Raw genomic sequence first — 57,671 nt, forward strand, 5'->3', positions numbered from 1 at the left:
CATCAGGATAACGAAGAAACTCAGCAAGATAATTATTCCCTAGAGGATTCATCTGCTCTAAAACTTGGAATATCGGATTGGCGGCTTCCTGATCATCAAAACCTTGCCAGACACGATATTTTCGGTCCAAATCAACAAATTCCTCGACACCCAAGTATATTTCACCGCCACTTGTATTCGCGAATGCAGCAATTGTCTTTGTCAGTTTTCCTGGTGCGATCGCTGAACTCTTCAAGTCAATGAAATGGGACTCTGAGATGCTCAATAATTCGTTATAAGCATCCGCATCCAAATTTTTCAAGGATATAGACATTTCCATTTTCCCCGTTGTAGATTAGACATTATCCTGACGAATTGCCTCCACCGCCCTACTAATATCGTCGTCGCTTAGAAAGGGGGCCTGTGCAAACACCAAGCCTTGCTCACCATTTAGCTTCGCAGCCAAGTGCCCCTTGCCAAGCAATAGCTCCGCTCCCGGCCTATCCAATGCGATCTTGGATGTCGCCTCGCTGGCGACCTTCAAAATTAGGCGATTTCCCAGATTCTCCCGCAATTGCATCGGCATGACATCTTTATCCGGCCGCTGGGCCGCGAAAATCAGATGGATGCCTGCCGCGCGCGCTTTGACCCCAAGCCGCTGGACAGCAGCGCCGACCGCAGCCTTATACGCATCGTCGAGCATCCAGTCCGCGAATTCGTCGTGCACCAGAAAAACCATCGGCAGCTTGTCCTCGGGCGCCGCTTTCGCATTGAACGTCGTCAAATCCCGCGCGCGGGCCGGAGCGAAGGTCCTGTATCGGTTCTCCATTTCCTCGACGAGTTCCTTCAACACCTCGGTCGCTCGCTCCTTGGTCGTGACGATGGGTTCGCGCATGTGAGGCAGGTCTTCCAACACCGCGTAGTCGACGCCCATCTTGGGGTCGATCAATACAATGTGAGCCAGATCCTTCGGATTCGTCGCGGCGATGTCGAGCATGATTGCTTGGATCAGGACCGACTTGCCGCTGCCGGTGGCGCCTGCCACCAACGAATGAGGCTCATGGGTGGACAAGCCACCGAACTCGGAACCCAAATTCAGGTAAAGCAGCGATCCATTGATCTCCTGAAGACCCAGAACAAACGAAGTGTTGATTCCGGCCGCATTTCGGTTGATGACCCTGCGCGCCCACAAGTCCCACAACGACACAGACTTGCGCTTCTCCGCAGCGATAGTGACCACGATCTCACCCGGCTTCGGCTGCACCGTCACGAGGTTGATTGCGTGGGTTGTCAACAGTTGCGTTCGCTTCGCTTCGATATCTTCGACACGCAGCTTGTCAGAACCGGCCAACCTGATCAAACAGCCGTTCGGAGTAAGGCGCGTGCCCAGCACCACAGCCTGCATGCCGTAGCTGTTCAAAGCAATTTTAAGTTTGCGAGTCGATTCCTCCGCCCAAGCGTCCCGCTCATCGATCGCGCCCGATTGGGCAGCGGCCTTCTCAGCCACCAGCCTGCCCAGGTTTGTGTCCGCCGTCGCACCGGCATGCTCCGAAGCCTGCGCCCCTGTTGACGCAGACTCTTGGGGCCGATCCGCCTCCGCAGCCGGCATATCTGTTTTTTTCGATACGGAAGGCCGAGGCGAAGCCACCGCCTTGTCCTCCGACACGGGCTCCTCGACGCTCTCCCCGCCCGACGCCAGTCGCTCCATCGTGGAAGTCCATGCGACCCGGTCTGCGGGCGGGCGCGTCACCGCAGTGGCCCAAGGCTCCTCCGGACCAAGCTTCGAGCGGATCGAGGCTGGGTTGGCCTTGGCGGCGTATGCCTCCACCAGCGACCTGAGCTCCGGCCGATCGAACACCTCTTGCCATGCCTGCATGCCTTCGGTCGCATCGACCAATACCTGCTCGGAAGCGGCGTGGCCAGCGCCAGAATCGGGGGTGTGCACGAACACATGGGAATAGCCTCTTAAAGAAATGCGGGCAGCTCCGTCCCTCAGGGCGGATCGCGCGCGCTCAAGCAACCCCGAACACCCAGGCGGAATATCCGCGTCAATCAGCATGTCGGCCAAGCGCGAGAGCCACACGTCCCGATCCAGTCGTCCTGGATCACCGAAAAGCGCCGCGCGGAAGGTCGACAAGGTCGCCAGCAGCTGCGCCTTGGACGACCTTCGAGCTTCGGCGACGCCATCGCCCCCCACATATTTGCATTCCACCACGGCCACATGGAGATGGGGGCCATCGTCTCGCTCCTCCACGCAGAGGCCTAGGATGTCGGCAATGCGGCTCTCTTTTTGCGCGAGCCAATTGGCATAGTCGTCCAGCAGGAAGAAGACACTGAACGATTGGCGCGACTTCCCAACGATGCCTTTGAATTCATGCTCGAGCATATAGCGGCTCAGCACCAGGCCCACCATTTCACCGGCGGAGACGCCGCGCTTGGCAGCCCGCAACACAATGTCGCCCGACACCGAGAGGGCATCCTTCTTCATTCGGGATGCCACAACATCGTATTCCTGCGGGGTAAACGGCAGCCCAAGCTCCGAGAGCCTGCGGCGCGCGAGCACGCCCAACAGCCGCAGCTCGGAGGTTGAGCTCACAATCATATTCCGGCCATTGGTGGAGGACCTGCGGTAGCGCACGACCGTCACCCCATTGGCCTGCAACTGTCGCTTGTCGAGCAACTCATCGTAAGTAGCCACCCACTCGGCCAAAGCATGCGCATCGGTCATCGTCCCACTCAGGGCTTCGTTTTGAAGCGATATGCGGCGGGCGGGCAAAAATAGCGCTCCGGGGGGCGCATCCTTCTGACGCACCACCGAAACGACTGCCGAGACGTATGCCCACCCAGAGGCGGTCTGCCTCGGGCAGGTCAGGAACGTGGTCGATTTGAGCTCGTTCTCGCCGGACACGCTGCGATATGACCACCTCGATGGGGCATGCTCCAAACTCGGACGCTCATTCGTCCAATCCACAGAAATCCAGTCCACGCAGGCCGTGCGCGAAACCACGTCATGGAGGAACGCCACGTCGAAGGCGCGGAAGCCGTCATCAGCGGAAATCGGGGTCACCGATGACGGCGATACCGAGATGCGCAACTTGGAGATGAAGTTCTCCGAAGTCTCGCTCACGACCGGCAGATCGGGATCGTCTCCGGATTTGGTCACCAGCTCCGCATATACTCGACGGAGCTTTCCCGCATCGCGATGGCGAACCGAGATGCTGCATTGGAACCCGGTCTCGGCCTGCATGTTCGACAGCTCCCTGACCACAGCCAGAGGTAGCTCCGCCGCGTCGGTGTTGTAGAGCAGGACGCTCAGGTTGCTCGCCTCGTGGGGCTGCAATCCAATGTAGCGTTCAAGCAGCTCGCGCACTTGCTTGGCTGCGGCCGACGGGTCAACATCAGTCATGGAATCGTCGCCGTCGCGCACCGGCTGCTCGAATAAACTATACCCATTGACCGTGCTGCTCTCGGAAACGAGCAGCGGCGCTCCACCGCGATGCGTCACAGCGATCTCAGGGTAGAAAGGATGAGCTAGCTCCGCAGAAAACTCTTGGAAGAATATGCTTCGATCGCCAAACAGGACATTGTTATTCCCGAGTATGTGCGTCACTAGCCCAGAGACGCGACGAGTCTTCACCGCCAACGCTTTCATTCGTTCGGGATGCCAAGGCGGGATGATAAGGCAGGGCTGCTCGCCGAGCACCTTCACCGTCCCAATCGACAGCACCTCATAGACCAGCTTGGATCGGCAAACGTCCCCGCGCGCATGCGTCGCGAGCGCGCGAAGCAGCGCGCCGAACGACTCGGCCTGCCTGAGCACAGCTTCGCCATGAAGCCCAACGTCGATGAAGTCGTCGAGCGCTTTGACGTAGTCCTCCTCGAACACATCCCATGCCCCCTTGATCTCCAACTTTTGATCGGCGCTGATTCTGTCCTCGCTGGCGAGCTCGTTGATCCGCTGCTTGATGAGGTGCCGCAGGTTGACCAGCTTGGCCACTTGCGGGACGAGCGAGCCGGCATCGCGGGAATAGGTCGCCTCGAGCGTCGATGTGTCGAGCAGCGAAACACTTTGCACGCCGCCTTTCTTGCTCACCACGCGTCGAGGAACTTCCGAACGCCCAACGGAGCCCTTCTCTTTGAGCCGCAGCATGTCCTCGACCATGGAGAGCCCTATCGAATCGGGCCTGTAGGTCCACACGAGCTGGGTCTTGTCCAAGACTTTCTCACGCTCGCCAGGGCATTCGATCAAGGCGACTTCGAACTTGATTTGGATCGCAGCTTTGGCGAGCGAGGCGCATGGCTTGATCTTCCCATGCAATTCCAACTCGCGAGTGAAGAACGCCGGATACTGGAACAACGGATCTGGCAAGTTGGCGTTTCGCATCCGCTCCACTTTCCATTCGACCTTCGAGCCCATAAGCTCTTTGATTCCCCGATACATCGAGGAGAAATAGGCCCCGACATCATGATTGAATCGCTCGCGCCACTCCTTGCGGCCTTTCGTTACAGTGAAGCGAAGGATGCGCTCCTTGCCACTTTCTCCGGCCCCCGACACCAACCGATAGGCGACGTCGGTGAACCCATCCAAGAAGTCGTGGCATTCGATGGCCTTGCCGAAGATCGCCTTCTCCCATCGGCTGTGCAGCGCCTTGTCCTGCTCCAAATAGCGGCGGTGGAGCTCGAAGAACGCCTCGTCCTCCTCCTCCGTCCAGTCGGGGCGTCGCTCGCGCGCGCGCAGCTCGTCCAAATGCTTGCGCCAGCGCTGGTCGAGCACGTCGTCGTCGGCGCACTGATTGTCGAAAAAATGCAATGTCGCGTCGGCCAGGCCGCGCTGCTGCACGCGAGGCTTGTCGAATATGAAGTGGACTCCGTCACGCTCCCATTCAAGCAGCGCAACGGCGCTGGACGTTCGCTCGTCGGCGCCGAACGGCGCATCGATGAACGTCTCCAAAGCCACGCGGACGCTGTCATCCATCACGTTTGCGTTCTCGGCGAGCCTCAGATGCATTTCCTCGGGATCCAAGGGCTGTCCGTTCGCCCTCATCCGAGCCAAAAGTGGAGCGCGATTGACGAATAATTTTTCGAACGCCTTCTTCCAAGGGCCGTAGGCTTGGCCGAAAGTCTTGGCGTTGGAGAAGAACGATGTGTCGCGAGGGAGTCCCACCCACGGCAATGCCCACCCCAAAGCGTCCCTGATGGCCAAGCCTTGGATTGTCGAACCCTCGCTCACCATCGCGCAGAAGTCCGCGAGTTGGCCGAGCGACAGGTCCGACGTCGAGATCAATCCCTTGAGGGCGGCCTTGAACACCGCGCGGTCATCAGGAGTTGGCGCTATCGCGGCAGCGTGGCATGTCGCCGCCACCCAAGCGCCTTCGTTGGCACGGAACTCCTTGGCCCCTAGCGCAGTCACATGGCCCAGCGTATCCGCCAGATTGTGCTCGTTGCCATTTGCGGTCAGCAGCGCTTCCTTGTCTGTTCCCGCATTGCGGACAGCCCCCGCGTTCATGTCGGTCAGCGCCTCCTCGGGCAATCCTTGGCCTTCGACTAGCGACGCCGGGATACGCAGGTCCACCTTCGCAAGCAGCGTGGGGTTGGCCAATATTTCCCGCGCGATCGAGGCGATTTGCGCAGAAGACAATTTATCGAGCCTGAAAAGCGCCGTCGTGTCTGAAAGACGGCCGTCAGCTTGCCGCGAATCGGCGAGCCGCCCTGCGAGGATGTCGGCGCCCACGCGTCCAATGATGCGATCGGCCAGCATTATTCTTCTCCTTTGGAACCGAATGGATTTTCAACGAACGAGCACGAGTCGGAGAGGCGGCGGACCAGCCCAAGGCCGACAAGCCGCGTTTCAAGATTCCTGCCGTTGTCGCTCAGCGCCTCCTGATCGACTTTCTTGTCCATCACAAGACGGGCGCCCTCCATATCTCCGATCACGATACCGTATCGCTTCTTGGCCTCGCTGAGGAATTCGTCGAACTGCATGCGGCTGTCGACGATCGTGACCACCAGAGTCTTGAGCAGACGGTCATTGGGGGCATAGCGGTTTCTGCGTGCAAGCCGCCGAGAGCTCAATCCAATGGCCTTTGACCAGGTCGCATGGATCTTGCCGACATGCTGCTCATGGCGCGACTCCGCCTTCTCGATCAACCTGGACACGAGCTCGTCGCCGGGAAGATTCACATATTCCTCATCGTCCTTGTCGTCGGTGGGCCATTGGAACATCTCGCGCATCAAATCCAAGCAACCTCCTTGCGGATTGCCCGACTGCATGGCGGCATCCCAGCGAGGATCGAGCTTGACGCTCTCCACCTCGGCCCGGATTGCCCGAACGGACAGGGCTTGGTTGGCTTGGTAGGAGTCGCCCGAAAGCGCCCTAACCTTGGTTCGTTGGGCAACGATCTCACACACGATTTCCACAGGGTCCGCGTCGCCAGAGACCGTCTTCGCACACTCGAGGAAATACAACAGCAAATTGAGCCCAGTGTTGACGATCAAGTGCTCCAATGCATCGTAGACTGGCATGTCGCGCGACAAGATCGCCAGCCAGTCTTCGCACATCCTGTCGAACCTCGGATGGCTATCATATGGGAGCGGCCCCACTCCACGAGGCTCGTCAACCAATTGCGCGTCGCCCTGCATCGCCTTCACCAGTCGATTCATCGTCTTGCTCGGATCGAACAGCCGGTCGACAAGCTTGGCGCCAAGCTCCGGGCCGCGAGCCGCCCTGGATAGCATCAAGTAGAGCAGTTCGCCTGTCCGGGCGAAGAACCTCCGATCATTCGAAGCCCCACCCTTCGCGTCGATGCGCAGATCCTCATACAACGCGTCCGGCCCGAACGGAAATACGAATTTCGAACTCCAGCGCTTATTGCTTCTCGCCTCGAATGCGGAGGAGCGCAGGAGCTCAATGGCTTTGGCGAAATCATCAAAGCTCGAGAACACCCCTCGCAGATAACCCATGTCCTGATCGCCAAGCTTGGTCGAATCATCCGCGAAACGGTCCATCCACTCACGCCATTTCTCCTCGTCGGAGATTGCCCGCTCGCGGATCGACTCGACGAAGGGATTGTTGAACAGCAGGCCGCGCAGGCGGAACTGCCGCTGCGGCCGGTAACGAACCTGGTCGGCGGGGCCTGCAAGCGGCGCGCTGACGTTCGAGCCAAGCACTCCCAAAAACTCCAACACAGTCAAATGAGGCAACTGCTCGTCATAGAGGCGGTGGCCCCAAATGTGCTCGTCGACTGCAAAGTCGACATTGGCTATCTTTTTCCTCACGCGGAAATCCTCACTGTGACCGGCCGGGAGAACCCAAGGCCATGCTGTTCTATTTCGATGAACCTTAGTTTGATCGAATTGTCTTCAACGCCAACCTCCTCGTCCTCGCCCTCGGGCCGGGAGTCGCGGAGCATCTCCGCCTTCCTAAGCAATTTCGCCTTGAACGCGAGCATGTCCTCCAAGCATTCGTTGGAGAAGCTTCCGGGCAATGCGCCCATGGCCACGCGGCAGAGAAATTCGAACCTGATTGGAGACAGGGGGAACGACACGGAATTTCCCGCGCCCGGAGCCAACGCGATGTCCAAGCACGCCCGATCGGTCTGCTTGTCGAGCTTCACCATCATGCCAACGCCGCGATCCCGTTTGGCCGGAGCCTCCGTGTCACACAGCACGCTCACACGCGATTGGGTGAAGCCACCAGAGCTCGCTACGAATATGTTGTCGGTGTTCTCGATCAGAAGGCCAGTCATCACGCGATTGAGACCACGGACCAATTTCGATCGGATGCTGTCGCTGACGGCCCTGCGCTCGGTCAACGCCTTGACGGTCTCCAAATAGTCTCCGCCGAACCTGAACGCGGTCATCCCCCAGAAAGGGTATGCCTCCTCGCCATCTGGCAGAGTGAAGAATAGCCGACGGCGCTGCGATTCCAATCGCTCCATGAATTCGTCAGTCTCGCTTTCCAACCTTGCGGACTCCTCGCCTTCCAAATAGCGCTCCAAGGCAGAGAGGTAACCCGGAGTCGCACCGTAGACGGGGTCGCAGGCGACAAGGTGCGCAAATGAATCAGCAAGTTTGAAATCATCGTGGCCATAAACGAGAAGGCCGTCCGCGCCGCTTGATGACTCGCCACCGATGCCGAAAGACGCCAAAGCCTTGAACACCGGACGCTCCATGGCCCTGCGCAGCGGCAAATTCGCACCGAACACATTTCCATAGAGCGACGCCAACTCACTCGATCCCTCCGCCTGTATCCTTGCGACATCCGAACAAGCCATCAGGCCCTCTTTTGCCGTTGGATGCCCAAGGATCATGTTCGACGCCAAGGCCAACAGATCGCGGACTGGCAAATGCCAGCCATTGAGGCGCGCGACGTCAACCAAGTCGCCCAATCGGCGGACAAATACCGCCTCGCCTTCCCCCCCAAGTAACCTGCGGCGATTTTCGGAAATTGGGCAAACTCGGCCGTCCGCTTGAAGCGAGCACGACGCGCAGTTATCCCATTCCTTATGCTCCGACACGGCCCGGACCACCTCGACCAACGAATCCCGATGGGCGATGCGGCTCAGGTCGAACAACGCCAGTCGGCCTGGCGGCTCGCCGGCAAGCAAAAATGCGTCTTGGAGCGGTTTCCTCAGTGGATGCTCACGTCCTTGGCGCAATCCGAGATCACGCAAACGCTCGAGCATCTGACCGTGATTCGCGGCTATCACCATGAGTTTTGAATCGTCGCCGTCTAGAGTCGACCGTTCGAGCATCATTAAGGCCTCGTCACTTTGCTCATCGCGCAACTCGCTCAGGTCTTTGACGAACACGGCCACACGGCCGTCGGACAACGTCAATTCCTTGACCAAGTTCTCGTCCGCCCATGCCTTGGGCGTTCCGCCCAACGCTGTCCACAATCCTCTGCAATGGTAGGTTTTGCCATCGCCTGCGGTGCCGGCGATAAGCAGCGATCCGGGCACACCCGACTTCACACGCGCGATAATTTTGTCGAGCTGTGGACTCGATAGCGTTATCGGAGCGACCTTCGCACGATTAAGCGCGCCGGTGACATATTCGTCGAACAGATTCACGTTGCTCGGCGTTGGTCCGTAGGAGCGTAAAAAGCGGACCCAAGCGCTCGCGGGGGGCACGCCAAGCTCATTGGCGATCGTATTCAACTCTTTCAATTGCTAACTCCCTTTTGGATGGTGGTACTTAGCGTCATGGATTCCCCGGATTAGCAGCTGCAGAGTACTGAGAGCCCCCGAACGGCTCGTCTCCTGACACTGCACCTTGAACACAATAAAGGGATGCGATGTGCCAAGGGCTCTCGGCCTGATGTACGGAGGATAGGGATAAGTAATGGAGGTAGATCGGGAGGTTGGGACTAAAAGCGCCAATGATGACTGTCAAACGGCCCTCATCGGGCTGAGCAAGCTGCAGCAGGCATCCTTCGCGTGCAACAGCGTGCCCAAACCCTAGCGCGCCAGCGAACGGCGGGAACAGCTCTAGGAAAGCAATTCGCCATAACTGCGATTGTGACAATTGGGTGTCGGCGACCTTCAATAATCTCCCCCACGCTATTCGGCCACACACACGACAGCAAGCATCGCGCCCATAGTTGCAATAATAACATACGGATCATTTTGATATGTGCTGATCTATTTTCAAAACCACACACAATGTTCTATAAAGTAACTAAATATTCTAAAGCGTAGACGTATAGCTCCGGCTTGATCACCAGCTATAAAGTGGCCACTCGACATTCTGAGAGAGGCGCAAGTTTGATCACACGGTGTAGGTGGCGAAGCCACCGGCAGAGCACGCAAACATAGCCAAACGTACTGGGCACTAAGCAACATATCGGTGGCGCCCTGACACGCGCCGGTTAGCTTCAATTGCCTTGCCAATCCAATTGCTGCTCCACGATGGCGGCATCGGTTTGGGCGGTCTACTGCGCGGTCGTCTCGGCCACCACGGACAGCATGAGCCCTCGCCCATTCGTACGATCCCGCTGCAGCCTCAAAAATGGGACTGGGCGACAAACGCATCCAAGAGCCCCTTCCGCTGCCGGCCGATCGCCTCGAGCTGCTCCGCAACCACCTGCGCACGCCTGCCGCTACGGCGCACCGCGTGGGATACTGGAGTGCAGGGTGAAGTAGCCGTCTGTGTCAACCTTAAAGGATGGCTCATCGACCCATCATAAACCTGCTTCACGTCGAATACCGCTATAAACGCAACGGCGATAATACGGACTATCACGGAAGGGCGCCGGTTTCCCGGCCCCTCTTCCCCCCTGTCCGCGCCGTTACGCGGCGGGGAGCACCTGCTCCACGGCCAGCGACACGGTCATACGCAGGCCGCCGTGCGAGAACTCAGCGTTGTCGACCGACACCACGCATGGCGCACCAGTGTGCTGACTCAACAACTTGCCGACCAGTTGCTCGAGCTGGTGCGGACTGATCGACTTGAGCGGCTGCACGTCGGCCGCCGACGGCGCCTGGGATGCGGTCTGCTGCTTCGCCCGCTCCGCCGCCACCATCATCTTGATCGCTTTGGCGGTCTTGTCGCTCGGAACGGCGGAATTGGGTTTATTGCGAGCAGTCTCGTAGCGACCCTGCATCACCGCCGAATAGCCGGCCGACACGGCAAAAGCTGATTGCGACAGAGCGAGCTCGTTGCGTACCGCGCGCAGCATATCAGGATAGTTCTCGGCGGCAGGATTGGCATCAAATACAGTCATAGGCACCTCGTGGTTGGGTTGGTGACACGGCTTCGCATTGCATAAGACGAACTATATACGCCAAACGATGCATCGTCAATGCATCATTTAGTGCATTTCCGTTTTGGCGCGATTGGCCCGTCTTTTTGACAAGGGCGCCAAGTTCAGGGACTCCGGCCCGCGACCGGGGCACTTGGGACTGATCGCCGCAGGTTTTGCAACCGCACCTGTCAGAGGCAACGACAATCCTCCCAACCATTCCGGCACGCGGCGGAAAACCCACAAGAAGATGGAGCGCCAAAAAAGGCGTCGTGATGGTGGGCGCCGCCGCAGCAACTTGACTTGGGCAGCACACTAGGACAACTAGGAAACACCGGCTTCTATTTTGTTGTGCCAACGATGATGAGCGATCGGCGGCGTAATGATGCTTGTGCGAAAACGGCGAGGAATTGCCGGTGTAGGCCGCCGCTACTGGATGGCGCCACACAGAATGCTAGGGAGGGCGCGTGCCTTCTCTTGTGATGATCGGGAAAGGATTGACGATGAACGATCTCAAATGGCTGGCCAAACTGATTGGCCATGTACCGAAATTGCTGGCGGCGATGAAGGCGAATCCCTGGCCGACGTGCACGCTGATGATGTTCTTGCTCGCCCTAGCCGCAGTAAGGAAGTGAGCAGCACGTGTCGCCTTGCGATCGGTGCGCAATGTAGCGTCATGCGCGGGATTTACCTGGCAAAAAAAGTGGCGTTCACTCCAGCGGCCGTCAGCGACCGGGCACAGCGGAAGGAAAACCTTCCGACAAACGGTACCAGTGAGATAGCAAAGCGTGGGAGCAATCCCGGGTATGGCGCCTCAAAAAAACAATCCAGGGTCGAAGTGGCCCAAGTGCGCAAAACACTTCCGCCCATTCACGGCCATCATCCGACATCCGACATCCGTCAGAAATAAACTAAAAGTAATACTTATCGTTCTTAAAAAAAGTACACAAGCACACATGGACTTTTTAGTGTATTCTGATTGAAGTACCGACGGACCAATGGCTCTTGACGATTGAGGTGCACCTGGCGTCATCGGTCTTCGTCGCGGTTCGCGTGGTGGCTTGGCATGCGATCAGTAAGCAGAACCGTCATTGACGTTACCGCTTTAGCTTTTATTTCGTTTTTATAAATTTCAAAGGATTGGACACGATATGCCAAAAAGAGAGGAAAGCTCATCACCACTTAGCGTGGTCAGCTTGCGGATGGACAAGAACGAATTACAGAGCTACGAGCGCATCATGAGCGCCGCAGGCTTGTTTACGGCGGAGGCGATACGCCATCTAGTCGTGAGGTCGGTTACCGACCACGGCGAGGTCGACATGACCGGCTTCCAAGTCGTTGCCGATTTCACCCCTAAAGTCCCCGGTCGTTCGAAATTCCCGGAGCACATTGGCAACCTCAGTATCACCGTGACGCCGCCAACAGGGATGAGTGCGGGGCAACTGCACCAGATTATCTTCGTTTTGCCGGAGTTTATTGACGAAAAAAGTGGCGCCGAGCCCTACCGGGTTGACAATTTCCACTTCCATCGCGTGGTCGAAAACAGCAAGCATGTCGCCAGCAAAAAACGGTCACGCGCTGTGCTGAGTTTTCGGCTCATAAAAGGGCGCTGGTCCGGCAGCCTGTTCGATTACAGCGGCACCGCCGCCGACCAGATCGCGCAGGCGGTTGTGTCCAAGATGGAGGCGCATATCGCCGCGACCATCAAGTGCGAGCTAGCCGGACAGTTGCCGCCATCCCGTCACCTGACGCCGGAGGAGATCGCGGAGCGCGACGAGTTCCTGCTGCCGTATCTAGTTGCGGACTATCCGTCTTAAGGTAGGTCGGTCTCCCGCCCCCGACTATCCGCCGCCCGACATCCAGGCGGCTTTTTTTCGTCTTTACAATGACGTAAACACGCCGGCATAGCGTACCGCAATCCTTGACAAGGTATAAGCCGCTCTCCTTGTTTTCTGAAAAAGATCGACGTTCTAGTATCGGCAGTTGGCAATTCAGCCTGGCCGTCATGTGCCGAAACTGCCGGCGGCGATAAAACGATGACCACCATCGTGCCGGCGAGCACGGCAAGCCAGAGCGCGGCCCCGCCGGTACTAGCGTATCCGGCCAGCATCGGTATAGTATGAAGATGATCCACTTGGATTTTATCGAGATTCTGGAGCCGAGAATTCGGTCGTGAGGCATGTTAGTCTTAAACTGCCACCAACCTTTTAGCCGCTAAACGATCGGAAAGAGCACGTGTACAGTCTAATATTTTTTACCAACGTACTCAGATTGCTGGATGAGCGCGCAATCACAAAATACGAATTGGCTGATCAGGCTGGAATATCAATATCATTCCTGTCTGACCTAACAAACGGCAAAGCCAACCCATCGCTAAAAATTATGGAAGCGATTGCAAAGGCACTGAATGAACCCTTGCCTGCATTGCTTGAAACGACCGACCTGGATCGACAATCGATTTCAATCCTTTCAACCAATCTACCTTCGGCATCCCTACCAGCCGGCTACATCAGAGCTTCGGCCATCCTTACAGAGTACCAAGCATTCACGGTACAGCAGTGGGACCAAGCCAATCGGAAACTGATTGCCCAACCACCAAAAAAGTAAACGCTTATTGCTCGCGGCCATGCCTAAAACTCTGAAATGGCCATAACATTTGTGCAGGGTCAAACCGCTGAGATTTTTACGATATAGCCTTTGATTGTGTGACATCACGTTCACACAGCAAAGGTATATCGATCATGGCTGATGCAGAAGATTTCTCGACGCTAAAGGATCGGGCTAAGAAAAAGCTCGAACGCGACATGGGGCCGCTGCTTCTGGCTGCACTCCACGATCCCAAAACTGTCGAAGTCATGCTCAATGCCGACGGGCGCCTTTGGCAAGAGCGACTAGGCGAATGCATGACCTGCATTGGCACGCTACGTATAGCGCAAGCGGAGGCCATCATCAAGACGGTGGCCGGATACCACGGAAAAGAAATCACCCGTGGCCGACCAACACTGGAAGGCGAACTGCCATTGGATGGCTCGCGCTTTGCGGGTCAACTCCCACCGATCGTCTCTTCTCCAACGTTCGCTATACGCAGGAAAGCTATCTCCATCTTCACGCTAGAGCAGTATGTGGCAAACGGCATCCTGTCGCCCACTCATCGCTCCGCCATTCGGCAGGCGATCGCCGACCACCGGAATATTCTCGTCGTCGGCGGCACTGGTTCGGGCAAGACTACTCTGGTCAACGCCATCATCAACGAGATGGTGTCCTTCGATCCCTCAGAGCGCATATTCATCATCGAGGATACGGGCGAGATTCAATGCAGCGCAGAGAATTTCGTGCAGTACCACACGACGTCCGACGTGACGATGACTACCCTACTCCGCACCACCCTCCGCATGCGACCAGACCGCATTTTGGTGGGCGAGGTTCGCGGACCGGAGGCACTTGATTTGCTCGATGCGTGGAACACCGGCCATGAAGGCGGTGCAGCGACTCTGCATGCAAACAATCCGGCTGCAGGTCTGATCCGTTTGAAGTCGCTCATTACCCGCAATGAATCCGCGCCAACCGACATCGAGTCGCTTATTGGAGAGGTCGTCCACCTTGTCGTCCATATATCCAGGACTCCGGAAGGCCGATCCGTCCAGGAAGTGCTGGCCGTATCGGGCTACGCGAATGGCCAGTACATCACCAACAAACTTTAAGGAGACATTGATCATGAATCAGCTGTTCCATCGCTATTCCGCACCGCGTGAGCAAAGTGCAGCATCCCTAGCAATTTTACTGCTCGCTCTCATATTGATATTGCTCCTTCCATTGAACGCGTCCGCCAGCGTTGGCACCGGCGGTTCCCTACCCTACGAAAGTTGGCTGGAAAACCTCCGGAACTCGGTCACGGGTCCAGTGGCCTTTACCTTGTCCATCGTCGGCATCGTCATCGCTGGCGGTGTGCTGATCTTCGGCGGCGATCTGAATGGTTTCTTCCGCACGCTGATTTTCTTGGTACTCGTCATGGCGTTGATCGTCGGTGCGCAAAACGTGATGAGCACATTCTTTGCCCGTGGTGCCGTTGTAGCGATGCTGGATCATCGCACGCCTGACGGCATGAACATCTCGGCGAGTATCGCGGACTACCGGAATGCCTGATCATGGCCTTGCGTACGATACCGATCCGGCGCGCCGGCAACCGCCACAACCTGTTCATGGGTGGCGACCGTGAACTGGTGATGTTTGCCGGCCTGCTGGCCTTTGCGTTGATCTTCAGCGCACAAGAGCTGCGGGCCACTATCTTCGGTCTCACGCTGTGGTTTAGCACCTTGCATGCGTGCCGCCTCATGGCAAAGCACGATCCAAAGATGCGGCAAGTGTATTTGCGGCACCGGCGATATGTGCGGTTATATCCAGCCCGCAGCACTCCATTCCGTTTGAACTCCAGTAGTCAGGGGAGGCAATACAAATGATCGAGCAACTTACGATGGGAATCTCCGCCCTCGGCAGCGCGATGCTGGCCATTCTGTATGGCCGCATCCGATCCGTCAACGCAGAGGCTCTGCTCAAAAAACACCGCTCGACCGGCCCGGCATTGGCCGACCTGCTGATCTACGCGGCCGAGGTGGCGGATGGGGTCATCGTGGGTAAGAACGGTTCGTTCATGGCCGCGTGGGCCTACAAGGGAGAGGACAACGCAAGCAGTACCGACGAATACAGGGAAAGGACATCGCTCCGCATCAATCAGGCGCTGTCCAACCTTGGAAGCGGATGGATGATTCATGTGGACGCGGTTCGCCGTGCCGCGCCAGGGTATGCGGAACCTGGTCTGTCGCAATTCCCAGATCCTGTGTCCGCCGCGATCGACGAAGAGCGCCGCCGCCTCTTTGAAAAACTCGGCGCCATGTACGAAGGCTATTTCGTACTGACGCTCACATACTTCCCGCCGCTCCTTGCGCAAAGCCGTTTCGTCGAAATGATGTTTGATGATGAAGCCAGCGCGCCTGACCACAAGGCGCGCACGCATGCACTGATTGATTACTTCCAGCGCGAATGCATCACCATTCAGTCACGCCTCTCCTCTGCCCTGAAACTGGAACGGCTGATGGGCAACGCTGTTACGAACGAGGACGGATCGACAGTCACGCACGATGACTTTCTGAGATGGCTCCAATTCTGCGTTACAGGCTTAAACCATCCTGTGCAACTGCCAACCAATCCGATGTATCTGGATGCGATCCTCGGAGGACAAGAACTGCGGCCGGGTGTCGTACCAAAGATCGGGCGGAAATTCATTCAGATCGTGGCCATCGAAGGCTTTCCGTTGGAGTCAACGCCGGGCATGCTCACGGCGCTCGGCGAATTGGCCTGCGAATACCGCTGGTCGTCCCGTTTCATTTTCCTAGACTCGCACGAAGCCGTAGCCCATCTGGACAAGTTTAGAAAAAAATGGCGCCAGAAGATAAGAGGCTTCTTTGATCAGGTCTTCAACACTCACACTGGCCCGATAGACCAGGATGCGGTTTCAATGGTCGCCGATGCCGAATCCGCGATCGCCGAGGTCAATAGCGGGCTCGTAGCGGTAGGCTACTACACTAGCGTGATAGTCCTGATGGACGAAGACAGGGAACGCATCGCCGCCGCCTCTCGTCAAGTGGAGAAGGCGATCAACCGGCTTGGCTTCGCCGCGCGGGTGGAAACGATCAATACCATGGATGCCTATCTGGGGAGTCTCCCCGGTCACGGTGTAGAGAATGTGCGTCGACCACTGCTCAATACTTTGAATCTGGCAGACCTGCTTCCGACAAGCTCAATCTGGGTAGGCCTGGATCACGCACCCTGCCCGCTTTACCCACCAAACGCGCCTGCTCTTATGCAGTGCGTCACGCAAGGTGCGACGCCGTTCAGGTTTAATCTCCACGTGCGTGACCTTGGTCATACCTTGATGTTCGGGCCTACTCGTAGCGGGAAGTCGACGCACCTTGGTCTGATAGCCACCCAACTGCGCCGATACCTCGGGATGACGATCTATGTCTTCGACAAAGGCATGTCGATCTATCCGCTCACCAAGGCCATCAGAGCCAAGCACTTCACCGTCGCTGGCGACGACGATAGACTTTCGTTCTGCCCACTCCAATTCCTCGCGACCAAGAGCGACCGCGCGTGGGCCATGGAGTGGATCGACACAATTCTGGTTCTGAATAACGTCGAGACAACGCCCGCCCAGCGGAACGAAATCGGCGAGGCGGTAATGAGCATGTACGCCAGCGGCGCCAGGACACTATCCGAATTCTCAGTGACGATCCAGGACGAGACCATCCGCGAAGCCATTCGGCAGTACACGGTCGACGGCAGCATGGGTTACCTGCTCGACGCCGAGGAAGATGGCTTGGAGTTGAGCGATTTCACTGTATTCGAGATCGAAGAGTTGATGAACCTTGGCGAAAAATATGCGTTGCCAGTTCTCCTCTATCTATTCCGCAGGATAGAACGCAGCCTGAAAGGACAGCCTGCAGCGATCATTCTGGACGAGGCCTGGCTGATGCTTGGCCACCCAGCATTCAGAAGCAAAATACGCGCATGGCTTAAGACCCTCGCCAAGGCCAATTGCCTGGTCCTTCTGGCGACCCATAATGTGTCAGACGCCGCGAACTCCGGCATCCTGGACGTCATAGCCGAGTCAACGGCCACCAAGATCTTCCTGCCGAATATTTACGCGCGAGACGAAGACACCGCAGCACTCTACCGCCGCATGGGTCTAAACAACCGCCAGATCGACATCATCGCATCGGCAATCCCCAAACAGCAGTACTACTTCGTGTCAGAACAGGGTCGCCGCATTTACGAGTTGGCACTCGGCCCACTTGCTCTAGCGTTCATCGGCGCCACGGACAAGGAGTCAATTGCAGCCATCAAAGCGCTTGAGGCTAAACACGGCGATCTTTGGATAGATGAATGGCTGGCTGACCGAGGCCTCAGCCTTCAGGAGTATGGAGTAAAACTATGAATCTCTTTTCAAAATTCCGGCTTCGCAAAAACGTCTCCGGCGCATCTACATTTATCGAGGGTGGCCGCAGATCAGGGGAAAACGACAACCCTTACCTGTCGGCGCGCCGCACATGGAACGACCATGTGGGTAGCATCGTCGCTTCACGCCGCAACTGGCAGCTACAGGCCATACTTTCACTACTGGTTGCATTAGCCAGCGTAGGTGGAATTATTCATATCGGCAGCCAGTCAAAGTTCGTCCCCTACGTCGTGGAAGTAGACAAGCTGGGACAACCCGTTGCCGTCGCACCCGCTCAGCAAACACCAGCATTGAACGAACGCGTAGTTCGGGCGGCAGTGGCGTCCTTTGTCAGCGATGCCAGGTTAGTGACGCCTGATATTTCGCTACAGCGCAAGGCCGTTTTTCGTCTTTACTCCATGCTATCTGCGCGTGATCCAGCGACGGCCAAAACAAATGAATGGCTAAACGGCACCGACGACAGCAGCCCATTCAAACGCGCTGCGAACGAGACCGTAAGCGTTGATATTGCTTCAGTTCTCCCTCAGACCACAGACACCTGGCAAGTCGACTGGATCGAGACTGTACGTGATCGCCAGGGAACCTTGAAAGGCAAACCATTCCGTATGCGTGCGCTATTGACCGTCTACATATCCCCTACTACGCCGCAGACCACAGAAGAGCAACTGCGGAACAACCCACTCAGCATCTATGTCCGTGACTACTCGTGGTCCAGGCAGTTGTAAGGAGTTCAAAAAATGAAGACACGCATAACGCTATTCTTGGCCAGCCTGGCCTGCGCATTCGCGACGGCAGCGGAACCGACAGACAAGAAGCTCGCCGATTTATACTTCTCTGGAAAAAATCTGGCGCTGACGCAGCAGGAGCGTGACGCATTGGACGCTTCACAGCAGTGGCGCGGCGCCAGCCCCACCGGCATAAAGCCAGCCATCGGCACCGACGGTACCATCCGCTACCTGTACGGAGCACAACAGCCCAGCATCGTCTGCGCCGTCCTTCAGGTTTGCGACGTGGAGTTGCAAGCGGGCGAACAGGTCAACTCCATACACCTCGGCGATACCGCCCGCTGGATCGTGGAGCCGGCGATCACCGGCAACGGCGCTGCGGAAGTGCAGCACCTGATCATCAAACCCATGGACATTGGTCTTGAAACGTCACTAATCGTCACAACCAATCGCCGTACCTATCATTTTCGTTTGCGCTCGCACCGCACGGAGTTCATGTCGCGGGTCGCCTTTACGTACACCGAGGACGCGCTGGCAAAGTGGAGCGCGATCAAGACCCACGAAGTCAAGGAAAAGCAAGAACGCACGATACCGCAGACCGGCGAATATCTGGGCGATCTTAATTTCGCCTATGACGTGGCTGGCAACGCGACGTGGAAGCCGATAAGGGTCTACAACGACGGCACCAAGACCATCATTCAAATGCCTGCCGCTATGGCCCAGACGGAAGCGCCTACTCTGCTCGTGGTGCGCAAGGATGGTGGCTGGTTTACCGATGCCGAGATGGTCATGGTGAACTACCGCGTGCAGGGTGACAGGTACATAGTCGATACCGTGTTCGACAAGGCACTGTTGATTGCCGGAGTGGGTAACGGTCAGGATCGCGTCACGATCACTCGGGAGAAATAATTATGCGCGCCCAACTCGCCATCGCCCTTGTGGTCTTCATCGCGGGATGCACGAGCAGCACCGTCAAGGTGGATACCTCCTTCGGCAGCTTCGTCACGAACGCCTCTCCAGCGCAAGAACGACTACTGGCGGATGACGCGACTCGCCAGTTGTTGCTACTGTATCCCCCGGCAAACACCCGCCTCGAGTTCAGACAGGACATAGCCGACGGCTTCGGGAGGCAGTTGGTCGAACTATTGCGCGTTCAAGGATACGCGCTGCACGAGTTAAAGCTTCCAGTTGGAACTCTACCAACCGCCGATGCGCCGACATCAGCAGCCAGCGTCAGCGACGCCACAAAGAACATCCCGCTCAACTATGTTCTGGATGCAGTCGCATCGCCGAAACTGTACCGCGTCACACTGATACTGGGAAGTCAGACTCTCACTCGAGCCTATGTGCCGCAAAACGAAACCGTTCATCCCGCCGGTGCTTGGGTGCGGAAGGAGTAGCGATCATGGACAAAGCTGTGGACATGTCCCCGGATGTGTCACCCGGATCGCCAACCGATAAAAGCGGCGTACGTCGGGTGAACAATCTTCCGATCTACATCATGTGCGTACTGTTGGCGGGGTTCCTGCTGATCATGGCGCTGGTCGCAGCAGATCGCGCAGAGAAGCAACAACGGCCGGCAGATACAAGTGAGACCAAAGCCACCAGCGCGAGCATGTTCGCTGCCGAGCTGGCCGGCCAGGAAAAGGATGGCATTATCCCTGCGGCAAAGGCGGCCCCGCCAATTCCACCAGATCCCCCATCCCCTACCGCCGCGGCATCTGCCGCTCGCCCCGAAGCGCTGGAAATGCCGCCAGTTCCGCCTGGTGCAGTGCCGGCGCCCTCCCCACAGCCACAGCAAGATCCTCGGGCGCTTATCGCGATGGAAAAGATGCATATGTTGGAGGAAGCCGTCAAAGCGAAAACGACCGTCCAAGCGGTTGCGCCACGTAGTGCAGGCTCCGCGCAGAGAGGAAGCGCTATGCCGTCACCAGACGAGACGACCGCGCGCGCTGCACAATCTCAACAACAGAGCGACACGCAGAGCAGCGATGATCCAACAGCCATGTACCAGGCTCGACTTCAACAACTTCGCCAAGCGGGCTTGGTGGCTTCTACCGGCGCAAGCAAAGGCGGTCAAATTTCCGAGCTTGCGGACCAAGGAACACAGATTGCGGCGGCGCCTGGCAAGAACTATGGTCAGTTCGACGCGGGTTCGCAGCAGGACCGCTGGCGCCTGAATTCGCAAGTCCAAGCTCCCCGCTCACCTTACGAAATTAGAGCCAGTTTTGTGCTACCTGCCATCCTCATTTCTGGTATTAATTCAGACCTCCCTGGACAAGTAATCGGGCAGGTCAGCCAGGACGTATTCGACACTGCAACAGGACGCTGGAAATTGATACCGCAAGGTTCCCGCCTCATCGGTCAATATTCCAGCGAAGTCGCGTACGGGCAAGCGCGCGTGCTGATCGCCTGGCAGCGCATTATCTTCCCAGATGGCAAAGCGCTCGACATCGGCGCGATGCCAGGTGCGGACAGTGCCGGCTATTCTGGCTTCCACGACCAGGTCAACAACCACTACTTGCGCGTCTTTGGCTCCGCGCTGCTCATGTCCGGCGTCACGGCCGGCATCGCGCTAAGTCAGCCGGATTCGTTGTACTCCAATCGTCAAAGCGCCAGGAGCGCAATGAGCGAGGCACTCGGCCAACAACTCGGCCAGGTCACCGCGCAAATGATCTCCAAGAATATGGGAATTTCACCGACCTTGGAAATTCGTCCGGGGTACCGCTTCAATGTGGTCGTCATCAAAGACTTAACGTTCTCCAAGCCCTACAAGGCGTTTGATTACTGACCGCTAAGTTTCTACAACCGGCACACCAAAATTTTATTAGGAGGTACCGATATGAACATCCATGCGCACAAGGAATTGCTTTCCTATCTGATCGTAGCTGCGGCGCTAGTGCCGGCTGGCGTTGCGAACGCGGTGCTACCCGTCATTGATGGGGTCAACTTATCGCAGAACACCGTCACGGCAATTGAGAATGTCGCTCACACGCTAAAGCAAATTCAGCAGTACCAGACCCAGCTACAGCAGTATCAGAACATGTTACAAAACACAGCAGCACCGCCCATGTACATCTGGGATCTGGCCACCAGAACGATGAGCGATCTTCGCGCTTCATTGGATACGCTGCAGTACTACAAAACCAGTCTCGGCAGCGTCAATGCTTACCTTGGAAAATTCAAGGATGCCGGCAGCTATCGTGGCTCGCCATGTTTCACGGCGACGGGTTGCTCGGCCGGTGATTGGGCCTCGCTCGGTCAATCTCAAGAATTAGCGTCGCAAGCTCAGAAGAGGTCGACTGACGCGCTCTTATTAGCGTTAGACAAACAACAAGATTCGATGGAAGCCGACGCGAGACAACTGCAACGTCTGCAGAGTGCCGCCCAAGGCGCAAATGGCCAAATGCAAGCTGTAGGCTACGCGAACCAATTGGCCAGCCAGCAGGCCAACCAGTTACTGCAAATTCGAGCGCTGCTAATCGCCCAGCAGAACGTAATTGCAACCCGATATCAAGGACTAGCTGATCGGGAAGCGCAAGCTCGTGCTGCAGACGCCGTTGTGCTAAGAAATCTATATCGTCCTAGTCCCGCAAAGACGTGGTAGGAGTTCCAAATGCTACGCTCAAAATTCTTCCTGGCCATCGCTGCCATCTCACTTCTGCTTTCAGCTGCGGGATGCAACTCCGCAGATTCCGATGCCAGCCTGCCCGAAATAAACGACAAGAATTGCGACTCCGACCTGGCTTCAAAAATTCCAAACCAGATCCAAAGAAACAAGTTCATTGATCGTTGCGCGCGTCGGAATACCTTCAAACCTAGCAAGCCCAAAGCCTGGTGACGTCCGATGAAACCGTCCATACACACGAAATCGGCAGGAGGTCTAATTCTCCTTGGGCTGTTTTTCGTTCCTTTCGCTGCCCGCGCAGAAATATCTAGTGCCGGAATCTTCGATGATGTTCATCTCGCTTATGCCTCGGTTGCCAGCGCATGGGCAGCCGTAATAAAGGCCCATGCCACTCGATTGTTTTGGACTTTGGCACTCATTAGCATGGTCTGGACTTTTGGTCTTATGGCCCTCAGGACTGCCGATGCCGGCGAATTTTTTGCCGAGTTCATCAGATTCACGCTCTTCACTGGATTCTTCTGGTGGTTGTTAGACAATGGCGCAACTATGGCGGCAGCCATAATCAGTTCGCTACGAAGTATTGGTGCCGATGCCGCAGCTGCCGCTAGCGCCGCAGCTGGCCACCCAGCCGGACCCGCCATCGCATCTCCCAGCGGCATCGTGGACATCGGGTTTGACATCTTTGGCAAAGTGGCTGACAAGGCGACCGTCTGGTCCCCGTTTACGAGTGCCGTAGGAATAGCTATTAGCCTCATCATCCTGCTCGTCCTCACTCTGGTAGCAGTAAACATGTTGCTACTACTTATCAGCGGATGGATCTTGGCCTATGCAGGGATCTTCTTCTTGGGATTCGGCGGCTCCAGATGGACGTCAGACATGGCAATCGCGTACTTCAAAACTGTACTTGGCATGGGCGCGCAGATTCTTGTCATGGTCCTGTTGGTCGGCATAGGACGTACCTTTATTGACACCTTCTATTCTCGTATGAGCACTGGCCTCACCTTGCATGAGCTTGCCTCTGTGATGGTGGTAGCCGTCATACTGCTCGTCCTTATAAACAAACTTCCCGGACTATTCGCGGGACTGGTAACTGGTGGCGGAACGGGAGCGCTTGGGACTGGGGCAAGTGCAGGTACCGCAATGGCTGCAGCCGCGATGGGGGCTGCAGCCGTGTCCACCGCTGGTGCCGCTTTGGCTGGGGCCGTTGCCAACGTGGCAGGCGGCGCACAAGCGATCATGGCTGCGTTCGCAAAACGGAACGCGGCGGAAAGCGAATCGAGCGGTATGTCGCAAGACTTTATGCCTGGCCAGTCAAGTTCGACGACGCAAAGCGGCAGCACAGGCGAAAGCTCATTCGCCCAGGCCATGGGCAACGATGCGCCCTCTCCTTCCAGCTCTACGTCCAATAACTCCACAAACCAGAGCAGCCAACAATCTAGCAATGCAGAATCGACTGGAGGTGGCAGTGCTGATCATGGTGGCGGTGATGGTGGCGGTGGCGCGGGCAAGGCAGGTACAACACCATCGGCAAGCGGAAAAGCCGCGAATCGTGGCGCGGGGGTCAAGGCGATGCGGATCGCAGCTGGCGCGGCGAGCAGCCTGGTCGGCGGCGCGGTCCAAGTGGCAAAAAATTCGATAAACGACCGTGTCTCCAAGACCATCGGCGGCAAGATCGCAGCGGCGATTCGGGAAAGTGGCGGCGATAAGGAAAATTCCGGCACCAACACTCTTTCGGCGGGAAAGAATGGGGACTTCGATCCCAAGGCGGAAGTCTCCGCGTTCAGAGACAAGAAGGACAGCAACGAGTCCGATCCACCGGAATCCTAGAGTGCAAGGGCCGCCATCATGTCCGCCGCAGATCCACCACTCCCGATGAGCGAAAGCGTATTGTGTAGCGTCGGCGCAGCCGCCCGTTACAACATTCCTGCCAACCTCATGTTGGCGGTCGCCGAGAAGGAAGCGGGTACCCCTGGACTCTCGGTCAGAAACACCAACGGCACGAGCGATGTCGGTCCGATGCAGTTCAATACGGCCTACCTGTCTACGCTTGCCCGATACGGGATCACCGCGCAAGCGGTGGCCGCTCGCGGATGTTATGCCTACTATTTAGCGGCATGGAGACTGCGGCGACATCTCCAGTTCGACCAAGGAGACCTGTGGACGAGAGCGGCCAACTACCATTCACGCACACCCCATTTCAACGCCATCTACCGCCTGGATCTCATCACCAAGGCTGCGCGTTGGGCTGATTGGCTGGAATGTCGCACCTCCAGATCATGTCTCCTGGCACCTAAAGTCGCGCCATCGGAGAAAGCGGCGACGACGACGGCCACCGCCCCAATAGGTGGCACTGCCCGCGCAACGCCCGACTACACGCCCCGCATGATAACGGCGGCCACAACACTCTGACGCCATGGCTGGCATACTCAAAATCCATTCGGCCGTCGCTGGCACACTTCGTATCGGGCATAGCTGGATCGAGTATTGTCCGATCGATGGACAGTCGATGACCTATGGGACGTGGGGAAACAATCCCACCGGCGAAGGCAACGGCCTGCTGGAAAATGCAGAGCCGCCTACCTTGCAAGCCAACGCCACACGTAGTCGGGTTATCGATCACGAGCAGGAGCGACGGCTATTCGAAATCATTGAGACTTACAGGCAGCGCGGGGAGCAAGCATGGACCTTGCGCACGCCGTGCTCCATGTTTGCGGCCGAAGCCTGGGCCCGGACAACCGGCGAGCACCTCGTCCACCAAACGGCGCTGGTCAGTACGCCCGCCAGGCTGGCCAAATCTATCATCGAGGCGAACCAACGAGACATCCTCGCCGCCCACGTCAAAACGAGCGTCCCCCAGAAACGCACGGCAGCTGACACGGGCAATGCCACCAGCAAGTCCAGCAAGCAGGCTGGGCTGCGAAAAAGCCGCTCGCGCCGCAATTGAAGCGCTACACTGTATGAGAAAGGAGGATCGCCATGAAACATATTGGCTTTGCCGAATACGCCGACGTCGCCTTCCACAATATCGAAGAAGTGCAGGCCGGGGGAGTCCGTTTACTGAGGATCAAAGGGCTGATCTTCCACAGCTCGGTCGTCGCCGATCACGTGGACCTCTATCCCGACCAGCATTCCGTCCATATTCTCATATCGATGACGCTCACCAGTCCGGAAAAGAGCGGCCTGTTCGAGTTATATATCCCCATCCCGGACAGGATCACGGCCATCACGTTCGGAACCGAAAAAAAAGTATTATGGAAACGGGCGATGGCGGAACAAGCAGCACCGGCGATCAGTCTCGCCGCTCAGAATTTCGGATAGGTAATTTCGTCGACGATACAGCAGATCAGCCGGTGGTCAAAAACGCGAAAAAGTCCGGGATCAGCCGCATCCTGGACGCCGAGAAAAAAGACAAAGGCTTTCGTCTGTTTGTGGCCCGCCTCGCACGCCTGTTTGGCCTCCTCCCGCGCCACCACCATCTCCCGCCGCACATAAGCCTTCCTGGACTCACTCCAGTCAGCCCATTCTATGCGCACCCGATGGCCGACGACGAGCTTGCCCTCTTCCCGCTGGCCGGCATCCAGGCCGAACTCTAGGCACATTGCATCGTCAAGCGGCTTAGCCCAACGCATCGCGGCATAGAAGATCTTGGGCTCTGGATACCGTCGCAGCTCATCCCACTTCAGTTTCTTGAAGACTGCGTAATACTTTGCACCTTCGACGCCAGGTACACTCAACTCCAAGTCCCGATCGTACGGAAAATTGACGAAGGTACGGCAAATGTGACGTATGGTCGCCACGACACGCTTCCCTGGCATCCCCGGCGCGCTGCGCGAGGATGATTCTGATGCGTCGCTCCTTCCTTGTTGCGAAACATCGCCGGCGGAGCTCTCCGCATCGACGACCTCACGGTAATCCTTCAACACCAACCTCGAAGGATATGGTGCGGGAAAGCCGGCGCGCGCTGTAGTCATCCTTTCCTGACGACCTTGCTGGATCAGTCGCTGTACGCCATCGACATCGCATTCAGGCAAATGGACGCCCGTGCTGCCCAGTGTGAAATAGGGGCGAACCAGATTGGTTGGCCGGAATGAGGCAGGCAGTACCTTGACACGGCATCCCCTGCACACGTAATTTTCCTTCTCCACCACATCGAGCAACCACAACTGCTCCGCATCGACAACCTCACCCGTGATTCGATTCAGCGCGGATTCCATCTAGGGGCCTTTTAACGCAGTCTGCGGCTATGATAAAAATACAGGTACGCCAGCCCGGCCGGCGCAATGAAGATCGCCAGGAACCAGCACATGGTCATCGTAATGACCTTGGTGAGCAACATCAAGCCCGCATGCACGATAAAGACGTTCTTACCGACGATGTAATCGACAGCACCTTCGTAGGCGAACCGCGCATAGGGATATAGAAAGGTATTCAGGAACGCTAACAACGCACCTCCGAAGCTGATTGAATTCCCGTTCAGAATGGCGAACAGGTACAGGCTGAGAAAGATGCAGCCGAAGAATAGATGGCGAACGTAGTAGCTAGGGGTCAATCCCCCGAAGGTTTTGTGGATCACCGGATGCATGATTTTCTCCTCGAAATAAATACATGGTTTCTTCGACCTGGTGCGAATTCGCTTGGCGCGCACCGGGTCACTTAGCCGATCTTCAGTGCGTGACGATGGCCCAACGTGTGCCGCTGATCCTGCGAATGCCGTTCAGTCGCAACCTGGTGTTTTTCCACCGCAGCGGCGACCACAGGTCGAACCTGTCGGTCGACGCCCTCCGCGCCCAGACTGCTTTTATGGGCAAGGTCGTTGAAATCCGTAAAGCCCTTGGGATTCTTCCGGACCTCGCCGGGAGCGAAGATTGGCAGCACCACGAGGCCATTGGTTAGCCGCGCCGCTTCCTGTGCCTTCTTCTTGCCAGGATTGATACCTTGGGTGGCCTGCAGGTGCTGGTCGTTGTCGCCCGCGATCACCACCGGCTTGTCAGGGAATTTCGTATGCAGCGCCAGCGCAACGGCAGGCAGGTTGCCGGAATCGAAGGCCGCGACTGTGGCGTGGCCCAGCGAATGCGCCAGGCTGGCAGCTGTCGCGTAACCTTCCGCAATCACCAGCGCGGGCGCGCTGGCCAGCGCCTCCATCCCTCCGACGGCATGGAAGCATCCGGTTTTGCGGCTGTCCCTGGCGAACCGCTTGGTGCCGTCTTCCTGGATGTACTGCATCGTCCACTGCTTGCCGTCGGCATCCGTGGCGGGGACATAGGTAGTTTTTCCCGCACGGTCGGTCAACACACCCGGCGTCGGCTCCAGCCCTTTGGCCTGCAAATAGGGCGTCGGCTTCGACAAGGGCAGCAGTTCGGCCATCTGCCGCGCTATCCGGTCGGCAGCCTGCGCGTGCTGGCGCGCCTGCTCCTCGCTGCGGTTCTGCAACCGGGACGCCGCCTGCGCCCGCAGCATGGCTTTCTGTTCCGGATCAAGCGTGTACCCTTTCGACTTCCAATTCATCTCCACGCCGGTCTTGTTGTTCTTGACGTAGCCAGCTGGATGCCCATCGAGATGTCCGACATAAAAGCCTGATCCGGTTTTCTCGCTGTGCTTTTCGCCGGCGACACTGATCCGGTGCTTTTGCCCGTCCATGATCGGATGTTCACCGCTCACCATGCATCCGACCGCCCTGAGCGCGTCGGCAAATTCATCGCGCGGCGTCATGGCGGGGCTCTGCTCGGCGGCCACCTTTTCGGCCTTCCATCGCCCCAACTTACCCATATCAGCAACCTGTCCCGCATACCAGGACTTGGCAGCCTTGTCCCACCGCGCCCCCGCAGCCTTGGCGGCATTGCGCTCACCATATGGCACGGCGAGGTAAATGCGGCCCGCCAGGGCCGCGTCCTCACCACCCGAAGAACGCTTCATCCCCTCGGCCTGGAGCCCGCCTTGCGCCTGTTTGGGGCTTTGGCGGGCATATTTCTCGAACGGCGCAGGATCAGCCCCCGGGGGCACATACCACGCCTGCTCCTTACGGTCCCATTTCGCGCCAAGCGCTTTGACCTCGTCCTTGTCCTGGTAGGCGACGGCAAGATACGCCGGCGCCCCGGACGGCGTCTGCTGGCCGGCCAGCTGCCCCTGCATGACCGTCGACCGTGACCGCTCTTGCTCCGCGATCCGGCGCAGCAAGTCGGCGTCGTTCCGGGTCGCGTTGAACTCCGCATCCTTGCGCGCCTCGCGTGCGGCCGCGATATCTTCGTCGGTGCTCTGCGGATCACGCTTGACCACCTCCTCGCGGATGCGGGCCAGCTTTGCGGCCTTCTCATGTTCATTCTCTTCCGAGTGCGCATCGATCAGGCCGAGGCGCTCCACGAGCCGATTCGCCTCGACCTGCGACGCCGCGTCGGCAAGCCACTGCTCTTCTCCGCCGGTTCGCTGGGCGAAGAGGCTCCACGAAGGCATCTCGGCATCGGTCGCGCTGGAGCCTCCAGAACCGTCGATAGATGCATGTTCGTGCACTAGCAGACGCCCATTCCAGTCCAGCGGCAACGCAAAGCCGAACTCCCGCTTTGCGGCGGTCTCAAACTCCGCTGCTTCACCAACACCGCCTTGGCGGGCAAGCGCCACGGCGGCCTCGCCGTCGGTCAGCCGCAACGCATCAGGATTAGCCGTCGTCATCGCAACAACAGGCTGCGCCGCCAACACGCCCGATCGCTGCGCTTTCCCTGCTTGCATGTTCACCTCCGGATCATCCTGACCACCGGCATCATCGTCCTCCGTCCCGGCGAGCGATGCGTGCGCTGTCGTTCGCGCAGCGCGCTGGTGGACATCGCCGCGCCCCAGCGTCGATGCGACAATCACCTGAATTTCGTCGATGGACGCCTGATTGAGGTTGTGCAGCAGTTGATTGACACACGTGTCGAGCGCCTTTAGCCGCATGTCATCGGCCAGTATCGCTTTCAAGGCCGGCGGCGCAGTCTGCGTGTTGGTCGATACGGCCTCCGGATGCAGCGTCCTGTTGGCTGCGATAAAGTCAGCGACCATCTGGGCGTCGTCGATATCGGAATCGGGCAACGCCGGGTAGGCAGCCCGCAACGACTCCGAATCCACAGCGGTATCGCCATCATCGACTTTCGCCAGTGTCGATGCGATGACCGCCCTGGTTTCATCGATGTACGATCGGTTGACGCCCTGCAGCAGAGCGTTGACCCTGGCGTCCAGCGCATCCATCTTCGCTTCATCGGCCAGGATGCTTTTCAATTCCGGTTCGGCGTTCAGCGTGTTTTGGACAACCTGGCCGGGCGCGAGGCCCTGGTTCGTCGAAATGAAGTCCGCCACCTTCTGCGCGTCGCTGTGCTCCTGCAGCTGCTTGCGTTCCAGCCCCAGGACGTAGTCCTGGATTTTCTCGGCATCTGCCGCAGCGCGGAATATCTCCAGCGGATCATCCTTGATGGCCTTGATCCACGATCCCACGTAGGCCGCGTGTTGCTTGGGGTCGTGGCCTATCCCCAATTCGTCACCGATGATCATGCTCGCGATCTCGGCCCGCAGCTCCTCGCGCGCATAGCCTTCGCTGCCAAACGGATGCACCAGATCCCGATCGAGGCGGGACTGGTGGCCGGTCCAGTGACCCAATTCGTGCAACGCGGTGGCGTAGTAACGATCCGCGCTGTCGAACTGCTCCTTGCTCGGCAAATGAATGGTGTCGGTGGCAGGCCGATAAAATGCGCGATCCTGCTCCCCATGTTGGATCGAGGCGCCGGTCGCACGCAGGATACCGTCGGCGCGCTCGCTGGCGCTCCAGCCCTGTTCCTTGCGCGGCTGTTGCGGGGGCAGGCCATCGATCTGCTCCGCATTGAACACGGTCGCCATGAACAGCGCCGGGCGTTCCAGTCTCACCGTATGCTTGACGGCCTTGCCGTCGTTATCCAATAACGGCTTGTCGTTCGCGTCGGTCTGGGTCTGCTCTTCGGTGAACTTCCAGTACTGGATCGGTGTGCCTTTTTCGCCCTTGCGCACCTGGGCGCCAATCGATGCCGCCTGCTTGTAGGTCATCCAGCGTTGGTCGCTATGGTCCTGGCTCATCAAATGCAGCGCGTTGATGCCTTTGTAGCGGTTTCCCGTGACCGGGTTGGTCGGCATCGATGCTCCCGCCTCGCCGGGCTGCCACGGTTTCTGCCACGGGGCGACGCCTTCCTTCAGCTGCTCGATCAACCGCTCCGCCACTGTCTCCACAAATGACTTGGTCATTTCGTTCATGTTCACTCCCTCACATCGCTCTCATGCAGCGAAGGCAAGTCGATATCGCTTGCCGCCGCATCGCTCTCTCCCAGCGCGGCTTCCTCGAATGCGCCCGCCAGTTCGGCTTCGTCAGGCGCAAATTCAGTCCAGAAGCCGGGCGTCTGCGCATCCGCCAGCTTTTCGTTTAGTACCGCCTCCGTCACCGGATCGGCGCCGGCCGCACCAGCCTTGTTCGATGCATTCATGCGCTACCTCACAGTCTTTGTTGGTTTTCCCCAGGTGAGAATCGGGACGATGACGTCCTTCACCTGCCCGCGCTGCACGGGGCCGAAATAACGTGCATCGAACGAGCGCACATTGCAGTCGCCCATCAGCAGCAGCTGATGCTCGCTCAGGACGTAACTGTCCGCCTGGAACCTCGGCATCACGCGCCCTCCACTGTCGGCTCGAAGCGGCGCGCTGTCGCCCAGCAGCCGTCCGTTGATCCTGACGCCATCGGTACCGACTTCCACGCGGTCGTCGGTCGCACCGGCGACCTGCTTCATCATGTAGCCGTAGCCACCGGGACAGAAGCCTGCGCCGATGTAGCCACGCTGCTTCGCCAAATCGAAGACTTCCAGCCGTGGCGGGCAAAACATCACATAGCGCCCTTTCCCAACCGGGTCACTGACCCGCCAGTACAGACCGACGGGGATACTCAGCGTGGTGTTGATGCGAGCGCCGAGCAGGTACAGGAAAGCTCCCTGGATCAACAACACCATCGAGCTGAGAGCAACAGCGATGCCAAGTTTTTTCATCAGCCCTTTCATAATCTGATTCCTCCCGTTTCGTAGATGCCGCGCAGTTTGTCGCTCGCTTCGGGCGCCTGGATGGCGGCGCGCGCCTTGAACACCGGGTCCTGAAAGTACAGCGGCTGCCTGCCGTAGATCGCCGGATAGCCGGCCACGTAGATCACCATGTCCCCCGCCTGCCTGATGTCGCCGTTGGCATCCTTGACCGGCCCGGGCATGCGCAAGCACTCGTCCGGGGTCAGCAAGGGACGCTGCGTTTCCTGTATTGTGCGCGACACCTGGCCCAGCAACGCGCTGGTGCGGCGTCCACTAGTGGTGATCTGCTCCTTTGCCACCGTGGTCTGGCCGGTCAGCTTGGACAGATGCTCCGCAGTCTCGATGCGGTTCGGCGGAAAGGCATTCTGGATATGGCAGCTGGACGTGATGCTCTCATCGTGGCCATAGCCGTTCTCGCGGCTTTTCAACTGGTTGATGTCCTGGCAGATCAAGTTACATTTGATGCCGTAGCCGGCCAGGAAGCCCAGCGACTCCTGCATGATGTCGAGCCGGCCGAGGCTGGGAAATTCATCCAGCATGGCCAGCAGACGGTGTTTGTAGTGCGCCACCGAGCGGCCTTCCTTGAACGTCATCCGGTCGGCCAACTGGCGCACGATCATGTTCACCATGACCCGCACCAGCGGCCGAAGGCGCGCCTTGTCATTGGGCTGCGTCACGATGTACAGACTTATGGGGCTGTCGTGGTTCATCAGGTCTCTGATGAGGAACTCGGACTTGCTCACATTGCGCGCTACGATCGGATCGCGGTACAGGGAGAGATAAGACTTCGCCGTGGACAGGACCGATCCCGCTTCCTCCTCCGGCCGGTCCAGCATGTCGCGCGCCGCCGATCCGATGACGGGATGGTTCTTGTCGTCCACATGCGCGTACGTGATCATTTCCATCCAGAGCTCGCCGACGGCGCGGTTCGGGTCCGACAGCATGGCGTCCACCGCCGGCAGGGTGGCGGCGGTCCCCTCTGCGCGCGCCTTGTACAGCGCATGCAGGATCACACCGACGATGAGCGCCTGGCTGGTCTTTTGCCAGTGCGTCTCCAGCCCCTTGCCATCGGGATCGACAATCAGCGTCGAAAGATTCTGCACGTCGCCTACTTCATGCTCCGTGCCGACCCGTATCTCGTCCAGCGGATTCCAGCAGATGCTGCCGTTCGCCGTCGCGGGCTCAAAGCGCAGCACCTTGTTGCGGGCATGCTTCTGGCGCCAGCCCGCCGTCAGCGCCCACAGTTCCCCCTTCAGGTCCGTGATGACGGCGCTCCGGCTCCATGACAGCAGCGTGGGGACAACGAGCCCCACGCCTTTGCCGGAGCGGGTCGGCGCGTAGGTCAGCACATGCTCCGGGCCATCATGGCGCAGATAGTGCATGCGGCCCTTCCTGTCCAGCCATGCGCCGACATACACGCCGCCATGACTAGCCGCCCGCTTTCCGGTTAGCCGCTGGATCACCGTCCGGGTCCTGGGCAGCAAGCCTGCGGCGCGAATGTCCTTGTCGTTCGCCCAGCGTGCTGACCCGTGCAGAAACTTGTTGGGACGCGAGGTATTCGCCATCACCATCTTGACCACTACCAGAACGATCAGCCCTACTCCTGCAACGCAAATCCCAACGCTGCCCGCGCGCATGAAGGCCTCTGGATACATGCCGTACCAGCGCCTCGCCCATTTGAAGATATCCCACGGAGCATAGAGTTGGTTGAAATGGCGGCCCAGCGCCGGCTGGTACCTGAAGCTGTGGGCGAAAAATTGCGTGGCGCTTTGCAGGCCGGCGCCCAGGACGACCAAGGCCAGAATCGGTATCGCCACATTGGTTCGCCGGACCGGCAACCGCACCTGCGGCCCGACAGCGTTGTTGAAGCGGTCTTTCATCGGCTTCTCCCTTTGGTCTTGATGGCGCCGTGGCCGGCGACCGTCACCATGTCGCCCCGCGTGAGCCGCTTGAGCCGCCTGGCGGTCGCATCATCGATCGGCACGACCATGATTTCGCCACCGCGCTTAAGCAGGGCGAGTTGTTGGTCATCGACGATGCGCAGTCCGACGAATGCGGCCCGGCCCTGAAAACCATCATAGGCAAAGTGTTTCGGTATATCGGACAAAGTCTGTCTTCTTTGCTCCCGCTCAAACACGTATTTCGTCGAGGCTGCAATTGCTGAGATTTCGTGCTGCGGAACAGACCGGGAGCCTGCGGCGCCATGCGGCAGCGTGCCCTTGGCGGCGTCCTTCGCAACGACCTGCCGCGACGGGTCGCCGCCGGCGACGCCGAGGTCCTGCAACTTGCGCAAACGGCCGCGCCCCGCCGGCGGAGGCTTCGTGCCGATTCGTGATCGCGCGGCTTTCGAGAGTGGGTGACCGCCTGGCGAGCCGCCGTGTTTCTGCGCTAGCCGTCCTGGCCTAGAAACAGGCCGTCGCACGCGGTGATCTGCTGCGGGTCCTTGCTGCTCCACGTGACGAGGTACATCACCCGGCAATAGCACCTCACCTCCACCGGAGATGCGAACCATACCGAGTTGGGACAGCCCTCGCAGACGGTTCTGGGATTCGGGCGGCGGCGCTTTTCCAGGCTGGCCAACGTTCGGCTTTCGGCCGCCGGCGGTTCGGACTGCGGAGGCAGTGCCGGCTCCGCCTCTTCCATCTGCCTGAATGCTGCTGTCAGCAGGTCCTCCCTGCCATGTGTGTTGTCTGGGTTCATCGCTTGCCTCCTTTGTGTTCATTGCTTGAATGAGTTCGCGCCTGCGCGCTTCCAGCGCGACATCGTCGAACGTGATGGAAAGCCGGGCGCTGGCGGCGGCGCGCGCGATCCGTTCCCGGAATTCGTCCGTGCCATCCACGCGCAGGGTCGTTCCGTACCGCTCTGCGGCAAAACGCAACGCCGCCTGCAATCCCGCCTCCTCGAAGCCGCGCGTGACAGCCAACTTGTTGCCGTCGTCGCGCAACACCGTCTTGCCGGCACAGATGATGATCGTGCCGTGCTTCGTGACCCCGTCGGCGGCGGCCGGACGTTGCGCCTTGCCTTGCCGCCTGCCTGCCAGCGAGTTGACGCCCTTCCCGCTCGCCCCATCGCGCGAACGCAGCACGGACAGGGCCTCGTCGTTGCCTTGCATGGCCTCGGCGTGCAGCCAGTCCGCCCAGGTGGCGCGCTTGTATTTCAGGAAGATGCGCTGGCGTTCCTTGAAATAGTCGCGGTTGGCCTGCTCGATCTCGGACAACAAAGTCCGGGAGACAGCGGCGAACAGAATGCGCTTGCTCACCTTGTCGCACGAGAGCAGCTTGATGGCGGACCGTCTGAATTTGCCCTGACGCTTGACGGCGGCGATCCGTTGCGCCTTGCGCTCGCGGGCCCGGGCCCATTCCTGCGCGCGGTCTCCTGCCAGCCCTTCGTAGTCATGCTGGACCTTGTATAGTTTGAAGAGCGCTGACGTGTCGGCGCGAAAACCAAAAGGCTTGTGCTCATAGCGCCTGGCCGGTTCGCGCTCGCCATCGGCTTCCGGGCCGCCATGGAAGCGGCCGAACCGCTCCTCCAGCCTGGCTTTCGAGAATTGCCTGTCCAGCGAACTTGCCTTGATCGTGGTGCCGTCGGCAGCAGTGATGACCAGGCCATTCCCACGTTCATGCAGCTTTAGGCCGTTGGCCGACATCACATCGTGCAGCGAGGTCCAGCTGGTGGCGTTCGATAGCTCGCTCCAGCAACCTCGCTTGATCCAGCCAATCAGGCTCTCCACGCCCGCGTGGTGCTCCATGTCGTCAGCCTGGTTCTCCGCGCGCTTCTTACGGGGGCGGTGGTTGTCGCGCTGCAGGCCATGCTCGCGCTCCAGCGTCTGGCAGATATGTCCCAACGTGATGTGATCGTTGTGGGGACTGTGCATGGTGTGCCTGACCGGATGGATCTTGTTGATGGCGATGTGGACGTGCAGGTTGTCGGTGTCGTGGTGGACCACGCTCACGCGCTGGTGCTCCGCGTAGCCAAGCGCCGCGCACACGCGGGCCTCCAGTGCTTGCAGTGTCTTGGCATCCGGCTGCTCGCCGGCGCGGAAGCTCAGCACCATGTGGTAGGTCTTGTCGCCGGTGGCGCGCCGGTTCAGCGACTGGGTGTTCAGCACTTCGATGGCCGCGACCACCGGGTCCGTGGACTGGCAGTTCGTCACGCGGACCTCGCCGACGCGCTCGTTCTTGTTCTGCGTATCGAGCAGGTAGCGCACCAGGCTGGCGTAGTCGCTTCGCTTCAATGCCCGCATCGAGACCTGTTTGGCAATCATGGCCGCACCGCATGTCGCTTTAGCCGCTAAAGATGTTTGCGCGGGGAATTCGGCAAAACCACGTCGCGCATGATGTCCTGCATTTCGCGCTGCGTGTCTTCGATCTTCGACAGCACCGCGAGGATGGTCGCCTCCCCGAACCGGGCGGTGCGCGGGTCGTCCGTCAGCCACAGCTTCAGCAGCCCTCCCAGCCGTCCGAGGTCGCCGTTGATGCGCGCCAGTTCCTCGACGCGCCGATGGTCCAGGATGCCGTGCACCCGGTATCCCAGGCCGACGTTGCGCAGATAGGTTGCCACGGGCAGGCCGGCATTGGAGGCCAACTGGCGTATGGCCTGCGCCTCTTCCTGCAGCACCGGCACGCGCAGGTGCAGCGCTTTCCGGGTGGGTGGTTTGCTGTTCGGTTCCATGGTGTCGGCTCCTTGGGCCTGCGCACTTGGCGGCGGCATCCGCCTGCCTCGCAGAGCAGGTTCCCGTTGAGCGCCGAAGGCGCGAATAAGGGAAGTGAAGATAGATAACCGGCGCGCCGGTTAGCTAACTTCACATATCCTGCCCGCGTTTTCGAGGGCATTTTTCCACTAAATTGTGCGCCCGGACTTTCGATTTAACCTTTGCGGAATCTCAAACTGAACGCAACTGAACGGGCCAACATATCGAAACGCGTTAAGTATCGAGAAAATCGCGGTTAGTTGCACTCGGTAGCCATTCAGTCGCGTTTAATCGCACTCAGTAGCGCGAAAGTCACGTCGCAGTTGCGCTTAATAGCGTTCAAATACCAGGATGAGATCGACATGGGGAAAAACTATCCTGACCAACTTGGCGACTGGGTCAGACGCCGTGAAGCAGGCATGCGCGACCACAACCTGGTCGCATTCTTGGCAGTGAAAGATGATGTCCGCGCTGCACTCGATGCCGGCTATGCAGTGAAGACCATCTGGAGCAATCTGCGCGAAGCCCGGCGCACAGAACTCAGCTACGCAGGCTTTCTCCGCTATGTCCACAAATTCCTGTGTGTTCCTTCGAGGGCAGCCAGCAGGCAGGCAGAGGTCACAGCCTCGTCGCCCTCCGCCAAGCCGAACAAACCTGCCGGCTTTGTATTCAATTCAACACCAAAAAAAGAGGAGCTCTTGTGATGGCCAGAATCCATATAACCCTGCAAGGAAAAGGCGGCGTAGGCAAATCGATGGTCGCTACAGTTCTCGCTCAATACATCGCTAGCAAGGCGGAAAAGCCTGCATGCATCGACATCGATCCGGTCAACTCCACGTTCCACGGCTACCAGGCGCTGGACGTACAGCGCCTGCAGATCATGGAAGACGACGAGATCAATTCTCGCAAGTTCGATGCGCTAATCGAAATGCTGGCGCCACTGACCAATGCCGCTGTCATCGACAGCGGCGCCAGCTCCTTCGTGCCCCTGTCGCACTACCTGATCAGCAATCAGGTCCCCGCCCTGTTGGCAGATATGGGACATGAACTGGTCGTGCACACGGTCATCACCGGCGGCCAGGCACTGCTCGATACGGTCAGCGGCTTCGCCCATCTCACCAGCCAGTTTCCCGCCGAGACTTTGTTCGTGACTTGGCTCAACCCCTACTGGGGGCCGATCGAACACGAGGGCAAGGGATTTGAGCAAATGAAAGCGTATCTGACCAACAAGCAACGAGTCTCGGCCATTGCACGCATCCCTCAGTTGAAGGACGAAACCTATGGACGGGACCTCGGCGACATGCTGCAGGCACGACTGACGTTTGACGAAGCATTGACTTTGAGCTCGCTCGCCATCATGACGCGCCAAAGGATTAAGATCATCAAAGGACTAATGTTCAAACAACTTGACCAAACAACGGTGATCTGATGGCAGACCAAATCGAAGAACTAATTCGGGAAATCGCCGCGAAACACGGCATCGCCGTGGCTCGGGACGATCCCATCCTCGTTTTGCAGACCATCAATAACCGACTACTGCAAGACAGCGCGGCGGCGCAGCAGGCGCAACTCGATCAGTTCAAGGAAGAGCTGGAGGGCATCTCGCAGCGGTGGCAAGCCGATGCGAAAGACAAGGCCGAGCGTATTGTTAACGCCGCTCTCGCGGCAAGTCAGGGCGCCATGGATCAAATTTTGAAGGAAGGCACCCGCAGCACATGTCTGGCGATAAGAACGGAATTAGATACCGCCCTTGCGTCGATATCCGGCTACGCCCACGTTGCGCAACGGGCGGCGTTGCTTAACTTGGTCGCATCGTGTCTGACGATTTTGACCGTCACAACCTTCGTTTTGGGGTAAAACTTCTATGGGATAAAGTAGCGGCAGCAGCACGAATAATCAGTGAATTTGACGAGGGACATACATAAACTGCCAGTCCGCATATGTGTTTCCCTGGAAAGCTTCTGCCAGTCTAGCGAGTGATCTGGCATTCTTTATTGCCGTCTTAGTTGACAGGCTGTGGACCCCCATAATGCCGCCATCGGGTGCTCGCAAAATGCCCCAATCTAAGCTGTTGTTCATAGGGTCGCGAAGGAGATGCCGTAAATGATGAACCGTGGAGGCCTGACGCGAATCCGTCAAGAGTTCATTAAAGTTTGGTGGGTATCGTTTGACCGTCCCTGGGGTTTTCTCGTAATAAGATTGTATGGCCAAGCGATACTGCTTGCCGGCATAGAGCAATTGCTGCTCTTTGTTGCGTTCGCTTTCCGTCGACCAGACTACGCCAACGGCGGCAGCAACAGTACCAGCAATCGCGACAAAGAAAAGCAATGCCAGGTAAGTGAAGCCACCACTGTATTTCACGCTGCGCATTGCTTACCAGTCTCCCAGACGTGAGCCATCGCGAGCGGTGCCGGTAGCTCCGCTATGCACATCATAGACACCGCCCAGTTGCGGATCAGGCGGAGGCACCAACAGCCAAGTCCGGTTACTGTCCGTAAAGGGATCGCGTGGAATCAAACGCAGGTAGCGGCCAGTGATCAGTTCGTCCAGCGCCTGCGGATACTTTCCTTTGTCCGCAAAATGCTTATCCAACACATCACGCAGCGTCGCCAGATTCTGTTGCAACGTCGCTTCCTTAGCCTTCTCCACATTACCGTAATAACGAGGGGCCGCCAGACTAAGCAACGTTGCGATGATCGCCATCGTGACTAGAAGTTCAATCAGTGTAAAGCCGCGAGCGGGCCGTTCCATTTGCCCAAGCATCACCACTCCCTGTAGCTTATGCCGCTCAATCCCTCGCCCGGCGCCAGGGAATACACATCGTAGACATCGCGCCCCTCCTTGGGTTCCGCCGCCGAAGAATCATAGCTACGTTTGCCCCAGGTTGCTATGGCTGGCACACCCGGATCGGAAACGAAAGGATCACGTGGCAAGCGGCGCAGAAAATAGAGTTTTGCACCGGCCGGGCTCTTAGCATCCGGCACACCGTCGACCAAGGCAATTAAAGTCGGCGGATAACCCGAGACGCCGACGGACGGCACGATCCGCCCTTCATCATAGGCTTGCTTATAAGCGTCCAGTGCATCGCGAATGAGGGCCAAATTGCGGCGCAGATCCTGTTCTTTACCCCGCCGGTTGACCAACTCGGCCATGGGCAAGGCAGCCGCCGCCATGATAGACACGATGACCACCGTCACCAACAGCTCCACGATAGTGAAACCGCCTGCGACAACACCCCGACGTGCAAACCTAGAGCCGTTGATGCGAATCGTCAGCAATCTAGTCTCCTGCCTTGATCAGCAATGGCGCCGGCAATGTTGGCGACGGCGCCTTGTCGCCTATCGTGGCCGGTGCGGCAGACAATAGTTTCAATTCGCTGGCCTTGTTGCTCAGCGATTTCATGGTGAGGATAATGACATCGTCATCACCGCGTGTCCCCTCCGTTCCGGCGCGAACAATGCTGACCATCGCCTTTCCTTCGCTGGCATTGACACTATGCGAGAGGCTGGTTTGAGTACCTGCCTTCTTGAAATAGCCACCATCCGTGATATCAACCAGCTGCAAGTCTTCAGGATCATAGCCAAACTGCAAAGGCAGGCTGCGCACACCGCCGTCGCTCTGCAGATGCAGCGCGACCTTAAACGGCTCGCCTTGAGTAACTTTTGCTGGTCCTGCCCAAGTAAATAGGAGTTTTGTTGGCGCCACGCTCGTCACAGAATCGCCAGTCTTATTGGCCGCGCCCGATGGCTTAAGATCCACTACGCCTTCCGACGCCTGCCCCAGATACAGCGGCCGGGTGTTGAGGCTGGCTTCGGTGCCGGACCAGAATTCACCTGCACCTGCCGCAGGTCGTTGAATATTACGGATCAGATGAGGCGTGATCGATAGCACAACCTCAGTCTTTTCGTGGTCGTCTTTCTGAGAACCGAACAAGCGTCCAAGCACTGGCAAATCCCCGAGGCCAGGCACACGACTTGCGGCATGGCGGTCTTCGTCACTAATCAACCCAGCCAACACCTGAGTCTCGCCATCCTGCAAGCGCAACACGGTCGTCGCGGAGCGCGAGCCAATCTGATAGGCCAAAGACCCGCCAGGCGTGCGAATTTCACGCACGATGCTACTGACCTCCAGCCCTATGCGGATCGCCACATCGCCGTCCAGATAAACGTTGGGCTCGGCTTCGAGCTTGATGCCGACATCCAGATACTGCACACTCTCCGATACCAAGCCGGTGGCAGTGGCGGTATTGGTCGTCACCGGCACTTTGTCGCCGATCATGATTTTGGCCTTCTCACGATTGCGCGCCCGGATGCGCGGATTAGCCAAGATATTGGCATCTCCTAACTCGCGCCGCAGATTGACCGTGGCAGTGGGAACCGTGACGCCGAGGCGCGAAGCATTCAAACCGCGCAAACTGGCGATAGTCGCAGGCGTGCTGGTCAATGGCGTGATAGTGAACTGGTTCGTCCATTGAATACCCAAATCGTTCAAGCGTGACCGTTTGACTTCCAGCACTTCGACATCCAGCATCACTTCAGGTTCAGGCAAATCCTGCATGGCGATCAATTTTTCAGCGAGCCGTATCGCCTCCGGAGTATCCCGCACCATCAACAGGTTCAGCTTTTCATCGACAAAGGTGTCCTTGGTTTTGAGCATACCCTTAATCATGGCATTGGTCTTATTCACATCCGCATTGGCCAGATAAAAACCTTTGACGACCAGCTCCTTGTACGCTTTCAACTTATCAGGCGTACCGGCATAGATCAATACGGCATTGGCGTTCAACACCTTCTTCTCAAGATTATTCGACTGCAGAATCAACTCAAGCGCATCTTCGAGCGGTGCCTGGCGTAGAAAAACGGTAGTGCGCAAGTCCGGGCGCACATCCTTATCCAGGATAAAGTCAACACCAGTGGCGCGCGCCAGCGCCTCCAACACGAGCTTCAGGCTGGCATCACGAAATTGCAGGTTGATCGGCTTCCGAAAATTGGCGTGCATGGCTGGCGAACTGAGCTGGCTGGCAGCATCGCCGTCATCAATCAAGCGTTGCAATGCCAGTGCATCCAAGTTCTTGGGCTCTTCAACCAAGACCTGCCTTACCAGTGTTGCGGCGTTCGTCTTATCGTTGACTTGCAAAGCTTGCTTTGCCTGTTCAAGCAGTGGCACGCGCCGCCGTGCGTGAGCGACAGCCACTAACCCTGCCTCCGCACGGGCATTGGAGGGCTCCATTTTGATCACTCTGGTATACACCACTTCCGCAGCATCCCAGCGGCCTGCTGCACGTGCATCATCCCCTTGCCTCAGCAACCGGGTGACTTGTTCGGCACGCTGACTCAGAAAGTCCGAACGGAACACGACATTGCGCGGCTCAGCCTGCGATGCCTCCGCCAGCTTGCGTACGCCTTCTTCTGGCTGGCCCTTGGCAATGAGGTCCATTCCTGTGGAGTGCAGGCGGTCGCCAGCGCATCCGGCCAACATCAGCAGGAACAGAACAGATAAGCACGGAAGTCTTTTCATTGCAGTCTTTTAAGAATCAAGATTCATCGGAAGGAGTTGTTTGGTCGCCAACGGCAAGTAGACGATCACTAGCTGGCCGTGCTCAACGCCATCAAGGCGATACTGGCCTGCAAAGGTTTCCCCTTTGCTTACAGCATAGGATTGGTCACCCATCACCAGGTAGTACACCGGATGGCCGGGTTCCGCCTCCATCGTGCCTGCAAAACCGAACGGCAGTGGCGGTGCGCTTGGCGGCGCCAACGGCACGACCACCACCGGTGGCGCCGGCGGTGGAACGTACCATGACTTGGCGACGAACGGATTGTCGATATCACCGGTTCCGGCGTCACGCTCCAGCAGCGGCAAAAACAAAGCGGATTCATGCGTTTTTTTCCGCTGCGTCTCGACTGGTCCTTGCAGCTCCACCGGTCGCAACGCAACGGCGGCGAATGGTTCGTGTCCTTCCCTTCCCGTAGACACATTCAACCAGATCAATAAAGCGACGACGGCCAGCATCAGTATCACTAAGCGAGATCTCACGAGCGATCCTTCTTCAGATATAGCACGAATGAGATCTTGGCGTTCAGTTGGGAATCGTCGCTCTTTTGCCTGGTAAAGGAAACACTCTTCAACGCAAGCGTAGGCAGGTCTCGCATCGCCGCAGAAATAAATCGGCGAACCTGGGTGTACTCCCCTCTGACCGGCAGCTCTATTTCATAACGGATTAACGGGGTTGCAAGCTCAGGCACGAATTGATAGTCGCCATGTTCGAGTGACAGTCCTTGCGCGGCGGCAGCCCGATGCAGGCGCGCCATTAAGTTGAACTGTTCATCAACCTCAGGGACCGACGCATAAAATGCGCTCATGCTATCGAGTGATGCGTTCGCCAATGGCGGTGCTACTTTCCGGTTCGACGTAATACGCCACTGCGCGCGGGTGGCTGGGATTTCGGCCAGCAAAGGCTGCAACGCAACGACGTACGCAGTCGAGCAGGTTATGCCCAGCACAATTGCTGCTACACCGGGAACGCCAACATACTGAACGACTTGCTTCAACCGCCACGCGAACGCAGTACCACGGCGACCAAAACTACTCATGGCACTCCTCCGGTACGTGGCTTGCTATCAGCCGCAGGCGTAAGCCACTGCGCTGCAATCGTAAAGCGCACAGGCTTTTGCGGCGCCTGTACCTGAACCTGGTGACTCTGAATGAATGCGTTCCTCAACAACGCACTGCCCGCGAGCGTCTGTCCATAATCCAGCATGGCCTGCGGGTCTCGCGCCTCTGCAGTGATTCCGATTATGTGTGCCTCTGGGTCAGGCTCAACATCGATCAGCACCACATCGTTGTTTGTCGACGCCTCAAGCGCGGAAAAAAGATCGTCCCAAGGTAAGTTCAAATGTCTGATAACTCCTTGAGCGGCATCGATCTGTTTCTGAGTATGCTCTTGGCTTTCGCGTGATATCGCACTTGTCTTTGCCAGGTTTTTCTCCGCAATCCGCACCTCAGTCAGCGCCGCTTGCTCAGCAGCCAGGAGTACTTGATCGCGCTGATATGTCCAACCCAGCAGGCCGGCCACGACCATTGTGGCGGCACAAGCTATCCCACCCGCCAAGTGCAGCCGGCTCGGAGGTACGACAAAGGCCAAAGCGACCGTAGGTAACGATGTCCGTGTCATTGCGTATTGGCCCCGCTGTTCAACGAGGCATAAAATACGACGTGATAGTTTGGCTCCAACTGCGACCGCAAAACATTCCAAGACTCGGGCAGATCCACATAAATTTCCACATTATCAGGACAAGCTTGCAGCAAAACCTCACGCTTCAAGATGTTGCTTAAGCCCGCTGCGGTGCGATCACGCATGGATACTGCACGCATACTTTGCCATCCGACGGCGTTGCGATAAGCTATTTGGCATCTGTCGTCGCTAACACCAACATACAAAAATTCGCCCGCATTCATTCGGGCGCGCAGACGGTTATAGCGGTCCATAAAGCAAGGTATCAGAGAACGTAATGTCAAGTTGCGCGCGGCACAGCACTCACGGAGCAGGTTTGGCAAACCTGGCTCAATCGCACAGACCAGCCCTCCCTGTCCGAACTCACGGCGGTCAATGACGATATCCCAGTCAGAAACAGCTGTACCGAATAGCTCCTCCAACCGGATACGCGAGAACACCTCGACTTCCTGACGCCCACTCAGTTCATCCGACCAAGGCAAGACTGCATAGCGCACAAAGGCGTCCGCCAAGACGATATCGAGCGAGCCACGTCTTCCACCTTGTTTCGCAAAATGACGATCCATTTCCGCCACAGCCTCCGTCACGCTCCAACTTACGTCAACGGGCGCAAGAAGGACGGCGACCGCTTGCGGAGATGGATGCACGATGCCTTCTAGCTCAGCCAGTGTCACCGCGCTAGGCGCCAAGTGGACCTCGTAGCGTTTACGACGCAAAAGTGACACGGTTGATTTCCTCCAGAGTGGTCCGTCCTTCGACCGCCAAATCGACAGCCGCCTCACGCAGAAAACGGGTGCCGCCCTTGAGCGCGGCTTGTTTAATAATGCTGATCGGAGCACGCGCGACAATCAACTCGCGCATCTCGTCCGTCAGACGCAACACTTCTCCCACAGCGTGCCGTCCCTTGTAACCGGTGCCGCGGCAATGCCCACAACCTGTGCCATGTCGCCATCGAATGTCGGCAGAACGTTCCGGCGAGATCTCGGAATACGCTAACTCTTCCTCATCAGGCTGGTAATCGGCGGCACAGTTCGAGCAAATCAACCGCAACAGGCGCTGTCCCACTATGCCGTTCAAGGCGGAGACAAAACTGTACGTGTCAACACCCATATGGAGAAAGCGACCCAACACGTCGAACACGTTGTTGGCGTGGACACTGGTCAGCACCAAGTGGCCGGTCAGCGCCGACTGAATCGCAATCTGCGCCGTTTCAGGATCTCGGATTTCGCCAACCAATATTTTATCCGGATCGTGGCGCAGGATGGAACGCAGTCCGCGCGCAAAGGTCAGGCCTTTCTTCTCATTGACTGGAATCTGCAATACACCCGGCAGCTGATATTCGATCGGATCTTCAATGGTAATGATCTTATCGCGCCCGTCGTTGATCTCGGAAAGCGCCGCATACATGGTGGTCGTCTTGCCACTACCGGTCGGCCCGGTCACAAGCAACATCCCGTAGGGTTTGCGCGCCATGCGGCGAATCTCATACAGAGTGTTCGCATCGAAGCCGAGCGGATCAAGCGTCAAACCAACCGCCTCATCGGTCAGGCTACGTTTGTCCAGAATACGAATAACGACGTCTTCGCACACAAGATTAGGCATTACCGAGACTCGATAGTCGATTTCATCTCCGCGAAACATGAGGCGGAAGCGTCCATCCTGAGGTATCCGCCGCTCAGCGATATCCAGTTCCGCCATGACTTTGATGCGCGAGACGACTTGCTCGGCGACAGGCAATCCAGCCACTTCAGTCACCAACGCAAGCACTCCATCGATGCGGTATTTGACCTGGAGGCCAGCCTTCGTGGTTTCGAAATGGATATCGCTCGCGCCAACCTTCATCGCGTCGTAAACTGTTGAGTTCACCAACCGGATGATAGGGCTGGAATCTCCGGTGATCGATGCGAAGCTCAAATCGTCTGCGCTAACTGCCTCAACGGCATCGCTATCGATTTGAGTTACCCCATCGAGCGCCCGCAACCCGCGCTCGTGAATCGCAAAGAAAGCTCGCAGGTCTGAGGCGTGCGCAAGACACCATTGCGGTGCTACCGCGCAACGCGATTCCAGCCAGGACTGAAGATCGGTATCGAAAGGATCCGCCAGCACAGCAAGCACGTCCGCCTCCGTCTTCACCAATACGCAATTCTTTTGCGCGGATTCGGCGAAGGTCAGTTGCTCGAAAGATGGCGCCAACGCGGCCAGGCTCGCCATATCCAGAACCGGATAAGCAAAAGTGATACCCAACGACCGCACAAACGAAGCCGGTTCAAGGCCGCTCGCTTCTTCCAATACCTCCAGCAGACGCTGTCCGGATGTCCGCGCACGTTCGCGCGCAGCTTTAATGAGCCCGGTATCTAATCGTGCGGGGGCGGCGAAATCGATTTGGCTCATTGGAGGGTATTGGCTAGCTCAAAAATAGGCATGTACATCAGAATCACGATGGCGCCGATGGCCGCGCCGATAACCAGCATCAGCACAGGCTCAAACAAGCGCGAGAACCAATCGACCCACCGTGCGATCTCATCATCATAGAGACTCGCGAGGCGCTCCAGCGAACGGCCCATGCTGCCAGAACGTTCGCCCACCGCAATCAGGCGCACGCCTACCTCAGTAGCCAAGGAGGAGGCCGCGAAGGAATCCGATACAGAGCGTCCTTCATTAATCATCTGACGCGCCTGGACCAAACCTCTGCTCAAACTGGGCTGTTGCAGCAAATCTGTGACCAAACCAAGCGCAGCTGCAAACGGCATGCCGCCATTGACCAGCATCGCGAGGGTATGCGTGAAGCGGGCCAACTGATACAGGCGGATCTTCTCGCCCACACCAGGCAGCGACCAAGCGACACGGGTCAGTCGGGCGCGGGTAGAGGCCTGCAATACTGCCCATCCGCCGATGCTCAGCAAGACGACGGCAATTGTCGCGACCAAGCCGCCATAGTGACCGATGAAATGGCTCCAGCCGATCATCATGCGGGAAGTCCATGGAAGGTTGGTACCGAGGTCTTCATAGATGCGGCTAAAACGAGGGATCACATAGGTCAACAGGAAAGCGATCACCAGAAAACCCACCGCTATCAATAGCAGCGGATACACCGAGACCGAGACGACCTTATTGCGGACTTGGTCGACCCGCTGTTGGTGAGAGATGTAACGTTTCAAGGTTTCGGCGAGATCGCCCGTCTGCTCCGAAGTTTTCACTATGGTGACAAACAACCCAGGGAAGACGTGAGGCTGCTCCGCCAACGCAGCGGCAAAAGATCGCCCCTCTTTCAACGAGTTCAGTAATTGAGCCAGAGCCTCTTTGGCTCTTGTGCCACGTGCTTTTCGCGATTGGATATCCAGCGACTCAGTTAGACTCAGTCCGGCCTCGATCAACGCCAACAACTCATTGCTGAACTCCAGTACGGAATATGAGGGGCGTGCAATAAATAAGGGGCGCCCGGACGCGCTGATAGTGAGGATGCGCTGCCCCTCAGCTGCACAGCGCTGGCGTAGCTCAGCTTCGTTGGCTGCATCAACCGTCGCAAACTTCACGCCATCGGTCTGGCTATAGGTCTTGATCTTAAACTGCATTGGAGAAATCGAGTGAGTGCAATCTTTGCGGGGACGCAGGCGAGGGGTGGGGATTGCAAAGATTATAGCATCCGATGCCGCAATACAATAATAAGCGTCGGGCGCATCCACCCGCACAGTGGGTGCCGATTTGCGCGCGGTTATGACCCAACGTTAAGCATAGATTTTCTCCTCTGGGTGCCCCATGCAAGCAATAGCAGAGTATCCCTCCTGGAGCCCGACGGCGTCGGCCTGGCCGTAAAAGGCGGGTCAATCGAAGCGGATCAAATTGACTTGCAAACGAACAGTCTGAGGATCTTTAGGTGGTTTAGCATTGTTTGTACCATCTATTCGAAGGAGATACCCTCCACGACCAGATAGTTCACGAGCTCATCTTTTTCAAAAGACCCATCCCATGCAGCCTGGCCACGAAGCTGCGGTATCGCCACCTTACGAAGGAGTTCATGGAACCTGTGGCGCAATACGTCGGAACGAATATCGTGGGGATGCACTTTCAGCATTTTTCTCGATACATCATCGACGACGGAAAACAGTATCCAGTCGAGCTGAGCCAGTAACATACTTCCGGAGCCCACAGATATCGGCTCGATAGCCGACTCGTAGAAGATTGCGATAGAAGACGACTTCTTCGGGTCTGAAAAGTCGTCATGCGAGCCAACGATTTCCTTCGGCCACCAGCTCAATACCTGGGTCAGCAGTTCATCAAAATTCATCGTATTCATCACTTATCTCTCACAACGCCATTATTCCAAACGCTTTCACGATTATGCCGCTTCTCCCAGTCCTTTTGGCCCGGCCACCTCTTCCATTGCTCTCCGCCATGAGCATTCTGGCCGCCTCTATCTTTCTCCCAAACGCTACCGTCTTCGTTATCAATCCTTGTCCCACCAGGGCCACGCCTGAATCGATCCGGTTCCTGTGTGGGAGTTACATAATCCGGCTCTTTGCTATCCGATGGTTTCGACTCGGCACTGTCTGTACCATTCGCAATAATTCCCTTGAAACAATCCATCGACCACCCGCAGGCTTTAGCCTGGCTAAGCATGTCCATGGTTTTTATGGCAGTGAGCCATTCCGCCTCGGCGGCAATTGTTAGCACCTTCGGTATCGCACTCAACACAGTTGACTGCAAGGTCACTGGAGGAATTCGAATTGGCACGGGAGGACAAGACCAACCCAATCTACCAGGCCCCATGATCATCATAACGCACGCTGGCGCTATCTGCGGGTGTGATGTAGCAGGTGGTAACGTCGTCGGAATCCATGGCGAGAAAATCGGTGAGCCTCTAAAGACACTGTCGAATGGATCTGCTAAAGGATCGCTAGTGAAATCCCAAAACCCACTCGGATCAATCGTCACTAGCGGATTGTTGCGTGTGTACGAATATCGGCTATATGACTGGATATTGGTCGAATAGGGCACGTTGGGGTCGGCGCTGATGAAGCGCCCAATCGTCGGATCGTACAACCGTCCATTCATGTGGATCAGATCCAGTCCGTCAAGGTGCTCGTGATTGGTGTAGCCACGATCGGTGTTCACACCAGCAATGGTATTATTCGGATCCATCGCACCTTGGGGTGTGCGGCGCTTGCCAAACGGTTCATAAGCCATCCGCTCGATCACCGCCCCCGCTGCATTGGTGATCGCTGTAGTCGACCCTAGATTATCGCTGTGCATGTACAGCACGGTCTGCGTGCCGGTGCCGGTCTGCTTGATCAGCGCCACCACACCGCCGCCAGCCGTCACAAAATGGCGATGTTCAATCGTGCCGTCGCTCTTCACATCCCTTTCGTACAGCAGACCGCCGGCATTGTCCGGGTTCAGATAGGTCGTGATAGTACCGTCGGCCGTCATCTTGATGCGCTGATGCTCCGGGCCGTAGACGAAAGTCGCCGTTGAAGCTGGACTTGTCAGCGACAACGGCATGTTAAAACTGGTCCAGGTTTCCGTGCGGCCTTTGGCGGCAATCACATTGTTCGAAACATCGCGCTGCACTTCCTGCGTGAGGTTTCCCACGCCATCGTAGCTGTACTGGCGAGTGCTGCCGTCAGCCATGACAATATGATCCACTGCGTGCGGCTTGAAGTTGACCGGACCGTAGGTGTAGGCACCCATATCCGAGCGACTGGTGATGTTGCCAATGCTGTCGTAGCCGTAACTTTGCGTGACTAGGCCAGCACCGCTGGAGTTCACCGTATTACTGGTCAGGCGATTGAGCGAGTCGTACAGGAAGGTCTCCGACAAGCTTTGATTGGCATCGCCGCGCGTGAGCATATTGCCATGCAAGTCGTAGGTGAACGACAGATTCTGCACCGCGTTACCAGTGCCGGCCACGATGGCTTTCGGACGTCCCGTGGCAGGATCAAACACCTGCTGTGTCACCACGTTGTTGCCATAGGTTTGCTGCGTCAAATGGCCTTCGGCATCCAGCGTATTGGCCTGCCAGTATAGGGCGTTGGTGGCATTGTTGCGCACTTCGCTCAGGTACCCTAGTGACGTGTATACATATTTCACCACGAGGCCGGTGGGGTAGGTCTGGGTAGCGATTCGCCCGTTGGCGTCGTAGGTCTGGCTGGCAGTGTAGCTGGTATCGATTTGGGACACAGCCTGTTTTGGCCGGCTCATACCGTCGAAACTGTAATCGACGATATAACCATTATCGGCCGTCGAGCGGCATAACCGGCCCTTCCCGCTGGAACAAGTATCGTAAGTCCAAGTCGACACTAGATCCGCTTCAGCGCGCTTAGTAAGCCGGCTCAATAAGTCATAAGTATTTGTAGTTACGTGGTTCTTGGCATCCGTCTGCTGGACTAGTTCGCCGAGGTTATCGTACGCATAGCTCCACGTGCCCAGATCCGGGTCTATCATTCCAGTCTTACGGCCAAGATTGTCATAGGCCATCGTCACCACATTTCCCTTGGGATCTGTGGTTTTTATCAGATTACCCAAGGTATCGTATTGAAAAGCAAGTGTATTCCCTTGCGTATCGCTCACTTGCACGGTCTGGCCCCTGCCATTTCTGACAGCTGTCTGAGTTTGATTCAAGGCATTAGTGACAATAGTCGTCAGACCATTATATGTAGTGCTTACCTGACTGCCATCGGGTGAAGTAATAGCTACGGTACGGCCGAGTGCGTCATAGGTGTAGGTCGTCCATTGAATGGTTGCGTTCGGATAATATGGCTTGCTGCCCCGGGCAATTCGCCCCAGTGCATCATATTCCGTGTCCTGGGTGATGACTGTGCCCCCATCAAAGCCCAGCGTTTCCGTCCGTACCTTACGCTCGAAGCTGTCATAATAAGTCTTCATCCAGGCGCCATTTGCGCTGCCATTGGCACCCATCGGCGTCGTGGTCACAATAAACTTGGCATTCGCCGGGCAACCTTGCACTCCAGCGCAATACTGATAACTCCACTGCGTGCTGGTCCCATCTGGACGGTACTCGTTCGTTTTGCGGCGGTAGTTATCGTAACCAAACGTCGTGTAAAGGCCATTTAGGTTCAACACGGACATCAATTGGCTACTCGTGCTGTCGTACCGCAGATTAAGCACCTGGCCCAGAGCATTGGTACTGGTTAGCGGGGTGATGCCATTCTCATCATAGCTAACTGAGCTGACTGTACGCGACACAATCGCAGCCAAGCCCGTGGCTGGCGAGGACACAACTGTCGTTAGTCGCATGCCGAACTGATTATAGGTGTATTCCGTGCGCAAGCCAAATTGCGGCGCGTCCGGTTCATGAATTTCTGCCGTCACATATCCTTTGACTGGATCATATTCATAGGCCGTGGTCCGCGTCGCGCTGCCTGCCCAAGCCGGGGTGCCAGCTAGGAGACTGGCCAACAGTGTAACCAAAGTGAACCAGCGTGGGGTTGGCGCCGGCGAGGCCTGCTTCATTCGGGTGCGATGCATGGGTTCTCCGTTTTTGTTCTTCGGTGACAAATTAAGGCGAGTCAGTTTTGACCGTCTGACGCAGTGGAAGTCCAATCCGCCATTTCGTCGTATCGTTGGAGTAGGTCGTTGTGGTCGTTGTGGAAAAACCATCGGACGTAGATTCAACAGTCTGAGTGGGATTGCCATAGGAGTCAAACTGATAGGTCCCTGTCAAAGACGGCATAACAGCACCATTCAGGTCCCATGACGTGCTCACTCGCTCGCTAACGTACGGAAAATAACGGCGCCCAGTCGTCACCATGCACCCACTTACTGACACAAAGTCATTGCAGCTATAAGTGTACGTCGTTTGGCTTAGCAAGCCGCTGTTGCCACCGCCTGCCAGTGTCTTCTTCAAGGTGGAAGGCTGACCGGTCATAGGCCATTCCTGAATATATTCCGTTCGATCAGTGATGCCGGTTTCCTGTTGCACGCTCTGCATCCAACGGAACCCCTGTGTCTTGCGACGAGACAAGTCGATTTTCTGGCCCCCATAGGTATAATTCTTCGTGACAGTTCCGCCTATACCGTTCGGGGTAACTGCGAAAGACACCACAGTCGGCATCCTCTTTATACCAAGAAGCGGGAATAGGGAATCGCGCACGGTGCCAGTGGCATTAGTGTCCGACGTATAGACACTTGGGTCATTCATTGCTTTGTAGTTGATCGCAGTGACAACCCCCAGTCCATCGGTGATTGATGCAATTTTCCCACTTTCTGGAAATCGCGATTGCCCCCAAAAAGCCCTGTTATTTGCGCGATCAATGACAATCATATCCTCGCGACCATCACCGTCGAGATCCGCGAACATCAATTGGTATCCATCAGAGGAATATGGTGAGCCGGATGGTAAATCAGGGGAAATTGGGACGGCCTGACCAAACCTATCATTGTAGCTACCGTTATCACCGGAATTTAACGTCACCAACGGCGAATTTCCACTGATATCAGTCGTGATCAAATCCACGATGCCATCACCATTCAAATCAGCCGCCGCATTGACGCCATATGACCCACTGACACTAACGGGCGTAGCGAAATTTCCATCGCCCTTGGATAGACTGCAGAGAGTTAAATTATCTGTTCTACCAGCACATACATCAACGTTACCGTCACCATTGATGTCTGCAACAAAATATTTTGATCCAGCACCAAAGCTGACACTCCCCGCCGCATAAAATTTTCCATCACCCATTCCTAAATACGCATCTGCAACACCAGTGGTCTTATTGAAAACTAGTTTGTCGATCTTGCCATCGCCATTGAAGTCGGTAAAGATATGATCTAGCGCAGCAGCATTCGCTAGATTACTGACATTGCTCCAAAACTGGAATGTACCATCGTTATTCGATATCGCAACAGACGTCCTCATAGCCCCATTCACGGCGGTCAATTGAATCCAATCTGCCTTGCCATCGCCATTCACATCAAAGAAATAATGCTGACTGGAACCGGCCGCATCGACGGACTGTGTGTACTGTGACCAGAACTGGAAGCCGCCGTTACCCGTACCAAGGGCAATCCATGCCTCATTGCTGGTTCGGCTCACGCGAATCCAGTCTGCTTTACCATCGCCGTTTACGTCTGCAAAATAATGTGCAAAGTTGTTCAATGAACCGATGGACTGGCTGAACTTGCTCCAATCGCTATTAGAGAATGTTCCGCTCGCGTTGGCCGTACCGACCCAAGCATCATCCATCCCTTGGCTTATTTTCATCCATGATTTCTTACCGTCGCCATTTAAATCCACAAAGAAATTCTGATAGTCATTTTGTTGACCGGGAAAAGCGCTCGTCTTGAACTGAAAGCCCACATAACTAGTATTCCAGCCAAAAGTTATAGGCTTAAAACAGTCGGATATTCCAACACACTCTGTAATGGTGAGCGGGCGTGATGCCCTGCGGCTGTACAGCCACGAGCTGCCCTGAACACCATAGCTATAATCAGGCTCGATGATGTAATTGCTAAAACCACTGCCTTGCGAAACACCAGGAATTACTCCGCTATAGGTTTTAAGCTGATTGAAGTAGCTAAAGCCAGTACGCGGCACGACAAATCCACCTTCATATTGAATAGGCGAGTACGGCAATACGCTAACCTTCTCGAAAACTACTGCATTGGATGGATTCGTTGTCGCGTTACCAGTGTAGTCAATCCGAACGGGATAAAAATTTCCATCATCCGGTACCGAGCCGGGCGAGGCTTTATTCGCCTGACTGATATTGGTGTAGGTGAATTTCATATAATTCCCTGCCCGATCCGAAACTTTCTGCAACGCCCATCCCTTAATCAGGCCATATGCGCCGGATGTGACCATACCATCATCCGCCAACTTGATTTGGGAATCGCCAGACGTGCCGTACTCCATCGTTCGGCCAGACTTGGTCTGCACTGTGAACGATATGGGGCCACCCTTGGCATTGGACACGGCCTGACCAGTTTCCAAGTTGTAATATGACGGACGATAATGGAAGCCCGTCGATACGATCTTAGAAAAGCTATCTAATTCTGTCCTATATTCCGTTCCGTCGCCGCCATTTACGCCACTTATCGGGATTAAACGGGCACCGTCGAGGCAATATGCATCGTCTTGTATATATGCAATGGCTTTGATTACACCATCCTGCGCCAACGTCTTGGGACAGCGCGTAATCACAGATAAACCTGATAGGTGGGTGCCTACGCCGAACATGCCATTGCCGCTGCTACTGCTGTACACAATCGAAAGGTTCGGCTCCATGCCAGCTACGCCAGGCGGCACCTTGATCGCAACGACATACTGGGCTGCCCCATTGGGGCCAACGCTGAACTGGCCGCTGGTAGCGAACTGCGAGGCTACTGCTGCCTGCGTCAACAGCAAGAGGAAATACATTGGGCTTTGCCAAAACACGCTTCTGGACATGAAAACTTCTCCGCTTTATTCAGGAAATTGGGCGCAGGCGACCCTCCAGCGTACGGCTGAAAGACACCTCTCAAAATGGAAAATGGATGTTTACCCGCGAGACTTGTTGGATCGCTTGCAGCTGTCCGATTCGGCAGAATTGGCGGCTAACGTACAAGTCAGGGGTTTTGTCGATGAATAAGACCTGACGCAAACAGAAAAATCGGCGGCAGTTTTTGCGGCATGACAAGCGGCAAAAGCACGTTTGGCAAGGTCGCACTCAATCACGCCAGGGACGCCCGATTTAGGACAAACTACTGACGCGGGAGGGGAGTAGGACGCGACTGCCGGGGCTACCGCCAAAGCAGCATCTTCCTTTTCGCGCAAGGCTCTATTGGCAGATTTAACTTTTTCCAACTCAATTGCATTTGCGTTCGATATTTCTGTATTCATGCAATCGTTAAATTCGTCGGGTGACCTTTTACCCCTACAATTCGCGATCGCACGTGCTTGCAGTAAACACACTGGCGATCCATTCGTTTGACACGCTGGAGCGGGCGGTGAGATGAAATTCTGTGCTGAGGTTTGTGTAGTGATCAGACCGAGCAAGGTACTCAAGGCTATCAGACTAAGAAATTTCTTCATATCGAGTACATTGCCAAAATAAAACATCAGAGTATCTTGCTCACAAAAAATATTACCATCATTATATCATTGTTATACCCCAGAAAGTCTATCCAATTATTGCAAATACAACAGGGAAGGAAAATGCATCGATCTAGTCTTGCCTTGCATGACCCGCCCCATCCTCCCCCTTTGGTTTCCTTGAATCGCCACGAGTCTGCAGACACCCGCGCGCAGTTCAAAATTCGTACGCTCAAACTCAGCTGGAAGAAGTATCCCTGTCAGCTAAGCTTTTGACGCTTCGGCTTCGCATCAAGTCCTCCTGACTTGAGGCGTAAGCGTCCGCTCAGCGCCGTCTTGAGTGCTTGGGCAATTTGATTGATGATGGCATCACACCGCTGGGAAGCGGCGTAATCTCAGAGGGCTGCTGGCAGGCCGCAGTTCCAAGGCAAGAATTCATCAACCCGGTTGACCGGGTGATCGGCGATATGCGTCAGCACATGGCGCAACCAGGCTTCGGGGTCGACACCGTTCAGCTTGGCCGTACCGATCAACGAGTAGATCGCGGCGGCGCGTTCGCCACCGCTGTCGGCGCCAGCAAACAGGTAGTTGCGACGGCCAATGGCCACGCCGCGCAATGCGCGTTCAGCCGCCGAGTTATCAATCTCGATGGTGCCGTCATCGCAATAGCGCAGCAGCGCCGGCCAAAGTTTGAGCGCATACAGGATCGCCGCCGCCGTGTCGGACTTGCGCGACAGCGTGTCGAGCGTGGTGCGCAACCACTGCTCCAGGTCATCGAGCAGCGGGCGAGAGCGGGCTTGCCGCACCTGCCTTCGTGCCTCTGGAGGTTGGCCCAGGATCTCTGCCTCGATCACATAGAGTTCGGCGATCCGGCGCAATGCCTCGGTGGTCAGCGCTGTCGGTCGCGCTGCGTGCAGGTCGTGGAATTTGCGCCGTGCATGCGCCCAGCAGGCGGCTTCGCGAATCGTGCCGTCTTCGAACAAGGCATTGAAGCCGGCATATGCATCGGCTTGGAGCACGCCTTCGAATGTGGCTAGGTGGTTCTGCGGATGAATGCCCTTGCGGTCAGGCGTGTAGGCAAACCAAACCGCTGGTGGCGCGCTGTCGCCCGAAGACCGGTCGTCACGCACGTAGGTCCACAAGCGCGCCGTCTTGGTTTTTCCGTTGCCGGGCGCCAGCACAGGGATCGGGGTGTCGTCGGCATGCAGCTTCGAAGCTGCCAGGACGTGGAGCCGAACGGCATCAACTAACGGACGCAGCAGTGCGCTGGCGGAACCGACCCAGCTCGCCAACAGGGCGCGGTCAAGATCGACGCCTTCACGGGCATAAATGACCGACTGGCGGTACAGCGGCAGGTGATCGGCAAATTTCGCCACCAGGATGTGGGCCAGCAGGCCGGGACCGGCGATGCCGCGCTCGATTGGCCGGCTTGGTGCAGGCTCCTGAACGATGGCGTCGCAGCAGGTGCATGCCAGCTTCGGGCGCACATGGCGGATCACGCGGAAGCTGCTCGGCACAAATTCCAGTTGCTCGGCCACGTCCTCGCCCAGCGGCCGCAGGCCGCCACCGCAGGCAGGACAGGCATCGGCCGTTGGTGCATAGACCTTCTCGTCACGCGGCAGATGATCGGGCAAAGGCCGGCGCACCGATTTCTTGCGCGGCGCCTGGTCGGCCGCCGGCATCTCGCGTGCCGCCTCGGCCTCGTCGGCCTGCAGGTCTTCCAGTTGCAGTTCCAGTTGTTCGATCTGGTGGTCCAGCTTTTCCGACTTACGGCCGAACTGCATGCGCCGCAACTTCGCGATCTGCAGTTTGAGGTGTTCGATCTCGACGGCGCGCGTGTTCAGTTGTTCGCGCAGCCCTTCCACCACCTCGTTCTGAGCGAGCAGCAGCGCCTCCAAGGCGGCGATGTCGTTGGGCAGGTCGGCTGGGTTGAGCATGCGCCGAGTTTACGCGAGGCGCATCACGTTTACAAGGCCGACGTTGGTTTCCAGGTCCGCTCGGGGCGCCGCCAGTCTATGCCTTCGAGCAGCATCGACAGCTGCGCCTGCGTCAACGCCACCGAGCCGTTGCTGGCCTGCGGCCAGATGAAGCGGCCACGCTCAAGCCGCTTGGCCAGCAGGCACAGGCCGTCGCCGGTCCACCACAGCAATTTGATGAGGTCGCCGCGCCGGCCACGAAACACGAACACGTGCCCGCTGAACGGATCTTCCTCCAGCGCCGTCTGCACTTTAGCGGCCAGGCCGTTGAAGCCTGAGCGCATATCGGTGGTGCCGGCGGCGAGCCAGACCTTGGTGCCAGCAGGCAGGCCGATCATCGAAGTACCCTATCCAACACTTGCGCCAGCGCAGCGGCATTGGGCTGGCCTTCGATCCGAACGCGGACCTGGCCCAGCTCCAACACGATACTGCCCCTGGCATCAGTGCTGTTGTTGCTCGGAGCAGGTGCCGTTGGCGCCAGCACCACCGGCAACAAGCCGTCGTCACGCATTAGCGCAGGCACGCCGAGGCGTCCCTGCTCATATAGTCGGCGCCAGCTGAACACCTGGTTGGCGTTGACGCCGTGCTCGCGCGCGATGCGCGCGACAGAAGCGCCAGGCTCCAGCGACAGCGCCACCAATGCGCGCTTGAACTCCAGCGGGTGCTGTCGGTAGTGGCCACGTGGATTCGTGGAAATGATCGGTTGAAAATTTGTGTCCATAATCGGAATTTGTGGGCACAAACGCTGTGCCAAAATTCGATCATGGATGACGCTGGTCAGGCAGTCCAGACGGCGCTGGGAAGACGCTTACCTTGAGGCAGCCTGATTGGCGTCATATCGGACAGATAATCGTGCGGGCATCGATAACAGGCTATTTGGGAAAATCGTTTGCCGAATGACGAACACAGGCATTGCCAACCTGCCGGTAGACACTTACCACGTCCACGTGCAGAACGACGCCATCGTAGCTTTTATCCTTACTGGCGGTGATGCCTGCATCATTCCGTCGCTTACACCATTGCCTCTGCCACAAATCAAGTCGCTCCCTAGCCGAATGGCGCGGAGCACCTTCGGCATTACCATTGAAGTACTGCATCGCCACATAGCTCGCGATCAAGGAACCGACTTCACCGCTTAACGCCCCGACCGCGATTAACACCCTCCTGAACCGCCGTAGCCTGGTTGGCGTCGTATCGGATAGCCGCATGAGTCCCAATCGGTGGCAATTTCGAAAAATCGTGGGCAGAGTGACGAACACAGGTTTTGCCGACCTGCTGGTAGATGTGTTCCTGATCGCTGTGCAACACGACACCATCGTAAGTCTTGTCCTTACTGGCAGGTACAGCCGCACTAAGACTGTAGATACCCGGCTGAAGCTGACCAGCCTTGCCTACCTTGGTGGTGACCCACTGACTGTCGAATTCGCTCTGGACTATGCGCTGTCCATTCATCACCAATATGCGTTGCTTCATTGCCCGCGTCCCCGCTTCGCGATCACCATGTTGTCGGTCCTTCTCATCGTCGGAGCATGCTTCGCGGATAGAGATGGCACGGCCCAATTCAAAGCGTTCATCAAATGGTGCTCACGCATTGTCAGCCC

The 57,671-nt window shown here is 57.3% G+C and carries 51 protein-coding genes (2 of these 51 cut by a window edge); 20 read left to right on the plus strand and 31 right to left on the minus strand.

Translation table 11 applies throughout. From position 1 onward, the window contains the following. The 5 genes from AC1RMD_RS10320 to AC1RMD_RS10340 form a co-directional block, all read right to left on the minus strand. Positions 1-313, minus strand: the 5' end (the start) of a protein-coding gene (locus tag AC1RMD_RS10320) for an RNA/DNA-binding domain-containing protein (RefSeq protein ID WP_492926257.1). The gene continues 1,010 nt to the left of window position 1, outside the view; the window shows 313 of its 1,323 coding nt (coding positions 1-313); its start codon is at positions 311-313; the stop codon falls past the left edge of the window. A 21-nt stretch (positions 314-334) separates the two neighbouring features. Beyond that, positions 335-5,737, minus strand: a complete 5,403-nt coding sequence (locus tag AC1RMD_RS10325; RefSeq protein WP_492926259.1) for an FtsK/SpoIIIE domain-containing protein — start codon at positions 5,735-5,737, stop codon at positions 335-337. Further along, positions 5,737-7,254 (minus strand): methylation-associated defense system protein MAD7 family protein, encoded by a 1,518-nt coding sequence (locus tag AC1RMD_RS10330; protein WP_492926261.1) that lies wholly within the window; start codon positions 7,252-7,254, stop codon positions 5,737-5,739. Before AC1RMD_RS10330 ends, AC1RMD_RS10325 begins: the two co-directional genes overlap by 1 nt. Next, positions 7,251-9,146 (minus strand): hypothetical protein, encoded by a 1,896-nt coding sequence (locus AC1RMD_RS10335; RefSeq protein ID WP_492926263.1) that lies wholly within the window; start codon positions 9,144-9,146, stop codon positions 7,251-7,253. Before AC1RMD_RS10335 ends, AC1RMD_RS10330 begins: the two co-directional genes overlap by 4 nt. A 1,121-nt stretch (positions 9,147-10,267) precedes the next feature. Continuing rightward, positions 10,268-10,702 (minus strand): helix-turn-helix domain-containing protein, encoded by a 435-nt coding sequence (locus AC1RMD_RS10340; RefSeq protein ID WP_492926265.1) that lies wholly within the window; start codon positions 10,700-10,702, stop codon positions 10,268-10,270. 521 nt (positions 10,703-11,223) lie between these two features. Here AC1RMD_RS10340 and AC1RMD_RS10345 point away from each other — a divergent pair. From AC1RMD_RS10345 to AC1RMD_RS10425, 17 genes are all read left to right on the plus strand, one after another. Then, entirely contained in the window at positions 11,224-11,355 is a 132-nt protein-coding gene (locus AC1RMD_RS10345) for a hypothetical protein (protein WP_492926267.1), read from the plus strand. A 567-nt stretch (positions 11,356-11,922) separates the two neighbouring features. Further along, entirely contained in the window at positions 11,923-12,537 is a 615-nt protein-coding gene (locus tag AC1RMD_RS10350; protein ID WP_492926269.1) for a hypothetical protein, read from the plus strand. Positions 12,538-12,955: 418 nt separating this feature from the next. Continuing rightward, entirely contained in the window at positions 12,956-13,327 is a 372-nt protein-coding gene (locus AC1RMD_RS10355; RefSeq protein WP_492926271.1) for a transcriptional regulator, read from the plus strand. A gap of 134 nt (positions 13,328-13,461) precedes the next feature. Then, positions 13,462-14,421 (plus strand): P-type conjugative transfer ATPase TrbB, encoded by a 960-nt coding sequence (gene trbB / locus AC1RMD_RS10360; protein ID WP_492926273.1) that lies wholly within the window; start codon positions 13,462-13,464, stop codon positions 14,419-14,421. A 13-nt stretch (positions 14,422-14,434) separates the two neighbouring features. Then, positions 14,435-14,863 (plus strand): conjugal transfer system pilin TrbC, encoded by a 429-nt coding sequence (gene trbC, locus AC1RMD_RS10365; RefSeq protein WP_492926275.1) that lies wholly within the window; start codon positions 14,435-14,437, stop codon positions 14,861-14,863. Positions 14,864-14,865: 2 nt separating this feature from the next. Beyond that, positions 14,866-15,177: a conjugal transfer protein TrbD gene (locus AC1RMD_RS10370; protein ID WP_492926277.1), complete on the plus strand. Its 312-nt coding sequence runs from the start codon at positions 14,866-14,868 to the stop codon at positions 15,175-15,177. After that, positions 15,174-17,711, plus strand: a complete 2,538-nt coding sequence (locus AC1RMD_RS10375; protein WP_492926279.1) for a VirB4 family type IV secretion/conjugal transfer ATPase — start codon at positions 15,174-15,176, stop codon at positions 17,709-17,711. The genes AC1RMD_RS10370 and AC1RMD_RS10375 overlap by 4 nt, the downstream gene beginning before the upstream one ends. Continuing rightward, a complete protein-coding gene (locus AC1RMD_RS10380; RefSeq protein WP_492926281.1) occupies positions 17,708-18,457 on the plus strand; it encodes a conjugal transfer protein TrbF in 750 nt (249 codons plus the stop codon). The genes AC1RMD_RS10375 and AC1RMD_RS10380 overlap by 4 nt, the downstream gene beginning before the upstream one ends. A gap of 12 nt (positions 18,458-18,469) precedes the next feature. Beyond that, entirely contained in the window at positions 18,470-19,366 is an 897-nt protein-coding gene (trbG, locus tag AC1RMD_RS10385) for a P-type conjugative transfer protein TrbG (RefSeq protein ID WP_492926283.1), read from the plus strand. Between the two features lie 2 nt (positions 19,367-19,368). Then, positions 19,369-19,857, plus strand: coding sequence for a conjugal transfer protein TrbH (locus AC1RMD_RS10390; RefSeq protein WP_492926285.1), 489 nt, complete (start codon positions 19,369-19,371; stop codon positions 19,855-19,857). A gap of 5 nt (positions 19,858-19,862) precedes the next feature. Next, positions 19,863-21,248 (plus strand): TrbI/VirB10 family protein, encoded by a 1,386-nt coding sequence (locus AC1RMD_RS10395; RefSeq protein WP_492926287.1) that lies wholly within the window; start codon positions 19,863-19,865, stop codon positions 21,246-21,248. A gap of 51 nt (positions 21,249-21,299) precedes the next feature. Next, positions 21,300-22,064 carry a P-type conjugative transfer protein TrbJ gene (trbJ, locus tag AC1RMD_RS10400; RefSeq protein WP_492926289.1) on the plus strand — a complete coding sequence of 255 codons (765 nt, stop codon included), beginning with the start codon at positions 21,300-21,302 and terminating at the stop codon, positions 22,062-22,064. 9 nt (positions 22,065-22,073) lie between these two features. Then, entirely contained in the window at positions 22,074-22,298 is a 225-nt protein-coding gene (gene trbK, locus AC1RMD_RS10405; RefSeq protein ID WP_492926291.1) for an entry exclusion lipoprotein TrbK, read from the plus strand. Between the two features lie 6 nt (positions 22,299-22,304). Continuing rightward, a complete protein-coding gene (gene trbL / locus AC1RMD_RS10410; protein ID WP_492926293.1) occupies positions 22,305-23,912 on the plus strand; it encodes a P-type conjugative transfer protein TrbL in 1,608 nt (535 codons plus the stop codon). Positions 23,913-23,957: 45 nt separating this feature from the next. Then, a complete protein-coding gene (locus tag AC1RMD_RS10415) occupies positions 23,958-24,494 on the plus strand; it encodes a lysozyme family protein (RefSeq protein ID WP_492926295.1) in 537 nt (178 codons plus the stop codon). Between the two features lie 4 nt (positions 24,495-24,498). Further along, positions 24,499-25,029, plus strand: a complete 531-nt coding sequence (locus AC1RMD_RS10420; protein WP_492926297.1) for a hypothetical protein — start codon at positions 24,499-24,501, stop codon at positions 25,027-25,029. Between the two features lie 32 nt (positions 25,030-25,061). Continuing rightward, positions 25,062-25,403, plus strand: a complete 342-nt coding sequence (locus tag AC1RMD_RS10425; RefSeq protein WP_492926299.1) for a hypothetical protein — start codon at positions 25,062-25,064, stop codon at positions 25,401-25,403. Here the strand turns inward: AC1RMD_RS10425 and AC1RMD_RS10430 are convergent. The 8 genes from AC1RMD_RS10430 to traJ all read right to left on the minus strand — a co-directional run bounded on the left by AC1RMD_RS10430 (position 25,388) and on the right by traJ (position 35,809). Next, positions 25,388-26,299: a BTB/POZ domain-containing protein gene (locus AC1RMD_RS10430; protein ID WP_492926301.1), complete on the minus strand. Its 912-nt coding sequence runs from the start codon at positions 26,297-26,299 to the stop codon at positions 25,388-25,390. The genes AC1RMD_RS10425 and AC1RMD_RS10430 overlap by 16 nt on opposite strands. Before the next feature lie 11 nt (positions 26,300-26,310). Continuing rightward, positions 26,311-26,667, minus strand: a complete 357-nt coding sequence (locus AC1RMD_RS10435; protein WP_492926303.1) for a hypothetical protein — start codon at positions 26,665-26,667, stop codon at positions 26,311-26,313. A 71-nt stretch (positions 26,668-26,738) separates the two neighbouring features. Then, entirely contained in the window at positions 26,739-30,329 is a 3,591-nt protein-coding gene (locus tag AC1RMD_RS10440) for a zincin-like metallopeptidase domain-containing protein (RefSeq protein ID WP_492926305.1), read from the minus strand. Between the two features lie 2 nt (positions 30,330-30,331). Beyond that, entirely contained in the window at positions 30,332-30,556 is a 225-nt protein-coding gene (locus AC1RMD_RS10445; RefSeq protein WP_492926307.1) for a hypothetical protein, read from the minus strand. 3 nt (positions 30,557-30,559) lie between these two features. Continuing rightward, a complete protein-coding gene (gene traF, locus AC1RMD_RS10450) occupies positions 30,560-31,120 on the minus strand; it encodes a conjugative transfer signal peptidase TraF (protein WP_492926309.1) in 561 nt (186 codons plus the stop codon). Continuing rightward, complete coding sequence (locus AC1RMD_RS10455) at positions 31,117-33,018, minus strand: type IV secretory system conjugative DNA transfer family protein (protein WP_492926311.1); 1,902 nt, start codon at positions 33,016-33,018, stop codon at positions 31,117-31,119. Before AC1RMD_RS10455 ends, traF begins: the two co-directional genes overlap by 4 nt. Then, the gene (gene traI / locus AC1RMD_RS10460; protein WP_492926313.1) at positions 33,015-35,402 is read right to left on the minus strand and encodes a TraI/MobA(P) family conjugative relaxase; all 2,388 of its coding nucleotides are present in this window, start codon (positions 35,400-35,402) and stop codon (positions 33,015-33,017) included. Before traI ends, AC1RMD_RS10455 begins: the two co-directional genes overlap by 4 nt. Positions 35,403-35,428: 26 nt before the next feature. Beyond that, positions 35,429-35,809 (minus strand): conjugal transfer transcriptional regulator TraJ, encoded by a 381-nt coding sequence (gene traJ / locus AC1RMD_RS10465; protein ID WP_492926315.1) that lies wholly within the window; start codon positions 35,807-35,809, stop codon positions 35,429-35,431. A 381-nt stretch (positions 35,810-36,190) separates the two neighbouring features. Here traJ and AC1RMD_RS10470 point away from each other — a divergent pair, with 381 nt between their 5' ends. The 3 genes from AC1RMD_RS10470 to AC1RMD_RS10480 are packed head-to-tail and all read left to right on the plus strand — an operon-like array spanning position 36,191 to position 37,685. After that, entirely contained in the window at positions 36,191-36,532 is a 342-nt protein-coding gene (locus AC1RMD_RS10470; protein WP_492926317.1) for a TraK family protein, read from the plus strand. Continuing rightward, positions 36,532-37,257 carry a nucleotide-binding protein gene (locus AC1RMD_RS10475; RefSeq protein ID WP_492926319.1) on the plus strand — a complete coding sequence of 242 codons (726 nt, stop codon included), beginning with the start codon at positions 36,532-36,534 and terminating at the stop codon, positions 37,255-37,257. Before AC1RMD_RS10470 ends, AC1RMD_RS10475 begins: the two co-directional genes overlap by 1 nt. Further along, positions 37,257-37,685, plus strand: a complete 429-nt coding sequence (locus tag AC1RMD_RS10480; protein ID WP_492926321.1) for a conjugal transfer protein TraM — start codon at positions 37,257-37,259, stop codon at positions 37,683-37,685. Before AC1RMD_RS10475 ends, AC1RMD_RS10480 begins: the two co-directional genes overlap by 1 nt. A 39-nt stretch (positions 37,686-37,724) precedes the next feature. On the opposite strand, the gene AC1RMD_RS10485 is transcribed toward AC1RMD_RS10480, so the two are convergent. From AC1RMD_RS10485 to AC1RMD_RS10570, 18 genes are all read right to left on the minus strand, one after another. After that, the gene (locus AC1RMD_RS10485) at positions 37,725-38,198 is read right to left on the minus strand and encodes a type II secretion system protein (protein ID WP_492926323.1); all 474 of its coding nucleotides are present in this window, start codon (positions 38,196-38,198) and stop codon (positions 37,725-37,727) included. A 3-nt stretch (positions 38,199-38,201) separates the two neighbouring features. Continuing rightward, positions 38,202-38,591, minus strand: a complete 390-nt coding sequence (locus AC1RMD_RS10490; RefSeq protein ID WP_492926325.1) for a prepilin-type N-terminal cleavage/methylation domain-containing protein — start codon at positions 38,589-38,591, stop codon at positions 38,202-38,204. Next, complete coding sequence (locus tag AC1RMD_RS10495; RefSeq protein WP_492926327.1) at positions 38,591-39,106, minus strand: type II secretion system protein; 516 nt, start codon at positions 39,104-39,106, stop codon at positions 38,591-38,593. Before AC1RMD_RS10495 ends, AC1RMD_RS10490 begins: the two co-directional genes overlap by 1 nt. Position 39,107: 1 nt before the next feature. Continuing rightward, the gene (locus AC1RMD_RS10500) at positions 39,108-41,345 is read right to left on the minus strand and encodes a secretin GspD/PilQ domain-containing protein (protein ID WP_492926329.1); all 2,238 of its coding nucleotides are present in this window, start codon (positions 41,343-41,345) and stop codon (positions 39,108-39,110) included. Between the two features lie 9 nt (positions 41,346-41,354). Continuing rightward, the gene (locus AC1RMD_RS10505) at positions 41,355-41,840 is read right to left on the minus strand and encodes a hypothetical protein (RefSeq protein WP_492926331.1); all 486 of its coding nucleotides are present in this window, start codon (positions 41,838-41,840) and stop codon (positions 41,355-41,357) included. Positions 41,841-41,860: 20 nt separating this feature from the next. Further along, positions 41,861-42,421, minus strand: coding sequence for a hypothetical protein (locus AC1RMD_RS10510; RefSeq protein ID WP_492926333.1), 561 nt, complete (start codon positions 42,419-42,421; stop codon positions 41,861-41,863). After that, positions 42,418-42,909, minus strand: a complete 492-nt coding sequence (locus AC1RMD_RS10515) for a hypothetical protein (RefSeq protein ID WP_492926335.1) — start codon at positions 42,907-42,909, stop codon at positions 42,418-42,420. The genes AC1RMD_RS10510 and AC1RMD_RS10515 overlap by 4 nt, the downstream gene beginning before the upstream one ends. An 89-nt stretch (positions 42,910-42,998) precedes the next feature. After that, positions 42,999-43,787 (minus strand): hypothetical protein, encoded by a 789-nt coding sequence (locus AC1RMD_RS10520; RefSeq protein WP_492926336.1) that lies wholly within the window; start codon positions 43,785-43,787, stop codon positions 42,999-43,001. Beyond that, positions 43,768-45,453, minus strand: coding sequence for a GspE/PulE family protein (locus AC1RMD_RS10525; RefSeq protein WP_492926338.1), 1,686 nt, complete (start codon positions 45,451-45,453; stop codon positions 43,768-43,770). The genes AC1RMD_RS10520 and AC1RMD_RS10525 overlap by 20 nt, the downstream gene beginning before the upstream one ends. Continuing rightward, positions 45,450-46,634, minus strand: a complete 1,185-nt coding sequence (locus tag AC1RMD_RS10530) for a type II secretion system F family protein (RefSeq protein ID WP_492926340.1) — start codon at positions 46,632-46,634, stop codon at positions 45,450-45,452. Before AC1RMD_RS10530 ends, AC1RMD_RS10525 begins: the two co-directional genes overlap by 4 nt. Positions 46,635-46,960: 326 nt before the next feature. After that, on the minus strand, positions 46,961-47,356 hold the full coding sequence (locus AC1RMD_RS10535; RefSeq protein ID WP_492926342.1) for a hypothetical protein: 396 nt from the start codon (positions 47,354-47,356) through the stop codon (positions 46,961-46,963). Further along, positions 47,356-50,547, minus strand: coding sequence for an RHS repeat domain-containing protein (locus tag AC1RMD_RS10540; protein WP_492926344.1), 3,192 nt, complete (start codon positions 50,545-50,547; stop codon positions 47,356-47,358). Before AC1RMD_RS10540 ends, AC1RMD_RS10535 begins: the two co-directional genes overlap by 1 nt. A gap of 31 nt (positions 50,548-50,578) precedes the next feature. Next, a complete protein-coding gene (locus AC1RMD_RS10545; protein WP_492926346.1) occupies positions 50,579-53,470 on the minus strand; it encodes an FG-GAP-like repeat-containing protein in 2,892 nt (963 codons plus the stop codon). Between the two features lie 1,019 nt (positions 53,471-54,489). Continuing rightward, positions 54,490-56,031, minus strand: a complete 1,542-nt coding sequence (tnpC, locus tag AC1RMD_RS10550) for an IS66 family transposase (protein ID WP_492926348.1) — start codon at positions 56,029-56,031, stop codon at positions 54,490-54,492. Positions 56,032-56,060: 29 nt separating this feature from the next. Further along, entirely contained in the window at positions 56,061-56,408 is a 348-nt protein-coding gene (gene tnpB / locus AC1RMD_RS10555; RefSeq protein ID WP_377700833.1) for an IS66 family insertion sequence element accessory protein TnpB, read from the minus strand. Next, complete coding sequence (gene tnpA, locus AC1RMD_RS10560) at positions 56,405-56,824, minus strand: IS66-like element accessory protein TnpA (protein WP_492926350.1); 420 nt, start codon at positions 56,822-56,824, stop codon at positions 56,405-56,407. The genes tnpB and tnpA overlap by 4 nt, the downstream gene beginning before the upstream one ends. 374 nt (positions 56,825-57,198) lie before the next feature. Next, positions 57,199-57,543 carry a KfrB domain-containing protein gene (locus AC1RMD_RS10565; protein WP_492926352.1) on the minus strand — a complete coding sequence of 115 codons (345 nt, stop codon included), beginning with the start codon at positions 57,541-57,543 and terminating at the stop codon, positions 57,199-57,201. Between the two features lie 121 nt (positions 57,544-57,664). Then, on the minus strand, positions 57,665-57,671 hold the 3' end of the coding sequence (locus tag AC1RMD_RS10570; RefSeq protein WP_492926354.1) for a ParB/RepB/Spo0J family partition protein. Its footprint extends 1,007 nt past the window's final position; 7 of the gene's 1,014 nt are visible here — the last part of the coding sequence; the start codon falls outside the window, past its right edge; it ends in the stop codon at positions 57,665-57,667.

This window comes from Duganella sp. GW822-FHT06D06, assembly GCF_058799615.1.

What these genes read in the sequence shown, in the direction of transcription:
- AC1RMD_RS10325 (WP_492926259.1), bottom strand. Translation starts at nt 5,737, where the DNA reads ATGCTGGCCGATCGCATCATTGGACGCGTGGGCGCCGACATCCTCGCA.
- AC1RMD_RS10340 (WP_492926265.1), bottom strand. Translation starts at nt 10,702, where the DNA reads ATGACTGTATTTGATGCCAATCCTGCCGCCGAGAACTATCCTGATATG.
- AC1RMD_RS10345 (WP_492926267.1), top strand. Translation starts at nt 11,224, where the DNA reads ATGAACGATCTCAAATGGCTGGCCAAACTGATTGGCCATGTACCGAAA.
- AC1RMD_RS10350 (WP_492926269.1), top strand. Translation starts at nt 11,923, where the DNA reads ATGGACAAGAACGAATTACAGAGCTACGAGCGCATCATGAGCGCCGCA.
- trbB (WP_492926273.1), top strand. Translation starts at nt 13,462, where the DNA reads ATGGCTGATGCAGAAGATTTCTCGACGCTAAAGGATCGGGCTAAGAAA.
- trbC (WP_492926275.1), top strand. Translation starts at nt 14,435, where the DNA reads ATGAATCAGCTGTTCCATCGCTATTCCGCACCGCGTGAGCAAAGTGCA.
- AC1RMD_RS10370 (WP_492926277.1), top strand. Translation starts at nt 14,866, where the DNA reads ATGGCCTTGCGTACGATACCGATCCGGCGCGCCGGCAACCGCCACAAC.
- AC1RMD_RS10375 (WP_492926279.1), top strand. Translation starts at nt 15,174, where the DNA reads ATGATCGAGCAACTTACGATGGGAATCTCCGCCCTCGGCAGCGCGATG.
- AC1RMD_RS10380 (WP_492926281.1), top strand. Translation starts at nt 17,708, where the DNA reads ATGAATCTCTTTTCAAAATTCCGGCTTCGCAAAAACGTCTCCGGCGCA.
- trbG (WP_492926283.1), top strand. Translation starts at nt 18,470, where the DNA reads ATGAAGACACGCATAACGCTATTCTTGGCCAGCCTGGCCTGCGCATTC.
- AC1RMD_RS10390 (WP_492926285.1), top strand. Translation starts at nt 19,369, where the DNA reads ATGCGCGCCCAACTCGCCATCGCCCTTGTGGTCTTCATCGCGGGATGC.
- AC1RMD_RS10395 (WP_492926287.1), top strand. Translation starts at nt 19,863, where the DNA reads ATGGACAAAGCTGTGGACATGTCCCCGGATGTGTCACCCGGATCGCCA.
- trbJ (WP_492926289.1), top strand. Translation starts at nt 21,300, where the DNA reads ATGAACATCCATGCGCACAAGGAATTGCTTTCCTATCTGATCGTAGCT.
- trbK (WP_492926291.1), top strand. Translation starts at nt 22,074, where the DNA reads ATGCTACGCTCAAAATTCTTCCTGGCCATCGCTGCCATCTCACTTCTG.
- trbL (WP_492926293.1), top strand. Translation starts at nt 22,305, where the DNA reads ATGAAACCGTCCATACACACGAAATCGGCAGGAGGTCTAATTCTCCTT.
- AC1RMD_RS10415 (WP_492926295.1), top strand. Translation starts at nt 23,958, where the DNA reads ATGAGCGAAAGCGTATTGTGTAGCGTCGGCGCAGCCGCCCGTTACAAC.
- AC1RMD_RS10420 (WP_492926297.1), top strand. Translation starts at nt 24,499, where the DNA reads ATGGCTGGCATACTCAAAATCCATTCGGCCGTCGCTGGCACACTTCGT.
- AC1RMD_RS10425 (WP_492926299.1), top strand. Translation starts at nt 25,062, where the DNA reads ATGAAACATATTGGCTTTGCCGAATACGCCGACGTCGCCTTCCACAAT.
- AC1RMD_RS10430 (WP_492926301.1), bottom strand. Translation starts at nt 26,299, where the DNA reads ATGGAATCCGCGCTGAATCGAATCACGGGTGAGGTTGTCGATGCGGAG.
- AC1RMD_RS10435 (WP_492926303.1), bottom strand. Translation starts at nt 26,667, where the DNA reads ATGCATCCGGTGATCCACAAAACCTTCGGGGGATTGACCCCTAGCTAC.
- AC1RMD_RS10440 (WP_492926305.1), bottom strand. Translation starts at nt 30,329, where the DNA reads ATGAACGAAATGACCAAGTCATTTGTGGAGACAGTGGCGGAGCGGTTG.
- AC1RMD_RS10445 (WP_492926307.1), bottom strand. Translation starts at nt 30,556, where the DNA reads ATGAATGCATCGAACAAGGCTGGTGCGGCCGGCGCCGATCCGGTGACG.
- traF (WP_492926309.1), bottom strand. Translation starts at nt 31,120, where the DNA reads ATGAAAGGGCTGATGAAAAAACTTGGCATCGCTGTTGCTCTCAGCTCG.
- AC1RMD_RS10455 (WP_492926311.1), bottom strand. Translation starts at nt 33,018, where the DNA reads ATGAAAGACCGCTTCAACAACGCTGTCGGGCCGCAGGTGCGGTTGCCG.
- traI (WP_492926313.1), bottom strand. Translation starts at nt 35,402, where the DNA reads ATGATTGCCAAACAGGTCTCGATGCGGGCATTGAAGCGAAGCGACTAC.
- traJ (WP_492926315.1), bottom strand. Translation starts at nt 35,809, where the DNA reads ATGGAACCGAACAGCAAACCACCCACCCGGAAAGCGCTGCACCTGCGC.
- AC1RMD_RS10470 (WP_492926317.1), top strand. Translation starts at nt 36,191, where the DNA reads ATGGGGAAAAACTATCCTGACCAACTTGGCGACTGGGTCAGACGCCGT.
- AC1RMD_RS10475 (WP_492926319.1), top strand. Translation starts at nt 36,532, where the DNA reads ATGGCCAGAATCCATATAACCCTGCAAGGAAAAGGCGGCGTAGGCAAA.
- AC1RMD_RS10480 (WP_492926321.1), top strand. Translation starts at nt 37,257, where the DNA reads ATGGCAGACCAAATCGAAGAACTAATTCGGGAAATCGCCGCGAAACAC.
- AC1RMD_RS10485 (WP_492926323.1), bottom strand. Translation starts at nt 38,198, where the DNA reads ATGCGCAGCGTGAAATACAGTGGTGGCTTCACTTACCTGGCATTGCTT.
- AC1RMD_RS10490 (WP_492926325.1), bottom strand. Translation starts at nt 38,591, where the DNA reads ATGCTTGGGCAAATGGAACGGCCCGCTCGCGGCTTTACACTGATTGAA.
- AC1RMD_RS10500 (WP_492926329.1), bottom strand. Translation starts at nt 41,345, where the DNA reads ATGAAAAGACTTCCGTGCTTATCTGTTCTGTTCCTGCTGATGTTGGCC.
- AC1RMD_RS10505 (WP_492926331.1), bottom strand. Translation starts at nt 41,840, where the DNA reads ATGCTGGCCGTCGTCGCTTTATTGATCTGGTTGAATGTGTCTACGGGA.
- AC1RMD_RS10510 (WP_492926333.1), bottom strand. Translation starts at nt 42,421, where the DNA reads ATGAGTAGTTTTGGTCGCCGTGGTACTGCGTTCGCGTGGCGGTTGAAG.
- AC1RMD_RS10515 (WP_492926335.1), bottom strand. Translation starts at nt 42,909, where the DNA reads ATGGTCGTGGCCGGCCTGCTGGGTTGGACATATCAGCGCGATCAAGTA.
- AC1RMD_RS10525 (WP_492926338.1), bottom strand. Translation starts at nt 45,453, where the DNA reads ATGAGCCAAATCGATTTCGCCGCCCCCGCACGATTAGATACCGGGCTC.
- AC1RMD_RS10530 (WP_492926340.1), bottom strand. Translation starts at nt 46,634, where the DNA reads ATGCAGTTTAAGATCAAGACCTATAGCCAGACCGATGGCGTGAAGTTT.
- AC1RMD_RS10535 (WP_492926342.1), bottom strand. Translation starts at nt 47,356, where the DNA reads ATGAATACGATGAATTTTGATGAACTGCTGACCCAGGTATTGAGCTGG.
- AC1RMD_RS10540 (WP_492926344.1), bottom strand. Translation starts at nt 50,547, where the DNA reads ATGCATCGCACCCGAATGAAGCAGGCCTCGCCGGCGCCAACCCCACGC.
- AC1RMD_RS10545 (WP_492926346.1), bottom strand. Translation starts at nt 53,470, where the DNA reads ATGTCCAGAAGCGTGTTTTGGCAAAGCCCAATGTATTTCCTCTTGCTG.
- tnpC (WP_492926348.1), bottom strand. Translation starts at nt 56,031, where the DNA reads ATGCTCAACCCAGCCGACCTGCCCAACGACATCGCCGCCTTGGAGGCG.
- tnpB (WP_377700833.1), bottom strand. Translation starts at nt 56,408, where the DNA reads ATGATCGGCCTGCCTGCTGGCACCAAGGTCTGGCTCGCCGCCGGCACC.
- AC1RMD_RS10565 (WP_492926352.1), bottom strand. Translation starts at nt 57,543, where the DNA reads ATGAAGCAACGCATATTGGTGATGAATGGACAGCGCATAGTCCAGAGC.